The following is a 57,671-nucleotide window of genomic DNA, read 5'->3' as shown; positions in this document are numbered from 1 at the left end:
GATGTCGCCGAAGCGGCCGGGGTATCCTCCATCACCGCATCCCGGGCATTGAACACGCCCGAACGGGTCAACGAGGAGACACGCAAGCGGGTCCTCCAGGCGGTCGACCGGGTGGGCTATGTGCCCAACCTCATCGCAGGCAGCCTGGCCTCGGCCAGCTCGCGCTTCATCGCGGTCATCGTCCCCTCCCTGGCCAATACTGTCTTCATCGAGGTGATCAAAGGCCTTCAGGACACCTTCGAGTCCCGGGGCTACCAGATCCTGCTCGGCAATACCGACTACGATCTGCAGCGTGAACAGCAGCTGGTTCGGACGTTCCTCGGCTGGTCCTGCTCGGCGCTGGTCACCGCCGGGCTGCGCCACAGCGAGGGCTGCCGCACCCTGCTGAGCAACTGGGACAAGCCAATCATGGAAGTGATGGAGCTGGGGAAAGCCCAGGACCTCAATGTTGGACTCGACCATGAGGAGGCCGGTCGCTGCATGGCACGCCATCTGCTGGAGCGGGGCTATCGCTCTATCGTCTACGTGGGTGCTTGCATGGACCGGGACTACCGTGCCGGCATGCGATTCGCGGGGCATTGCCAGGTGCTGGAGGGAGCCGGCCTGGAGGCTCCCCTGATCGAGCTCGACCAGCTGGGCAGCCTGGCGGCGGGGGCGGCCGGGCTCGACCGAGTCCGGGAAGCCTTTCCTAGCGCCCGGGCCATTCATTTCGCCAACGACGATCTGGCGACCGGTGCCCTGCTCCATGCGCAGCGTCTTGGCCTGCGGGTTCCCGTGGATATGGCCATCGCGGGCTTCAACGGCCTGCCGCTCGGCCAGCACGTCACCCCGCGCCTCACCACCATCCAGTCACCCCGCGAGACCATGGGGCGCCTGGCCGCCGAAGAGATACTTCGGCGCCTGGACGGCAAGCGGGTCACCCGCCGCCAGCAGGACGTGGGCTTCCAGCTTCTGGGCGGCCAGAGCACCTGAGGCCCCGGCGCCAGATCCTCATGAGAAATTGGACACCGAGGTCGATGCCGCCTCCGCGCGACCCAGGCGGCAGGCGGCGTACTTGAACTCCGGGATCTTGCCATCAGAGCCAGGGCCGGGCGATCTTCTGGAGGATCCACCCGTCGGGCCGGGCCCACCCATCGCCTCCGGGCGGTGGCCGGGCTCGACCTCGCGGCAGCGAACAGGCATGGTTGTGCCCTAGTATCGGGCGTCTCGCCGCGACGCAGGAGGCCACCTCCCGCGCTGACGAGACCCGAGTGCCGCGATCCCCATGAGCGTTCATGGCCCCCGAGGCCAAGGAGGAAACACCGATGTCGAACCGTCTGACCAGACGCCTGTGCATGACCGCCCTGCTGTCGCTGCTGGCCTTTGTGCCCGCGGCCTTCGCCCAGCAGGCGACGCCGGGCGCCGGCGGGGCCAATGTCCAGACCGAGCAGTTCCGCGACTGGCAGGTGCTCTGCCCGCCCGAGGGGCAGCAGGGTCCCTGCACCATGAGCCAGCTGGTCACCAACCCGAACAGCAACGATCCGCTGATGCGGGTGATCCTGGGCTATCCGCCGGAGCTCGAGGGGCGGCCGGCGATGACCTTCCTGCTGCCGCTGGGCGTGCGCCTCGCCGCGGGCCTGCAGCTGAGCGTGGGCGGCGGCGAGCCGGCCCAGTTCCCCTACCAGGTCTGCCTGCAGCAGGGCTGCCGCGCCGACCTGCCGGTGCCACCGTCGCTGCTCAGCGACCTGCGCGGCGGCAGCAGCGCGACCCTGAGCCTGGTCGGCCCGCGCGGCAACCGCATGAACCTGGATATCTCGCTGATGGGCTTCACCGACGCCAGCGCGCGCATCGAACCCTGAACGCCTGCACGGATGACCACCCCGAGACGAAACGCCCCGGCCAAATGGCCGGGGCGTTTCGTTGGAGCCGCCTCCGGGGAGCGTGGCGAGCCCCGCCTTGCGCCGTCTGGCCAGGCTTACCAGAAGCCTATGTGATCCTGCAGGATGGCGGTGCCGATACCGATCAGCACGATGCCGCCGAGCAGCTCCGCGCGCTTGCCGATCACCCCCCCGAGGCGACGCCCCAGCATCACGCCCAGGGTCGCCATCAGAGTGGTGACCAGGCCGATGGCCAGGGCGATGACCAGGATGTTGGCCTCCATGAAGGCCAGCCCGATCCCCACGGTCAGCGCATCGATGCTGGTGGTGACGGCCGTGGCGACCAGCAGCCAGCCGCCATGACGGCGCGGCGGGTCATCCGCCTGCGCTCCCGGCTCGGCTGAGGAGAGGCCGGCGAGGATCATGCGCCCGCCCAGCAGCAGCAGCAGGGCGAAGACCACCCAGTGATCCCAGGCCTCGATATGGCGGGAGGCCCCGTAGCCCAGCCCCCAGCCGATCAGCGGCGTCACGCCCTCGATTACCCCGAAGATCAGCCCCGTGCGCAGCGCCTCGCGGAAGCGGGGATGATGCAGCACAGCCCCCTTGCCGATGGCGGCGGCGAAGGCATCGGTGGACATGGAGAAGGCCAGCAAGGTAGTGGAAAGCAGCGTCATCCTGAAGCGTATCCGGGCCGGGCGGTCACCACGACGGCACGACGCGCCCGGCCTGGGGCACCGCACCGTCGATGGTCTCGCCAACCTAGAGGTACACCTGCCACGGCATCTGGCCGACTGTGTTGGCAGACATGCTCACGAGGGCCGTGAGCCGGCTACTCCCCAACGAGGGGCATGAAGACCGGCGGGGCGTCCCGCCGTCCTCGATGCGAGAGTATATCAACTCTTGATGTTGCCATGCAGCACGCTGGAGCTGTCGATGACTCGATGTTGCGCATCCTCGGGGCGTCACCCCGCCTTCAGGGCCACCATGCGCAGTCGCAGGGCATTGGCGATCACGCTGACCGAGGAGAGCGACATGGCCGCGGCCGCGATGATCGGCGACAACAGCAGGCCGGTGAAGGGATAGAGGATGCCGGCGGCGATCGGCACCCCCGCGGCGTTATAGACGAAGGCGAAGAAGAGATTCTGGCGGATGTTGCGCATGGTGGCCCGGGAGAGGCGATGCGCTTCGACGATGCCGGTCAGGTCGCCGCGCAGCAGGGTCACGCCGGCACTCTCGATGGCCACGTCGGTGCCGGTGCCCATGGCGATGCCCACGTCGGCGGTCGCCAGGGCGGGCGCGTCGTTGACGCCGTCGCCGGCCATCACCACCACACGCCCCTCATCGCGCAGCCGCTGCACCACTCGCCCCTTGTCCTCGGGCAGCACCTCGGCCTGCACCTCGTCGATGCCCAGGCGACGGGCGACGGCCTCGGCGGAGGTGCGATTGTCACCGGTGAGCATGACGACGCGGAGCCCATCGGCCTGAAGGGCGCGAATGGCCTCGCCGGTGGTCTCCTTGACCGGATCGGCAATCGCCACCAGGCCGGCCAGGCACCCATCCATGGCGGCGAAGATCACGGTAGCGCCATCGCCACGCAGCCGCTCGGCCTCATCCTCCAGTTCGTCCAGGGCCACCGACTCGTGCTCCATCAGCAGGCGATTGCCGAGGGCGAAACGATGATCCTCGACCTGCCCCACCACGCCCTTGCCGTTGGGAGCATCGAACTCCGTGGCCTCGGACAAGGTGAGCCCCTCCTCCTTGGCCCTCTCGACGATCGCCTGCGCCAGGGGATGCTCGCTACCGCGCTCCAGCCCCGCGGCCAGCCGCAGCAGCTCCTGCTCGTCGACGCCTTCTGCTGGGCGCAGCTCGGTCACCCGCGGCCTGCCCTCGGTCAGGGTGCCGGTCTTGTCGACGACCACGGTATCGACTTTCTCCAGACGCTCCAGCGCCTCGGCGTCGCGGATCAGCACGCCGGCCTGGGCCCCACGACCCACGCCCACCATGATCGACATCGGCGTCGCCAGCCCCAGGGCACAGGGGCAGGCGATGATCAGTACGCTGACGGCGGCGATCAGGCCGAAGGCCATGGGCGGTGCCGGCCCCCACAACGACCAGGCGATGAAGGCCACCACCGCGACCAGGATCACCACTGGCACGAAGACGCCGGCCACCTTGTCGGCCAGCCCCTGGATGGGCGCGCGGCTGCGCTGGGCATTGGCCACCATCTGCACGATCTGCGACAGCATGGTGTCGCGGCCCACCTTGTCGGCGCGCATGATGAAGGAGCCCTGGCCGTTGATACTGCCACCGATCACGCCGTCTCCGGCGGCCTTGCGCACCGCCAGCGGCTCGCCGGTGACCATCGACTCGTCGATGTTGGAGCGCCCCTCCAGTACCTCGCCATCCAGCGGTACCTTGTCGCCGGGGCGCACGCGCAGGCGATCCCCCACCTGCACCCGGTCGAGGGAGACCTCCTCCTCCTGGCCGTCATCGTCGAGGCGCCGCGCAGTGGCCGGGGCCAGGTCGAGCAGTGCACGGATCGCTCCGGAGGTCTTCTCCCGGGCGCGCAGTTCCAGGACCTGACCCAGCAGCACCAGCACCACGATGACCGCCGACGCCTCGAAGTAGACGGCCACCGAGCCATCGGCCTGGCGGAAGGTCGCGGGGAAGATGCCCGGCACGATCGTCGCCAGCAGGCTGTAGACCAGCGCCGCCCCGGTGCCGATGGCGATCAGGGTGAACATGTTGAGGCTGCGGCGCACGAGGGAACGCCAGCCGCGCACGAAGAAGGGCCAGCCCGCCCAGGCCACCACCGGCGTGGCCAGCAGCAGCTGGATCCAGTTCGAGACCTGAGGGGCGATCAGGTGATCGAGCCTGAAGAGGTGGCCTCCCATCTCCAGCACCAGCACGGGCAGGGCAAGGGCAAGACCGATCCAGAAGCGCCGCGTCATGTCCTTCAGCTCATCGGAGGGCCCGGTATCGGCGGAGACCGTCTCGGGCTCCAACGCCATGCCGCAGATGGGGCAGTCGCCGGGGCCTTCCTGACGGATCTCGGGATGCATCGGGCAGGTGTAGATCGTGCCGGGCGGCGCCGGCTCGGCCGCTGGCTTGTCGTCCAGGTAAGACGCGGGATCCGCCTCGAACTTCTCCCGGCACCTCGCCGAGCAGAAATACCAGGCCTTCCCCTCATACGAGACTCGGTGTTCGGTCTGGTGAGGACCGACTTTCATACCGCAAACGGGATCCGTCACCTCACCCGCATGTTCCTGAGTCATGCTCCATCCTCCCTGCTACGGCTCCCCTTCGCCTCATGCGAAGGGGCATGGTGGTCGGCGTCTTGCGCGGCACGCCCGGAAAGAAACATGTATTCCGCTACCAGAATCACGACCATGGCACCCGCTGCAACGAGCAGCACCAGGGGATCCGTGATCACCTTCACCCAGATGAAGCCGGTCAGCACGACCAGGTCCAGGACGATGGCTACCAGCAGTATGGCCGGTTTTGCCTCCACCTCTTCACGCAGATGGCGGAACACACCCCAGTGGATAGCGATATCCATGACCAGATAGAAGATGATGCCGAGGGCCGCTATACGACTGAGATCGAAAAATGCCGTCAGGAAAAGACCGAGTACGACCGTGTAGACCAGGGTGTGCTTCTGGATGCTGCCGGGCATGTGAAAATGGCGATGGGGAACCAGCTGCATCTCGGTCAGCATGGCCAACATGCGTGATACCGCAAAGATGCTGGCAATGATGCCCCCGGCAGTGGCCAGCATGGCCAGAACGACGGTAAACCAGACGGCCGCCTCACCGAGTGCGGGTCTGGCGGCGGCCGCCAGGGAGTAATCCTGTGTCTCGATAATCTCCGTCAGCGACAGGTTGGTTGATACGGCAAACCCGACCATGGCGTAGATCACGACGCAGAGGATGATCGACATGACGATCGCTCTCCCGACGTTACGGTGGGGGTCCTGAATTTCGGCGCCGCTGTTGGTGATGGTGGTGAAGCCCTTGAAGGCCAGGATGCCGAGCGCGGTGGCTCCCAGGAATCCAGACAGGGAAGGATCCGGTGCCGCTCCCGTCGTCTCCATGCCGAGGGAATCCGCCACCAGAACCCCCACCACGCCGAACAGGATAATGCCGCTTATCTTGATGATGCCGAGGACTGACGCTACCCCCTGGATAAGCTTGTTCGCCGAGAGGTTGATCAAGAATGCCGACAGCAAGAGCCCGACACCCAGCAGAGGCACCAGCAACGCCCTATCTTCTACGTCAACCAGCTCCAGCGTGTAGGAGCCGAAGGTCCTCGCCAGGAAGCTCTGGGCGATCACCATGGAAAAATACATCAGCAGCGCATGAAAGGCGGTCGGCAGGCTGGTCCCGTACGCCTTGTGGAGGTACATGCCGATGCCACCGGCTGACGGATAGGCATTGGACAACTTGACATAGGAGTAGGCGCTGAAGGCGACGACGAGCGCCGCCGACAAGAAGGCCAGGGGGAACAGTTTCCCCGTCATCTCCGCCATCTGGCCCGTCAGGGCGAAGATGCCGGCACCGATCATCACCCCCGTCCCCAGCGCGATGGCCCCGATGAGCGAGAGGCTGTTCTCCTGATACTCGGGCGATCTATCCATTCACACCTCATCTCGTCACAGGATAATGGAGCCGCACACTCCCCTCAGGACATGGTCGTACAGGACCGCGGCAGTACCGCTACAGGAGCTCCCGGGACAGGTTCGGCCGAAGGGACAGCAGCGGTAACGCCGCATAGAGGTCCAATCGAGAGCCGGTCGCCCGTGACTGCGGTCATCTCTGCCTGCTTCTCGTCACAGGACGAGCGCTTTCAAGGGCATCCACAGCCCCATGAAGATCATGACCAGGTTCTCGGTCAGGGAGACGAAGCCCAGGGGGACATTGCTGTTGCCGCCGACGCAGGCGCACTTCAGCTCGCGCTTGTCGATATAGACGGCCTTGAAGACCGAGACGGCGCCCACCGTGCCGATGAACAGCGCCAGGGGGGCGGCCAGCCAGATCCAGGCGCCGGCCAGCATCAGGACACCGGCCAGGGTCTCGGCGAAGGGGTAGACGTAGCCGTAGCGGACATGGCGCTGGGCGAGCAGATCGTAGTTGAGGAACATGGTGCTGAAGTTTTCGATGTCCTGCAGCTTCTGGAGCCCCAGCAGGGTCATGGCGGCGGCGATCGCATACTCCAGCATGCGCCCGGAGACGAGGGTGTCGCTGGCCGTCCAGCTCACCGCCAGGCCAATCAGCAGGGAGGTCGCGAAGATAGCGATCACCGGCTGATAGCTGATCTCCTTCTCGCCGGGCACGCTCATGCCGAGATACTCGCGCACCTCCTCGTAGCCCCCCACACGCCGTTCGCCGATATAGACCTGGGGCGTGGTGTCGACGCCGGCCTCTTCCTTGAACGCCTCGATCGCCTCGCGCGAATCGAGGGTGTGGTCGTCCACCCGGTAGCCCTTGCGCTCGAGCAGTTCCAGGGTCTTCAGGCCGAACGGGCACAGATGCTCGTCCGTCTTCATGCGGTAGAGGCGAGCGGTATCGTGCGGCGCAGACGCTGCCGAGGTAGCGCTGCTCATGATCATCGACCTCCTTGCGGTAGCGGGAGCGGATCGGGGCGCCCGGCGCCCTGAGCCATGGCTCGCGGCCATGTGCCGACACCATCCTCTTGCCGATGGCTGCGGTGGCACCCCACACGTTGCCTTCAGCCTAGAACCCTTGTGTTACCCAAGGGTCAAGGCGACGCTCGCCGAGGCCGGTCACAGCATCAGCCGGACCCCGGCCACGACGCCGCTGTCCTCGGTGGCGTCGCCGTCGACCCGGGACAGATCGGCGGTCTCCCCGACCTGCGTCTCCCAATAGGCCCCGACATAGGGGGAGAAGCGCCGCGTCACCGCGTAGCCTAGACGCATGCCGACCCGCACGGCATTGAGCCCCTCGCCCACACCGAAGGCCTCGGCCTCGCTGGCGGCCAGGGCGATCTCGGTGCGCGGCTGCAGGCTGAGGCGCTGGGTCAGGCGCAGGTCGTACTCGCCCTCGATACTCGCCGAGAGATCGCCCGCGTCGCTGAGGCGCAGCGCCACGTCGGTCTCGATGCCGTAGGGCATCACTCCCTGCAGGCCGACCACGCCATAGCCGCGCTCGGCGTGGTCGTCCGAGAACACCCCGCCCTGATAGCCGACGCCGCCCTGCAGCTCCCAGAAGTCGGCAATCAGCCGGCTGTAGCGCAGCTCCAGCGATTCGAATTCGGCATCCTCGCCGTCGCCCTGGACGTTCTCGCCCTCCGACTCGAGGTAGACCCGGTTGACGTCGCCGCCATACCAGGCCTGGAGATCCCACACCAGCGCCGCCTGCCCCTCGTCGGGCAGGGCATACTCGAGCCGGTCGATCAGCGCCATGCCCAGATGATGCTTGACCATGGGGGACGGCCAGTCGACGGTGGCCGCATAGCCATCCTCGGCCTGGGCCGTGGGGAGCGCCAGCAGGGCCACGGCGCTGCCGATCCCGATCACTATGTTCCTGGTATTCATGCGTTCTCCTTGCAGAACCTGATTGACGAGAGCGGGCTCACGAGACCTGGACGACCCGAAACATGCCGGCCTTCATGTGGTAGAGCAGGTGGCAGTGAAAGGCCCAGCTGCCCTCGGCATCGGCGGTGATCAGCGCCGAGGTGCGCTCGCCGGGCTTGACGTTCAGGGTGTGCTTGCGGGGGATGAGCGCGCCGTGGCCGTTCTCGAGTTCCATCCACATGCCGTGGAGATGGATCGGGTGCTCCATCATGGTGTCGTTGATCAGGATCAGGCGCAGGCGCTCGCCGTGATGGAAGTGAAGGGGGCCCGTCATCTCGCTGAACGTCTTGCCGTCGAAGGACCAGATATAGCGCTCCATGTTGCCGGTGAGGTGCAGCTCAAGCTCACGCTCCGGCTCACGGCGATCCGGCCAGGGGGTGAACGCCTTGAGATCGCCATAGACCAGCGTGCGACGCTCCCCCGGCGTGATGCCGATGCCCGCCTGGCCGAAGCGCGAGCCCGGCTGCGCCATGCCGGCCGCCAGCATGCCGTTGGCACTCATTCGGCGGCGCTCACCCGCCACGCCCTGCATGTCGGCATGGTCCATGCCTGGCATGCCCTGAGAGCCGGCTGCGTCCATGCCCGCCATGCCGTGGGCGCCCATGGCCTCCATGCCACGATCGGCGATGGTGCGCCGCTCGGGGAGTGCCGCGGTCATGCCCTCGCGGGGCGCCAGGGTGGCGCGGGCGTAGCCGCTGCGATCCATGGTCTCGGCGAAGATCGTGTAGGCCGTGTCGTCCTCGGGGGCGACCAGCACGTCATAGGTCTCGGCCACGGCGATACGAAACTCGTCGACGGGAACCGGCTGCACGGGCTGGCCGTCGGCCGCCACCACGGTCATCTTGAGCCCCGGGATGCGCACGTCGAAGTAGGACATCGCCGAGCCGTTGATCACCCGCAGGCGGACTCGCTCGCCGCGCTTGAACAGCGCCGTCCAATTCTCCTCGGGGGCTTGGCCGTTGAGCAGGTAGGTATAGGTGCTGCCGGTGACGTCGGCGATGTCGCGGGAGCTCATGCGCATCTTCGCCCACATGCTGCGCATCTCGGCGGTGGCGGCGAAGCCCTTCTCGCGCACGTCGGCGAAGAAGTCGGCAACGGTGCGCTCCTGAGCGTTGTAGTAGCCCTCGGCGGTCTTGAGGTTGCGAAAGACCGACATCGGATCCTCGAAGGTCCAGTCGGTGAGCAGCAGCACGTGCTCGCGGTCATAGCGGAACGGCTCGCGCTCGGCCGCGTCGATGATCAGCGGGCCGGCGTGGCCCAGCTGCTCCTGCAGGCCGGAATGGCTGTGATACCAGTAGGTGCCGTTCTGGCGCACCGGGAAACGGTAGGTGAAGGTCTCGCCGGGCGCGATGCCGGCGAAGCTCACCCCCGGCACGCCGTCCATTCCGGGCGGCAGGATCAGGCCGTGCCAGTGGATGGACGTGGGCTCATCGAGCAGGTTGGTGACCTTGAGCACCGCCTCCTGGCCCTCCTGGAGACGAATCAGCGGCCCGGGACTGGTGCCGTTGATCGTCATCGGCCGAGCCGACTGGCCGTCGATCGGCAGGGCTTCCCGGCGGATGGCCAGCGCCACCTCGGGCCCCTCCTCGGCACCCTGGGCATAGACGCTGGTCCGCCCCCAGGGATCGGCCCAGCCGGGGCGCACGCCCAGGGCAGCGGCCGAGCCTAAACCCAGCGCCGCGCCGCCCTTGAGGATCTGCCGACGCGTCAGCGGGTGGTGGATGACTCCGGAACCGGACATGGGTGACTCCCGTCGATGACTGATCGCGCCATCCTGACGGCCCAAGCTGAATCACCGCTGAATCCTGCCGCTCACACCTGGCTCGCGCCGACCGGCACCGTGATCGCCACGCGCAGTCCACCCAGGGGGCTCGCCGCGAAGTCGACCCGCCCCGCATAGCGGGCCAGCAGCTGGTGCAGGATCGCCAGCCCCAGCCCGTAGCCGGGGTAGCGCTCGTCCAGGCGGGTGCCGCGTTGTTGGCCCAGGCGCGGCAGGTCCGCCTCGGCCACCCCCGGCCCATCATCCTCGACGAGGATGGTGAGGCCCTCCTCCAGACGAAGCCGGCAGTGGATCTCGCGGGTGGCCCACTTGCCGGCGTTGTCCAGCACGATGCCGAGCATCTCGGAGAGATCCTGGGAATCGATCACGACCCACAGGTCGCGCTGCGCGGGCAGGCTCAGCGTGAAGCGCTTGTCGGGGTAGAGGGAACGGAACATCTCGATCAGCCGCGCGCTGTCGCGGCCGAGCTCGGTCATGCGCCCGGCATGGGGGCCGGCGATCCGCGAGCGACGCAGCTCGGCATCCAGCTGGGCATGCACCGCGTCGAGCCGCTCCAGCAGCCGCCGACGCCGCTTACCGTCGATGGGGCGCGTACCGCGCAGCACCTGCGTGACCGCCGCCAGCGGCGTCTTGAGCGCGTGGGAAAGATTGGCCACCGAGTCACGGGAGCGCTGCAGCCGGGCGTCGATCTCGTCCATGAAGCGGTTGAGCTGGAGGACCAGACCATCCAGTTCGGAGGGCACGTCCGGGGAGAGCCGCTCACGCTCGCCACGGCGCAGCTCCCCCAGCTGGTCACGCAGCCGGGAGAGGGGAATCAACCCCCGGTTGACCGCCAGCAGGTTCAGTGCCACCAGCATCACCAGCACCGCGGCGGCGATGCCGCCGACCCACCCGTGCAGCCGGTGGAGTCCCGCCTCGACCTGCGAGTAGTCCTCACCGATCAGCAGCACGCCGCGCTCGCCGTTGAGGACGAACGCCTGCCGGTAGACCAAAAGGTGCTGCCCCTCTTCCCGCACCTCCGTCAGGGCCCCTCTGGATGCCTCGAGCAACGGTTGCAGTGCCACCCGCCAGCGCGGGTCGGAGGCCGAGAGGTCGTCACCGAGGCGCAGCACATAGAGATGATGGAAGACCTGGAAGCCGCGACTGGCCGACTCCAGCACGCCGGCGGAGGCACGGTCATCGCGGCGCAGCTGCTCGATGGCATAGGCGGCCTCGCGCTCCAGGCGCGCGCCGAGGAAATCACGGGCCAGATCGTTCAGCAGGATGCCGTGCAGCAGCCAGGTCATCCCGGTGACCACCAGGGCGATGCCCGACAGCCAGGCCAGCAGCCTGACACGCAGGCTGCGCCGATCAACGCGCAACGAAGACATAACCCTGGCCGCGCCGGGTCTGGATGATCGCCTTGCCCAGGTAGCGCCGCAGCCGCGCGATGTAGACCTCGATGAGGTTGGGCGCCGCAGCGTCCTGCTCCAGGGCATAGAGCTGATGAAGCAGCTGATCCTTGGAGAGCACGCGCCCGGGGTGATGCATGAAGTAGCGCAGCAGCAGGAACTCGGTGCCGGTGAGCAAGTGCCAGGGGCCCCCGTCGAGGCGCACGCAGCGGTTCGCCTCGTCCAGCGAGACGCCACTCTGCGTCAGCTGCTGGGAGAGGCGCCCGGACTTGCGGCGCAAGAGCGCCATGATCCGAGCGATGAGCTCGGCGTCGTGGAAGGGCTTGGTCAGGTAATCGTCGGCGCCGCCCTCGAGGCCGACCACCTTGTCTTCCCAGGTGTCACGCGCGGTGAGAATCAGCACCGGCAGGTCATGGCCGGCCTGGCGCCACTGTTTCAGAAGCGCCAGTCCCGAGCCGTCCGGCAGGCCGAGATCGAGGATCGCCAGCTCATAGTGCTCGGTGGCCATGAGCGACCTGGCCATGTGCAACGACGTGGCCAGGTCCGTGCGATAACCGTTGTCCTTGAGGCAATCGACCAGGCTCTCGGCCAGCAGATCGTCATCTTCGAGCAGCAACAGTTTCATTGACGGCGCATCACTCCTGAAGATCGATGTTGCCCGACATGCCCGATTCGCAATGCCCGGGAATATTGCAGGCGTATGCGAGGCTATCCACATGCCTCGGAGCGGTCCAGACGAGCGTGGCGCGCGCTCCCGGATCCAGGGTCACGGCCGGCATCCGGCCGCCGTGCTGCCCCTCGGCCATGTCCTGGCCGCCATACCCGCCGTCGCCGTGTCCTCCACTGCCATGGCCCTCGCCGCCATGACCACCGCTCATCTGCTGCATCATGTCCCGGTGAGCCTCCTGGGCCTCGGCGTCGCCGATCACGAATTCGTGAGCTAGATCACCGGTGTTGGTGATCTCGAAGCGGATCGTGTCGCCAGGCGCAGGTTCAGCGATTCGGCATCGAACCACATGTCGCCCGCCTCGAGGCGGATGGTACGGTCGATATCAGCGTCGCCGGCCGGCGCATGGGAACCAGCGTGCTCGCCGGCGGCGAAGGTGGTGCTGGTGACGAGCCCCAGGGTCAGGGCCAGTAACGCCTTGCGCATCGCGGATACCTCTCGCATCGTATCGGGGAATGCCCTTTGTACCCTAGCAACCTGAAACGAGACTGAAACCGGGCGTCGGCATCAGGAACCCCGCGGGGCGCTTGACCTCTGGGCTACCCAAGGGTTGTAAGCTCATAACGACAGTTGCTAGCGTCTTCCCATCGGGGAAGACCACGTTCCTACCCTACGCACGACGAGGAGAACGATCATGGTCAAATACCCGCGGGTCATCGCCATCGCCCTGGCTGCCGGCCTCGGCATTGCCGCCAGCGGCGCCGCTTCCGCTCACGGTACGAATCAGGGTCACCAGGGCGCTGGCGGCATGATGGGCTACGGACATCAGGGCGGCAAGGATTCCGGCATGATGGGCCATGGCCAGGGCGGCATGGGCCCCGGCATGATGGGCTACGGACACCAGGGTGGCATGGGCCCCGGCATGATGGGCTACGGCCAGGGTGGCATGGGCCCCGGCATGATGGGCTACGGCCAGGGTGGCATGGGGCCCGGCATGATGGGCTACGGCCTGATGCAGGGGCTCGAGCCAGAGCAGCGTCGCGAGATGCGTGAGCTGATGCAGCAACACCGTCCCGCCCAGTTCGAACGCATGGGGCAGATGATGGACCTGCGCATGGCGCTGATGGAGGAGATGCATGCCGAAGCGCCCGACCCCGACGAGGTGAAGGCCCTGCATGACCAGATGGCCGAACTCCAGGGCGCGATGATGGCGGACCGGGTGCGCCTGCACAATCAGCTGCAGGATCTGCTGACCGACGAGCAGCGCGAACGGCTTCAGCAGGGCGCCTCAGGCCAGCCACGTCAGCCATGACACCGGCGCTCGACGGGCATCGCGGGACGATGCGGCCATCCCTTGCGCTGAATCAAGGTAGCGGATCGCCCATTGGGCCCACAATGAGGCTGCCACGACGAGGGTATCCCCACCCATGACCGCATCGGCTCGACAACCGCATCACTCCCGACAAGGCCAACGCCTGCTGGCGCTGCTGCTCGCGGTGCTGCTGTCGGTGGCGAGCCTGTCGGGCCATGCGGCGATGGACGCCTGCGCCAGCGACTGTTCGGCGCCCCCGGCCGAGATGCTGGCGGGGGCTGACCTGGACTGCAGTACCTGCGCGGTCGTGGCCGCGGCGCCCGTCATGGCTTCCCTGCCGGCCGCCACGCCGATCGACGCCGCCGGCCCGGCGCTGGTCGATCACGCCCCCCTGCCGGCCCGGCCCCCTCCCAGACCCTGAGGCGACGTCTGTCTTTCGCGGTGCGCCGGCCTCCCGCCTGCCGCCGGATCATTCCGCACTCTCGTCAGGAGTCACCTCATGATGACCACCGACTGCTTCGCCCTGATGGGCGCCATGGGCTGGATGGGCTGGCTGATGCCACTCGCCGCCCTGCTGCTGCTGGGCCTCGGCATCGCGGCCCTCGCCAAGTACCTGTTCACGTCACACCGTTCCCGGGAGGATCGCTCATGAACCGCTTCGCCCCGCCGCTGCTGCTGTCCACCGCCCTGTTGCTGGGCGCCGGGACCGCCCAGGCCGCCCTGCCCACCGAGGCCACCCTGTACAAAAACCCGCAGTGCGGCTGCTGCGACGGCTATGCCCGGCACCTCGAGGCGCTGGGCGTCGAAGTCACCGTCATCGACGACCGGCCGCTCGGCGAGGTCAAGGCCGACTCCGGCGTCCCCTACGGGCTCGGCTCCTGCCACACCATCACCATGGGCGACTACGTGATCGAGGGCCACGTGCCGATGGCGGCCGTGGAGCGGCTGTTCGAGGAGCGACCGGCGATCGACGGCATCGGCCTGGCGGGCATGCCCATCGGCACCCCCGGCATGCCCGGTCCCCAGCGCTCGCCCTACGAGGTCTACCGGTTCACCGACCGGCAGGACGCCCCCTTCATGACGCTCTGACGCGGCCCTTGAGGCGACCCAACGAGATCGCCCCGGCACATGCCGGGGCGATCTCGTTGGCGTCTCCGAACGCTACCAGGCGGCCTCAGGCCTCGGCCGTGACCCATCGACGGCGCCGGGCGCGCTGGATCATGCGATAGCGCGAGCGGATCTCGTCGCGCTCCATGTAGCAGCCCTGCAGCCAGCGGTGGCCGGTGCTGCCCTCGAAGGCGTCCCGAGCGTGCAGCAGGCGGCGGTTGTCGAAGATCACCAGGTCCCCGGGCCGATAAGTGAAGCGGATCGCGAAGACCGGATCGCGCAGCAGGCGCTGCAGGGTCATCAGCGCCTCATAGGCCGGCTCGACGTCCTCGAAGGTGGTCTGCAGGGGGCCGCGCAGGAAGTCGGCGATGCGCACCTCGAGCAGCTCGCCCCGGGCGTCCAGGCGGATCATCGGCTCGAACCAGACGTAGTCGGTGGTCTTGGCGGTGTTGGCGTAGCACCAGCGCACCCGGGTCAGGGTCGCCCAGGCCTCGGGATGGCGCTCGCGCAGCGCCTCGGCCACGGCGAAGCCGTCGAGCATCACCGCCTGGCCGCCTTCCACGCCGTTCTCCAGGCAGTGCAGCATCTGCAGGCCGGGGTGGTACTCGCGGGTCGGCAGATCGGTATGGGGCGGCAGGGCGATGGAGGTGTAGGCGTTGGAGTCGGGGTCCGGCTTGGCCTGAACGTCGAACAGCTGGCCGAAGTTGGTCGGGCGCACCGGCCCGATACGCCGAGCGATGGACTCCAGCGAGCCCGGCTCGGTGGGCAGGTCGCGCAGGCGCACCAGCCCCTTGGCGAGCACGCTCGCAAGCGCCGGGGCGAGGATCGCCTCCTCGGCCTCGCTGTTCGGGGAGGTGTCGAGCAGCCCGGCGGCGGAGAGGGTGTCCGGGCCGGCCTCGGGGCCGCCTTGCCAGGTGGTCACCGGCACCAGCGGCGCATCGGCGTCGTGGAGATTATCGTAGTCGTGGGCGCGCAGCCAGCCGGGATGGAAGCGCAGGCGGCGGTCCTCCATGGCGAAGTCCACGCAGAGCGCGCCGGCGGCGTCGATCTCGGCGCCCTCGACCTCCGGCCAGGCGGGCAGCATGGAGAGATCCAGGATGCGTTCCCGGGTCGCCGGATTGACGGTGGTGTCGTCGGCGGCGTTCTCGCGCAGCCAGATACTGTGGTAGCGGCTGACCCGGCCGTCGCTCCACTGCACGGTCACCAGGCGAGGCGTGACGGAGACACTCTCGAGGTCGGCCTCGATGGGCCAGGCGTCGTAGTCGGGGGTAAGCGGTAGCGTGGTCATGGAGTGACTCCCGTTGGCGTTGAGCATGCCCACAGGATGACAGCCGTGGCGGGGCGCGACGCGACCCGATCCGACACCCACTGTGCACGATCCGACAATCAGCTCGACTCGAGGCCGCGGCGCAGCTGGCTCGGCGTCACGCCGTGGTGGCGGCGGAAGGCGCGGGTGAAGCTCGAGGCGGAGGCGAAGCCGCTGGCCAGGGCGATCTGGGTGATCGGGTGGCGCGTCTCGCGCAGCAGCCGGTGGGCATGGGCCAGGCGGCGCTCCACGTAGAAGCGCTGGGGCGAGCAGGCGAGGTCCCGCTCGAAGAGGCGCTCCAGGCGGCGCCAGCCGAGCCCCAGCTCGTCGGCCAGCGCGCGGATACTCAGCGGCGCCTCCAGGTGATCCTCCATCAGCACGATGGCGCGATGGATCAGCGGGTCGAGGCCCTGGCCCGGCAGGCCGCGCTGGCGACTCGCCGGCTGGCGCCGCTGGTGGTGGACGAGCTGCTCACGGACCCGGTCGGCCAGGTCGTCGCCGTGACGTCGGCGAATCAGATCCAGGCTCATGTCGATGGCCGCGCTGCCGCCGGCGCAGGAGAAGCCGCTCGGCGTGACCTCGAAGACGGATTCCACCGCCTCGATCTCGGGGAAGCGCTCGCGGAACTCCGGCAGGCTCTCCCAGTGCAGGGTCACCGTCTGGTCGGCGAGCAGGCCGGCGGCGGCCAGCACGAAGCAGCCGGTATCCATGCCGCCCAGGGTGACGCCCTGCGCGGCTCGCTCACGCAGCCAGTCGAGCAGCGTCTCGTCGACGGCGGCTTCCGGGGCGAAGCTCGCGCAGACCGCCAGGCTCGGCGCCATCGGCACGTTCGCCAGGCTCACGTCGGCCGCCAGGGTCATGCCGTTGGAGGCCTCCACCGGCCCACCGTCGCGGCTGATCACGTCCCACTGGAAGAGCGTCTGCCCGCTGATGCGGTTGGCGATGCGCAGTGGCTCGATGGCCGAGAAGAAGGCCACCATGGCGAAGCGCGGCAGCAGCAGGAAACCGAGGCGCTCCGGGGAGGACGCGGGGAGCTTCAGTCGCATGGAGCACCTGGCAAGAGGGAATCGGGATCGAGCGCCGATTGTAGGCGGCCGGGACGGCACAACGGAAGCGGCCGAGATCCCCCGGGATTTCGGCCGCCTTCATCGGCCCGCGCGAGAGCGCGGCGTCAGGTCACTGGCGCTGGGTCGCCCCGATGCGGCGTCGCGACTCGCGGAACAACGAGACCAGCACGCCGGCGGTCATCACCAGGATCACCACGCTGAGCGGCAGGGCCGCGGCGATCAGCGCCGTCTGCAGCGCCTTGAGGCCGCCGGCCATCAGCAGCGTCGCGGCCACCAGGCCGATCACCACGCCCCAGAACACGCGGAAGCGCTGCGGCGGCTCCTCGTTGCCCAGCGACAGGATGGTGGTCAGCACCAGGGTGCCGGAGTCCGAGGAGGTGACGAACCAGCTCATCAGCAGGAACACCATCAACGCCGAGAGCACCCAGCCGAAGGTGCCGGTGCCGGCGATGCCGTCGGCGCTTTCGAACAGCGCGGCCGGCAGGTTCCAGGCGTTGACCAGCTCGATGATGCCGCCGCTGCCCGGGCCACCGGCGGCGGTGAGCTCCTGGTGCAGGGCGTTGCCGCCGAAGATGATCAGCCAGACGAAGATGATCATCGTCGGCACCAGCAGCACGCCGAGCACGAATTCACGCAGGGTGCGGCCCCGGGAGATGCGCGCGATGAAGATGCCGACGAACGGCGCCCAGGCCAGCCACCAGCCCCAGTAGAAGATGGTCCAGCCCTGCTGCCACTCGGTGGTGCCGGGATCGTCGGCGAACCACAGTCCCATGGGGATGAAGTTGATGGCGTAGTCGAGCACGGTATCGCCGAAGGCGCCGATCAGCCACAGGGTCGGGCCACCGATCAGGAAGGTCGCGACCACGGCCACCGAGACCCAGATGTTCATCTCCGAGATGATCTTGATGCCGCGCTGGACCCCGGAGACCGCCGAGATGACCGACACCGCCGAGATCACGGCGATCAGCACCAGCTGGGAATTGAGCCCCGGGTCGGTGCCGACCAGGCGCTCCAGGCCCACCGCCATCTGGCTGACGCCGAGCCCCAGCGAGGTGGCGACGCCGAACACGCAGCCGAGCACGCCGAGGATATCCACGGCATGGCCGATGGGGCCGAAGATGCGCTCGCCGATGAACGGATAGAGCGCCGAGCGCAGCGCCAGGGGCAGGCCCTTGCGGTAGGCGAAGTAGGCCAACGACATGCCGACGATCACGTAGATCGCCCAGCCGTGCAGCCCCCAGTGGAAGACCGAGACGCGCAGCGCATCGATGGCCCGCTCATAGTTCATGGCGGCCGCGCCGGCCATGTCGGCATGGGGGTTGTTGGGGTAGCCGAAGGCGCCGGTGTTGTCGAAGTAGAAGATCGGTTCGGCGACGCCGAAGAACAGGATGCCGATGCCGATGCCGGCGGAGAACAGCATCGAGAACCAGGCGAAGTTGCTGAAGTCGGGCCGGCTGTCATCGGGTCCCAGGCGCACACTGCCATGGCGGCTGAGCACGATGTAGGCGCAGACCACCAGCAGCAGCATCACGGTGATCAGGTAGTAGCCGCTGAAGGTGGTCTCGATCCAGGCGCGGGTGGTGCCGAACAGCCCGCTGGCCAGGTCCGGCATCACGCCGGTGAAGAGCACGAACCCCAGCACCAGTAGCGCGGCGGTGATGGTCATGCCCTTGTGCATGCCGCTGAAGAAGCCCTCCTGGGAGAGCTCGGTGACCATATAGTCGGTGGAGGTCTCGACCTCATGGCTGGCACGGCGTGTCGGCGGGGTGGGGGGAGTTGAAGTAGCGATAACGTCGTCCTCATTGAGCCGGGCCTCGGGCCGGCGATCCCGTTAGCCGCCCGGCATCGGCCGGGCGGTACCTCGTTGTTCTTCTTGGCGTCGGTGCCGAAGACGCTCAGCGCCTGGCGGGCAGCCCGATGCGACGCCCGGCGAGTTCCGGCCAGTCGCCCTCGGCGGCGGCGGGCAGCGTCTCGATGACGCCGGCCACGGCCTCCGGGAACGGCGCCGGGCGGCCGGCATCGCTGTCGATGCCCATCAGCATCTGCTCGCTGGTGGCCAGTAGCATGCCCTCGCGGTCGTGCATCGTGAAGAAGACGTGCAGGCGCTTGGCGTCACGCGCCAGCACCGTCTCCTCGACCGACAGCGGCTGGCCCTCGTGGGCCTCGCGGCGGTAGCAGAGGTGCGTCTCCAGGGTGTAGAGGGTGTAGCCATAGCGCGCGCGGCCGGCCTCGTCGAGGCCGATGGCATCCATCAGCGCCTCCACGCCCAGGGAGAACACCCGCGCGTACTCGGCATCGTTCATGTGGCCGTTGTAGTCGACCCACTCTGGGGCGACACGGATCTCCATCAGTGCCATCAGATGCGCCCCTCCAGGCCCTCGGCCTCGGGCCAGTACTTCTGCACCAGGTCGAGCAGCTCGACCAGGAAGTCGTCGCGGCGGCGATCGAGCTCGGCGACCGGACGATCGGCGGCCTGGTACTCGCAGCCCTCGACCACCTTGTCGATCAGCTCATCGGTGAGCTCCGGGGCCTCGAGCTTGGTCCAGGGCAGCTTCAGCGCCGGGCCGAACTGCTCGAGCATGTGGCGCATGCCCTGCTCGCCGCCGGCCAGATGGAAGGTCAGGAAGGTGCCCATCAGCGACCAGCGCAGGCCGCAGCCGTAGACCACCGCGGCATCGATCTCCTCGGTGGTGGCGACGCCGTCGTTGACCAGGTGCAGCGCCTCGCGCCACAGCGCCTCCATCAGGCGATCGGCGATATGGCCCTCGATCTCACGACGCACCACCAGCGGCCGCATCGCCAGGTCCTGGTAGAGCGCCTGGGCCTGCTCGATCTGGCGGGGCTCGGTGGCCTCGCCGCCGACCAGCTCGACCAGTGGCAGCAGATAGACCGGATTGAAGGGGTGAGCGACGATCACCCGTCCCGGGACCCAGGTACAGTCGCGCTGCAGGTCGCTGGGCTTGAAGCCCGAGGTGGAGGAGCCAACGATCGTGCCGGGGGCCGCTGCGGCATCGATGGCGGCGAGGATCTCGCGCTTGAGCTCGAGGCGCTCGGGCACGTTCTCCTGGACCAGGTCGGCGCCGGCCACGGCCTCCTCGAGGCGATCGACGAAGGTCAGCCGCGACGGGTCGGCTCCCTCGGCGAGGCCCAGCTTCTCGAGCGAGCCCCAGGCGTTGTCGACGAAGGCGCGAGTGCGCGCGGAGGCCCCGGGGGCCGGGTCGAAGGCGACCACGTCCCAGCCGCGGGCCAGGGCCCGGGCGACCCAGCCGTTACCGATGACGCCGGTGCCGATGACGGTCAGCTGCTGGCTCATGCTTCACCTCCCACGGCTGTCTCGACGGTCAGGCCAGTGTTCGGGTCGCGCAGCTTGAGGTGCGCGCGGGTCTCGGCCGGGGTCATGATGCGACCGCCGAGGTTCTCGATGAGGGTGCCGGCCTTCTCGACCAGGCCGCCGTTGGTGGCCATCACGCCCTTCTTCAGGTAGAGGTTGTCCTCCAGACCGACCCGGGCGTGGCCGCCGAGCAGCATCGCCTGAGCGACCATCGGCATCTGGTGGCGGCCGATGCCGAAGGCGGCCCAGTTGGCGTTCTCCGGCAGCTTGTTGCGCATCGCCAGCATGGTCTCGGGGTCGGCCTCGGCGCCCCAAGGGATGCCCAGGCAGAGCTGGAACAGCGGATCGCCGTCGAGCAGGCCTTCCTGTTGCAGCTGGCGGGCGAACCAGACGTGGCCGAGGTCGAAGCACTCGAGCTCCGGTTTGACGCCGGCGGCCTGCACCAGGCGGGCATGCTCGCGCAGCCAGTCGGCGGTGTTGACGTAGACCATGTCGCCGAAGTTGAGGCTGCCGCAATCCAGGGTGCAGAGCTCGGGCAGCAGCTCGCCCACCGGGGCATGGCGCTCGGCCGGGGTCTGGATGTCGGTGCCCGGGCCGCCGCGGGTCGGATCCTCGACGTCCGGCACCCAGTCGCCGCCACCGCCGGCGGTGATGTTCATGACGATGTCGACGTCGGCCTCGCGGACGCGCTCCATCACCTCGCGGAAGTGCTCGGTGGAGTGGCTGATGCCGCCGGTCTCGGGGTCGCGCACGTGGATGTGGGCGACGCTGGCGCCGGCGCGGGCGGCCTCGATGCAGTTGTCGGCGATCTGCGGCGGCGTGACCGGGACATGGGGGTTCTTGCCGGCGGTATCGCCGGCACCGGTGACGGCGCAGGTCAGGATGACGTTGCGGTTCATGGTCGACCTCCTGGGGTTCTAGGATGGGAATGGCGACAGTGTGGGGGTATCCTGCCCGCTTGATTCGACGTAAAGCGACCTTAAATACACACAAAGCGACATTTCTCCCCAAATCTTTTCCTTCCGCCGCGGAACGGCGGCAGCGAATTCGGCAGCTCGCGCGCCCCTCCCGTAGAATTGGCACCGTCGCGACGGCGCGCCTCGCCGCATGCCGCTCGTCGACGCCGAGCGAGTGCGAACGACGGTCCGCGAGGATCGCGTGCGGCCAGACTCAGCCATCACCGACACCGAGCCACCTCACCACGGAGCGCCGCATGGCAGCACGGAAAGGCCCCAAGTCCTACGTCGTCTGGGTCGGGCGACAGACCGGTATCTTCAGCACCTGGGACGAGTGCAGTCGCCAGGTGAAGGGCTATCCCAAGGCCCTCTACAAGTCATTCCCCTCCCGCGAGGAGGCCGAGGCCGCCTTCGCCAAGGGGCCGGGGGGCGCCGCGCCGGCGCGCAAGACCAGGACGGCGAGCGCCTCCGCCACGAAGGCCACCGGCGGTGCCGCACGGCGCCCCAAAACGGCGCCTGCCCGCGACGAGCCGGCGCAGCGCTTCGATACCGAGATCTACTGCGACGGCGCCTGCGAGCCCAACCCCGGCGATGCCGGCTCGGGCATGGTGGTCTATCGCGAGGGGGTCCTCGCCGAGCTCTGGTACGGGCTGCACAACCCTCAGGGCACCAACAACACCGCCGAGCTGAACGCCTTCCACCAGGCGCTGCGGGTGGCTGAGCAGGAGATCGCCCGGGGCGCCTCGGTGCGCATCCACTGCGACTCCACCTACACCATCAACGCCATCACCAAGTGGGCCGGTGGCTGGAAGAAGCGCGGCTGGAAGAAGGCCGACGGCCAGGCGATCAAGAACCCGGAGATCATCCAGCCGACCCACGCCCTCTACGAGCGCCTCAAGGCGAAGGTTGCCATCGCCCACGTCAAGGGGCACGCCGGGGTGGAGGGCAACGAACTGGCCGACCGGATGGCGATGTACGGCGCCGACCAGCGGGAATCCGCGTTCACACGCTACCAGGGCAGCCACGCCGTGGCCGAGGTGCTCAAGCTCAAGCGCGGCTGAAGGGCGCCCGCGGCACACCACGTACCGCCGCTATGCGGCGGATCGCGATGCCGAGCATCGATTCCACGAACCCCGCTGGCGTCACGCGGGTCTGCGAAGCCCCCGAAAGAAGGGCCTGCGACTTCGTCGCAGGCCCTTTTGCTTCCTCACCTTTTTTACCCGTCCTTATCGGTCGAGCGGCGCGCCTACTCGGCCGTGGCCAGCAGGCTGGCGTTGCCGCCGGCGGCAGTGGTGTCGATGCACAGATGGCGCTCCACCACGTAGCGCTCCGGCGCGATGACCTGGGTCTCCAGCGGCACGATGGGCCCGTCGCGCTCGGCGAGCGCCAGGCGCAGCTCGCGGGTCCAGTCGCTGGTGCCGGCGGCGGCCACCGCCACGATGCCCTCGACCGCGGTCAGCGTGTCGACCGAGACGCGGCCGTCGAGCCCGGCGACCGGCGCCCCGGCCCGCTCGAGCGGCTGCACGGCCTCGGCCGCCCCCGGTGCGACGATCAGCACCGGACAGCCGGCGCCGAGCGCCTGCACCGCCTGGGCGACGGCGATCTCCAGCGTCGGACCGAGACACAGCACCGGCCCCTTGGGATACATCGCCAGCCGGTTGCTCTCCCCGGTCGGTCCGGGCAGCGTCTGCGGCGTCATGTCCAGGGACGCGGCCTCGGCCAGTGCCTTGCGGATCACGCCGCGCTGGCCGGAAAGCGCCCGGCGCAGCACCTCGACCCGATCGGGCCGCGCCGCCCAGTTACGCGGATCGAGCCCGTCGAGGGCCGACTGGAGTTCGCCGAGCGCCACGGCATCGCCGCTGGGCGCCTCAAAGCGCTCGGCCTCGGCGGTGCGGCGAAAGCGGGTGACGTAGAGCGGCCCGCCGGCCTTGGGACCGGTGCCCGAGAGCCCCTCGCCCCCGAAGGGCTGGGAGCCGACGATGGCGCCGATCTGGTTGCGGTTCACATAGACGTTGCCGACGTGGATCCGCTCGACGATCTGCTGCACGCGATCGTCGATGCGGGTATGCAGGCCGAAGGTCAGGCCGTAGCCCCTGGCGTTGATCGCATCGACCACCTCGTCGATCTCGCGGGCCTTGAAGGTGGCCACGTGCAACACCGGCCCGAAGATCTCGCGTTCGAGATCCTCGATGCCGCCGACCTCGACTATCGCCGGGGTGACGAAGGTACCCTCCTTCGGCGCGGGCAGCATCTTGAGCAGCTTGCCGGCCTTGCGGGCCGCCGCCACATAGGCGGTGATATCGGCCTGGGCCTCGGCGTCGATCACCGGCGAGACGTCGGTATCGGTGTTCCAGGGATCGCCGATCACCAGCGCGTCCATGGCGCCGTCGAGCATGGTCAAGAGCCGCTCGCGCGCCTCCTCCTGGACGTAGAGCATCCGCAGCGCCGAACAGCGCTGACCGGCCGACTGGAAGGACGAGATCAAGATGTCGCGCACCGCCTGCTCGGTCAGCGCACTGGAGTCCACGATCATGGCGTTGAGCCCGCCGGTCTCGGCGATCAGCACCGCATCCGGCCCGGCATTCTGCGCCAGGGCCTGGTGGATGATCTGCGCCACCTCGATCGAGCCGGTGAAGCAGACGCCGGCGATGCGCGGATCGTGGGTCAGCGGCCCGCCCACCGTCGGCCCGTCGCCGGGCAGCAGCTGCAGCGCCGCCTCGGGCAGGCCGGCCTCGCGCATCAGCTCGACGGCCCGGGCGGCGATCAGCGGGGTCTGCTCGGCGGGCTTGGCGAGCACCGCGTTGCCGGCCGCCAGGGCGGCGGCGATCTGGCCAGTGAAGATCGCCAGCGGGAAGTTCCACGGGCTGATGCAGACGAAGAGGCCGCGGGCGCTGCCGGGCTCCTCGGCCTCGAGTCGTTCGCTCTCGTTGGCGTAGTAGCGCAGGAAGTCCACCGCCTCGCGGACCTCGGCGATGCCATCGAACATCATCTTGCCGGCCTCGCGGGTGGCGATCACGGTCAGCTCGGCGATGTGTTCCTCGTAGAGATCCGCGGTGCGGCGCAGCACCTCGGCGCGCTCGGCGACCGGGCGCGCCGACCAGTCGCGGTAGCCTGCCTCGGCGGCGTCCAGCGCGGCCGCCACCTCCTCCTTGGTCGCCTCATGCACCTGGCCAACCACGCGCGAGCCGTCGGCGGGAGAGCGCGCATCGCGCGCCGTTCCCTGTGGTGCGGGGTTCCCGGCGAGCATCGGCGCGGCCGTCCAGGTCGTGTCGGCGAAGCCCTCGCGGGCCGAGATCAGCGGCAGGATCGAGGCGGGTTCATTGATCCGGTAGCCGCGGGAGTTCTTGCGCTCGGGGGCGAAGAGCTCGCCGGGCTGGCGGATCAACGGGCTGGCGATGGCGTCGCCCAGGCGCTGCACTCCGGCCACGGGGTCCTTCGAGACCTCGCTCGGGGGGATGGTGTCGTCCACCACCTGGTTGACGAATGAGGAATTCGCTCCGTTCTCCAGCAGGCGCCGTACCAGGTAGGCCAGCAGGTCACGGTGCGCGCCGACCGGGGCGTAGATACGGCAGTGGGTCCCCTCCGACTCCTTCACGATGTGGTGCAGCGACTCGCCCATGCCGTGCAGGCGCTGGAACTCGTAGCTGTCCTTGTCATCGCCGGCCATGGCGACGATGGCGGCGCAGGTATGGGCGTTGTGGGTCGCGAACTGGGGATAGATGCGGTCGCGCCGCTCGAGCAGCATCTTGGCGCAGGCCATGTAGCTGACATCGGTGTTGACCTTGCGGGTAAAGACCGGGAAGGTGTCGACGCCCATTTCCTGCGCCAACTTGATCTCGGTGTCCCAGTAGGCGCCCTTCACCAGCCGCACCATGATCTTACGGTTGTAGCGCTCGGCCATCTCGTGGAGGGCCTCGATCATCGGCGCGGCGCGACGCCCGTAGGCCTGCACCACCACCCCGAAGCCATCCCAGCCGTCGAGGCCCGGATCGGAGAGCAACGCCTCGATCACGTCGAGCGACAGATCCAGCCGATCCTGCTCCTCGGCATCGATATTGAAGCCGATGTTGGCCTTGGCGGCCTGCTTCACCAGCTCCCGCGCACGGGGCACGAGGTCGCTCATCACGGTGTCACGGTGGGTGTACTCGTAGCGCGGATGCAGCGCCGAGAGCTTCACCGAGATGCCGGGACTGCCGCGCACGTCGCCCTTGGCCTGCTTGGCGATGGCGGCGATCGCCGTGGCGTAGGCCTCGTGATAGCGCAGCGCATCGTCGTCGGTGCGCGCCGCCTCGCCCAGCATGTCGTAGGAGTAGGTGTAGCCCTGCTTCTCGAGCTCGCGGGCGTTCTTCATCCCCTCGTCGATGGTCTGGCCGAGCACGAACTGGCGGCCGAGGATCTTCATCGACTGGCCCACCGCGGTGCGCACCACCGGCTCGCCCATGCGGCGCACCAGGCCGCGCAGCGCGCGCACCGGTCCCTTGGGGTCCTCTTCCAGCACCTTGCCGGTGAGCATCAGCGCCCAGGTCGAGGCGTTGACCATCGACGAGGAGGACTTGCCGAGGTGCGCGCCCCAGTCGGAGGGCTCGATCTTGTCGTGGATCAGATCGTCGATGGTCTCGGCATCGGGCACCCGCAGCAGCGCCTCGGCCAGGCACATCAGGCCGACCCCCTCGGCGGTGGAGAGCCCATACTCGGCCAGGAAGGACTCCATCATGCTCGGCGAAGTCTCCTTGCGCACCCGCGCCACGTAGTTGGCCCCGGCCTCGGCCACCCGTCGGCGCGCCTCGTCCGACAGCTCGATACGCTCGACGAGCCCCTTGAGCACCTCGGCCTCGTCGGCCGCATAGTGGGCGCGAATCCGCTCGCGCAGCTCGCTCACGTTGCCTTGCGGCTGAAGGTTGGATTCGTTCATGCAGCATCCCCCTAGCGACGCGCATCGCATCGTTGAAGTGTGATCTCGGATGCCGTCGTCGTTGTCGAAAGTCATTCATCTAGCGTAGGCGCCCCGGCCAGGGTTGCACCCACCACTTCGCTCACGCGATAAACGCCGGCCACCGGGACCTGGCGGCAACGGCGCTAGGTCGGGCAGCGGCCGGCCTCCTTAGGCCTTCCCCAACGCCGCAAAAAGCGGGTCACGCGGTAGGGGCGAGGTCCAGAGCCGGGGCTTCCCCGGCCATTCGCGCATGGGCCGGGCCGGCAGCGCCCTAAGCACCATCGATCGAGAGCGGACGGTGCTCGGCGAGAAACTCGATGAGCGACTCGAGCGGCATGGGACGCGCGAAGAGGAAGCCCTGGAAGAGATCGCAACCATGGGCCGTCAGCAGGTGGTGCTGCTGCTCCTGCTCGATGCCCTCGGCGACCACCTTGAGCCCAAGATGATGGGCCATGGAGATGATGCCCTGGATGATCGCCGCATCCTCCGCGCTATTGGCGACCCCGCTGACGAAGCTTCGATCGATCTTGACCCGGTCGATGGGCAGGTGCTTGAGGTAGCTGAGGCTGGAGAAGCCGGTGCCGAAGTCGTCGATGGCGACCCCCACGCCCATCGTCCTGAGGGCGTGCAGGGTCTCGATGGCGCCTTCGGTATCGTTCATCAGCACGCCCTCGGTCAGCTCCAGCGACAGCTGGGGAGCCGGCAGCCCGGTCACTGCCAGGGTCTCGCGCAGCTTGCCGAGAAAGCTCGCGCGGTGAAACTGCAGCGGCGAGAGGTTGACCGCGACGTTGAGTCTGCCCAGTCCCACCCGGTCGAGCTGGTGCAGATCCCGGCAGGCCCTGGCCAGCACCCACTCGCTGATCGGAATGATCTGTCCGGTCTCCTCGGCCAGGGGAATGAACTGGGCGGGCGAGATGTAACCGCGCAGGGGGTGGGGCCAGCGCAGCAGCGCCTCCACGCCCGCCACTTTCCCCTCGCGATCGATCAGCGGCTGATAGTGGAGTTCGAAGGCCTGCGCCTCGATCGCCTCCTGGAGCTCATTGCGCAGCGTCACACGATCGCCCATCCGGTGGATGATCTCGGGGGTGAACCACTGACAGGCGTTGCGTCCCTGCTGCTTGGCCCGGTACATGGCCATGTCGGCCTGCTGGATGAGCTCGAGGGGCTGCTCAATGTCGGCACCGCTGACCGCAATGCCGATGCTGCACGACAGCGAGAGCTCGTGCGCGCCGACCCGATAGGGCCGGCTCACGATCGACAGTAGGCGCTCGGCCACCTCCATCGCCTGGCCGGCGTCGTGCAGGTCCGGCAACAGCACCACGAACTCGTCGCCGCCCAGGCGCGCCAGGGTATCGCCCGGCCGCATCGCCGCCGACAGCCGCTGCGCGACCCCGCGCAGCAGCTCGTCGCCAACGGCGTGGCCGAGGCTGTCGTTGATCGGCTTGAACTCGTCGAGGTCGAGGAAGAGCACCGCCAGCCGCTTGCCCTGGCGCCTGACCAGCTCGACGTCGTGGACCAGCCGGTCCTCGAGTAGCGAACGGTTGGCCAGCCCCGTCAGGGCATCGTGGCCGGCGTGATAGGCCAGATGCGCCTCGTAGGTCTTCTGTTCGGAGATGTCGTGCTGGATACCCACGTAGTGGGTGACCGCCCCCTGTTCGTCGCGCACCGGGGAAATATAGAGATCGTTCCAGAACGGCGTACCGTCCTTGCGATAGTTGCACAGGGTGACGTGCACCTCGCGATGTTGCGCCAGCTCGTGGCGAAGCTTCTGCACGGCCGCCGGGTCGGTCTCGCTGCCCTGCAGGAAGTGCGCGTTGCGCCCGATGACCTCCGCCCGAGCATAACCCGTGATGCGCTGGAAGGCGTCGTTGGCGTAGATGATCGGCAGGCCGGGTACGCCCGCATCGGCGATCAGCACGCCGTTGACGCTGGCCTCCACGCCGCGCTCCAGGATCCTCAGTCGGGTCTCGTGCTCCCGCCGCCGAGTCACGTCCTTGGCGATGCCGTAGACCCCGATGATACGCTCATCGACCACCACCGGCAGCGTGGTGAGATCCAGTCGATGCAGGGTGCCGTCGCGATGGGGCACCTGCAGTTCGTAGCGGCAGGGCTCGCCGGCCCCCGTGAGCTCGAAGGTCTGCTGCACCGCCGCCAGATCGTCCGGCTGCAAGAATTCGGAAAAGTGTGTGCCCCGTAGCGCCTCGACGGAGTAGCCGGTCAGTGCGGCGCAGTGATCGTTGGCGGTGACGAAGTGGCCCTGCAGGTCCATGGAGAACACCGCATCCGGGTTGTAGGTGAACAGCGACCGATAGCGCTGCTCGCTCTCCCACAGCGCGCGGCGATCCTGGGCACGCTCCATGGCCAGGGCCACCAGGTCCACGGCCTGGACGATGCGCTCGAGCTCGTGGCTGCCCGGTGTCGCCGGGCGTCGGTAGTAGGTGGCGAAGGTGCCCAGCAGCCGGCCGTCCCGGGCGATCACCGGGTAGGACCAGCAGGCCCTGAGCCCCTCGCTGGCGGCCAGGTCGGCAATGCGCTCCCAGCGGGGGTCCAGGGCGAGGTCCTCGCAGACCACCAGCTCGCGGCGATGGGCAGAGCTGCCGCAGGCCCCGACATCCGGGCCGATGGCCACCGAGACGATCGCCTGCCGATAGGCGGTCGAGAGGCGCTCGCCGGCGATGAGGTGCAGCCTGCGCTCGTCGACGTCGGCCTGCATGATCGAGCAGATCCCACCCTGCAGCTGAGCCTCCAGCATCCGGCAGATGGCCTCGAGCGTCTGGTCGAGAGGCGCCTCTTCGACGATCATCGCCTGGATGGTCTGCTGCTGCTCGAGCTGCTCCCGCGCCGCCATCAGGTCCCGGGAGTGCCCCACCACCAGGCGCACCATGCCCAGGCTGAAGACCAGCAGGTAACTCAGCGTCAGCCCGCCCATGGCCACGGCCGAGGGCACCACGCCGGCCTGCAGCGCGCTCATCCCGGCACCGGCCTGCACGGAGGGACTGAGCATGGTCCCACCGGGCAGGCCGATGTGGCGGGCTGCCAGGGTAGGCGCGCCTGCCACATCGCCCGCGACTCGGCCAGGGCCGGCCAGGGCAGTGAGCAGCTCGCCGTCGCGGGCGAGGCTCAGCTGGAAGTCGCCCAGCTGGACGCGTAGCTCCCGACCCAGGAGGGTCGCCATGTCGAGCACGGCCACCAGCTGCTGGTCGCGGCGCGGCAGGGCGATCGCCAGGATCGCCAACCGCGGCACCGCCTCATCGGGCACCATCATGCGGGGGGCGGGAAAGGAGAGACTCAGCCAGTCGTCGACTCGCTTGGTTCGCATCCAGCGCGTCAGCCGGCGCCGCGCCTCGTCGCTGCGCGCCTGCTGCCAGCGCCAACCGTGGCGCTTCTCCAGCAGGCCGATGACCTCGAGGCTGGGGATATCACGCAGGTAGTGGGCCGCATCGCGGATTGCGCCGGCGGTCTCCCACCCCTCGGCAGACGCGTCCAGCCGCTCGGCCATGCGCTGCATCTGCTGCAGGTAGGAGTGCATCAGCTGATCGGCATTGAGGCGGACGTTGTCGAGCAGATACTCCGCCTGCTGGTGCGTGCGCTGCTGCTGCTGGCCGCTGAGCAGGTACCAGGCCAGGCTGCTGACCAGGACCCCGGCCAGGCCCGCCATGATCGCCGTGCGGCCCAGCTCGAGGGGCAACGCGCTTCCCCTGGCGCTGACCGCCAGCATGGCCACACCGTATAGCAGCGCGAATGGCGCCACCAGCCAGGGCGAGGCGGTCAGCTCCTGCAGGCCCCAGCCACCGGCGGGCGCGAGAAGTCTCACGCCGAGCACCAAGAGTCCATAGCCGAGCAGCAGCACCCCCACCAGCCGCCAGAGCCACCGCAGCCCGGGCCATCCGAGCCCTCCCGCGAGGCAGAGGGCCGTCATCGCCATCATCGCGGCCGACCAGGAGGAGAGGCGTGCACTGCCCGACAGCCAGGAGGCCCCCTCCTGATTACCGCCGAGCAGGACGTTGTGCGAGAGGGTGTAGAGCACCAGGGCCAACAGCGCGATGCTGGCCGCCAGGCGCACTCGCCGCCACTGCTGCACCGCGGCCAGCAGGCCGCCGCCGCCGAGCAGGATGGCCAGGGCGGCATCCGGCGTCAGCAGGGTGGGCGCGGGGGCATGCCACCCCTGCACTAACCCGACGAGGCCCATCAGCACGAAGGCCGCCGAGACCATCAGCAGCCAGCTGTCCAGGGCGATATCGCGGGTCTTGAAGGGCATGGCGGTGTGCTCCCTGCACGTGGGCGACGGCTGACCCGATGTGGCGTCCTCCATCGTCATCCTGTACCGATGACTCAGAGGATGAGGGGATTCGCGCTGGGGCACCAGCCTCCGGCCTTATTCATTGGGTGTAGGCGTGGCACTCCGAGCCGCCGAATGGCACAGAAGCGCCCGGCCTCGGTGAAGGTCAGCCGCAAGTGGCCTTGCACGCCGTCGTGGGTCACCAAGCGCCGCAGCGTCTCGGCGGGTTGATGGACGCGGTGGGCTCGTTCCGCCTGGGCGCCCCCTCGGCGGGAGATCAGCGGCAGAAGGGCCAGATCTCGAGCAGGCCGTCGCAACGGAACTCCGCCTCGCAGGCGGCCAGCTGACTGCGATAGCCGGCGGCGGTGCGCGCGACTTGGCTGGCTGCGCGCTGAACGGCGGGCTTGCGGCGCCAGGAGCCGCGTCGATAGCCACCCTGCCCCTCATGGTAGGCCAGGTAGAGATGGCGGGGATTGTGCAGGGAGACGCCCGTCATGCGCCGGGTGCGGGCGTTGTACCAGCCGATGAAGTCGGTGGCGTGCTTCATGTGGGTGCGCCGCGCGAACAGCCGTCCGGCGTCCGCCTCGTACTCGCCCCACACCGGATCCTGAGCCTGGGCATAGCCGTAGGCCGACGACGGCCGGGTCCAGGGGATGAAGCCGAGCAGCTTGCGGCGCGGCGGCTTCACGTGGCTGCGAAAGCTGGACTCCCGCTGGATGAAGGCCATCTGGGTGGCGATGGGCGTGCCCCACTTCTCCTCGGAGGCCCGGGCGTAGTCGTACCAGTCGGGCTGCTCGCGAAAGATCTCGCAGACGTTCGACTGACGCTCCGGCGGCGCCGGCGCCAGCATGGCGCAGCCGGTGAGCGCCAACAGCAGCATGGCCGCTGTGGATAAGCGCAGCGTGAGACGGCGCTCAAGGGCTTGGGGGATAGAATCGAGAAAACGACGATGGGCCATGATGTCCGCTATGCCTTTTGGGAAACAGCCCGATGATAACAGCGCAGCGGAGGCATCTTCCCGTTGCGCGATGATCCAAGCGAGATCAAGAAACTCGACGCCGCCGCGCAAAACAAAAGATAAGCCTAATAAAACGTGACACCGGGGATTGGAGCCCGCGCCTCGGGCTGGCAACATTCGTCTCTATATGCCGGAACGATATACCGGAGCGACGTCGTCTCGATCGTGAAGACGACAACAACCTGAGTGGTAGCCAACCTGAACTTCCTCGAATCCCTGACCACCGCCCTGCGGCGACACCTGCTTTCCCTGCGCGGACGCCTGCTGCTGGGCGTCGCGGTGGTGTGGGCCCTGCTGTGCGTGATACTGCTGGCCTTCGGCTGGCAGTCCGGCACCCTGCTGGTCGAGGAGTCCAACCGCGTGCACCTGCGCTACGAGGCGGAGCTGGTGCGCAATGCCATCACGCAGAAGATCGAGCAGCGCCTGGAGGCGCTGGAGCGCTTGGCCAAGCAGTTTCCGCGCGCCACCGCCGGCACCCTGGCCGAGGGCGGCCACGACGAGTTGCTGACCCTCTTCGAAGGGCTGGTGCTGGTCGATGCCCAGAACACCGTCGTCGATAACTGGCCGGGACTGGCGGGGCGCAACGGCCTCGATATCAGCCATCGGGCCTACGCCCGCTTCATGCGCCACGTGCAGCGGCCCCACGTCAGCGACCCCTTCATCGGCATCGTCTCCGGCAAGCCGATGGTGATGATGCTGGTCCCCCGCCGTGACGCCCAGGGCCGCTACGCCGGTTTCCTCGGGGGGCTGGTGGAGATCGAGCGCAGCGAGCTGTTCGAGGACTTCAAGCGCCTGCGGCTCGGCGATGCCGGCCACGTGGTGGTGGCCACGGCCTCAGGCCGGCTGCTCTATCATCCCGAGCAGCGCGATGACCGACCGGGCTCCGTTGCCGCGCTGAACGACCCCGGGCTCGACCTCGCCCTGCTGGGCTGGGAGGGCGAGACCCTCGAGGAGACCGGCCAGGACGGCGAGACTCTCAAGGCCTATCGTCAGATCTGGCCCGCCGACTGGGTGGTGGGTATCTATCTGCCCATGGAGCAGGCCTATGCGCCCCTGGCCAGCGTGATGAAGCGCATCACGCAGCGGGCCTGGTGGGCTCTTGGCCTGCTGCTGCCGCTGATGGGCGCGCTGATCTGGCTGACCCTGCGACCGCTGACGCGCCTGGCGCAGCAGATCAAGGAGCTGAGCCTCGGTCGCCGGCGCGAGCTGGTGATTCCCACTCGGATGACGGAGCTGCGCCGCGTCGTCGATATCTTCAACGAGCTGGAACAGCAGCGGCTGCAGAGCCTCGGTGACCTTCAGCAGCGCGAGGCCTTCCTGAGGGGCATCCTCGACGCCTCCCCCCAAGGCATGTTCGTGACCGACACTCGCGGCCGGCTGACCTTCGTCAACGAGACGCTCAAGGAGCTGCTTAACATCACCCCGCCGATCCGCCTCACGGCCTGGGCGCAGCGCATCCATGAAGCGGATCGCACGCCGATGGTCGAGGCCTGGCGAGCCAGCCTGCTCGAGCATCAGGACGTCGTGCGCCAGTTCCGCTACATCGACGAGCACGGCGAGACGCTGTGGCTCGACGTGCATACCAATGCGATCCACGTGGAGGGCGAATTCATCGGCCTGGTGGGCGCCGTGCGCGACATCACCCAGCGCCAGCATGAGGACGCGCTGCGCCGCTGGGAGGCGGAGCACGACCCGCTGACCGGCCTGCTCAACCGCCGCGGCTTCGAGCGCCGCCTGGAGGAGGCCTTCGCCGCCTGGGAGAAGGCCGACACCCCCTCGGCGCTGCTGCTGTTCGATCTGGATCACTTCAAGCCCATCAACGACGAGGGCGGCCATGCCCTGGGCGACAGCATGCTGCGTCAGGTGGCCGACGCGATGGGGGCCGTGACGCGCAGCAGCGACCACGCCGCCCGCCAGGGCGGCGACGAGTTCGCCATGCTGCTGCCGGGCTGCGAGTGGCCCCGGGCCATGCGCATCGCCGAGGCGCTGCGGGCCCGGATCGAGGCCAACGGCCTCGAGCAGCACGGCAGGACCTGGCGGGTCACCGTCAGCATCGGCGTGAGCACCTTCCAGCGCGGCGACCAGGCCGTGGAGGATGCGCTGCGACGCGCCGATGCCGCGAGCTATCGCGCCAAGTCGCAGGGACGCAACGCCGTGATCAGCGCATGATCCCGTCCCCGCGCCGATCGACAAACAGGCTATTGCCGGCCTGACGCTTGGCCTGCCCCTTGAGCTCGGCGAGGACGTTGGCGATTTCCATCGCGGTCAGTCCCGAGCCGCTCGCCACCGGGTAGGCGGCCATCGAGAGCGTCATCAGCGGCACCCTCGCTTCGCAGTGGTCACGATCGCGCCCGGAGAGTCCACCGGCCCGGCGATGCGCCTGGTCATAGAAGGTCGGGATGAAGCGCGCGAAGCGCGCAAGGATCGCCTCGCAGCTCGCCCGGGCGCCCTCGGGGTCGAGCACCAGCATGAAGTCGTCGCCGCCCACGTGGCCGACGAAGCCCGCCTCGCCGACCGCCTCCTGCAACAGGCGCCCCACCGCCAGGATCACCTGATCCCCCTGGGCATAGCCGTAGCTGTCGTTATAGGCCTTGAAGCGATCCAGGTCGGCATAGACCGCGACAAAGGGCGCATCGTCGGCCAGCCGCGCCGCCAGGGTGTCGTTGATCGCCTCGTTGCCGGGCAGCCCGGTGAGCGGGTTAGCCTGGCGGGCGCTGCGTACCTGCAGGGCGGTAATCTCGCGCAGCAGGTCGATGACCAGGCCCAGTCCACGATAGCGCCCGTCGGCATCGACGATGACGAAGTCGTCCTGGCCCCCCTGGGTCGAACCGGTAATGTGGCGGCTGAGCGCCTCCAGCGGCATCGACTCCTCGGCGAGGCGCATGCGCCGATCCATCACCGCATCGATGGGGCGCCGGGCGTGCAGGGAGTGGCTGAAGGGGTTGGTGAACAGCGACAGGAAGGCGTGCTGGCGCACCATGCCCACTGGGCGCTGCTCGGCATCCAGCACCGCCAGGCAGCGCAGGCCGGGATCGTCGCGAAAGCGCGCCACCACCTCGGGCACCGGCGTGCCCTGGGCCACCGGCGCCAGGTGGCGGCAGAGCATCGCGGCGCTGGCGCCGAAGGAGCCCGACACCGCCGCGGGCGTCGGCGCGGGCTGCTCGAGCCGGCGCGGCGGCTGGCGAGCGGGTCGCGCGAAGTGGTAGCCCTGCATCAGCACGCAGTTCATGCCCCACAGGCAGCGCTGCTCGCCGGCGGTCTCGATGCCCTCGGCGATGACGCGGCAGCCCAGGCTGCGCGACACCTCGAGCAGCGAATGCAGGAACTGTCCCTTGCCGGGGTCGCGGTCGACCTCCTGGACGAAGTGGCGATCGACCTTGACGAAGTCGGGGCGCAGCTCGGCCCAGTGGCGCAGGCTGGAGTAGCCGGCCCCCAGGTCGTCGAGGGCCACCTGGAAGCCCATACGCCGATAGTGATCCACGGCCTGGCGCATCAGCGCGTAGTCGTGGATCGGCAGGTGCTCGGTGAGCTCGATCACCACCCGCTCCGGCGACAGCCCGACGCCGGCGAGGAAGGCGCGGGTGAGCCCCTCGCGGAAGTCCTCCTCGAGCAGCGAGGTCGGCATGACGTTGAGGAAGAGCCGCCCCGACAGGTCCAGGGCGGCGAAGGCCTCGATGGCCAGGCGTCGGCACAGCAGGTCGAGCTCGACCAGGCGGCCGGTCAGCCGCGCCGTATCGAACAGCGTCACCGGCGAGTGCAGCGGCGAGCCCGACGGCCCACGCGACAGCGCCTCGTAGCCGAAGATTCCCTGACAGCCGGCATCGACGATCGGCTGGAAGAGCGGCGTGATGGCCTCCTCGCGCAGGATGCGGTCGAGCTCCCGGGCCTCGCGATCGAGCATCGCATCGGCGGCACTGCCCGGGGCGGCGGCGGTCTCGTGCATCGCGCCCTCTCTCATCAGTCGGACTGCGCCATTGGGGCCTGGACGGCACGCGGCTCACGCGCGCTAGAGGCGATCCGCACCAGGCTCCAGCTAAGCCGAATGGTCAGTCGATCGAGCAGTCGCATCGGAAGTCCTGTCGCTGTGGGTCGGGCGGCCGTCAGGCGACCTGACCCTCTTTATATCAACGATTTATGACATCCCGATGGCGACGGCGTGGGCACTCAGCCCGGTGCGCCGTCGCGAACCAGATAGCGCGCGGCGAAGGTGGCGGCCTCGAGCGGGCGGCCGGTGAGAAACCCCTGGATCAGGTTGACGTGGTAGCGGGAGAGCGCCTGCAGCTGAGCCTCGGTCTCCACGCCCTCGGCCACCACGCGCAGGCCGAGCTCCTTGGCCAGGCCCGTCACCGCGGCCACGATGGCCGAGCTGCCGCGGCTCTCGCCGAGCTTCTGGATGAAGCTGCGGTCGATCTTGAGGGTGGTCACCGGCAGCTCCTGCAGATAGCTCAGCGACGAGTAGCCGGTGCCGAAGTCGTCGATGGCGACGCGACAGCCCAGGTCGCACAGCGCCTGCAGGGTATGGATCGCCTCCTGCTGCTTGTCGAGCAGGATGCTCTCGGTGAGCTCGAAGCCGATCTGGCCCGGCGGCAGGTCATAGGCGGCGTGGAGCTCACGCACCTGGGTCACCAGGTCGCTCTGCCAGAACTGGCGCGCCGAGAGGTTGACGGCGACCCGCGGCGGCGCGAGGCCGGCGGACAGCCAGTCGCGCAGCTGGGCGGCCACCAGGTGCATCAGCCGCTCGCCCAGCGGCAGGATCAGCCCCGAGCGCTCGGCGAGGGGGATGAAGTCGCCGGGGGAGACATGACCCAGCGTCGGATGATGCCAGCGCAGCAGGGCCTCGGCGCCATGCACCTCGCCGCTGTCGCGGTCGAAGAGCGGCTGGTAGTGCACCCCGAGCCCCTCACCGGTCTCGGCGGTGTTGCGCAGCGCCGTTTCCAGCTCGAGGCGGCCGCGATCCTGGCGATGCATCTCGGCGCGGAACAGCCGGTAGGTGTTGCGACCCTCCTGCTTGGCGCGGTACATGGCGGCATCGGCCTGGCGCACCAGGGTCTCGACCTGGGTGCCGTCGTCCGGGTAGAGGCTGATCCCCAGGCTGCAGCCGACGCGAAAGACCTGCCCGCCGATCTCGAAGGGGGAGCTCACCGACTCGACGAGCCGGCGCGCTACCCGGGTGACCTCCTCGACCTCCTCGATCTCCTCGATCTCGTTGAGCAGCACGATGAACTCGTCGCCGCCCTGGCGGGCCAGGGTGTCGTCCTCGCGCAGCTGGGCGCGCAGCCGCTGAGAGACCTTGAGCAGCAGCTCGTCGCCCACGGCGTGGCCGAGGGCGTCGTTGACCTGCTTGAAGTGATCGAGATCGAGGAAGATCACCGCCAGGCGCTGCTGCTGGCGGCGGGCATGGCGGACCGCCAGCGCCAGGCGGTCCTCCAGCAGGCGTCGGTTGGGCAGCCGGGTCAGGGGATCGTAGTAGGCCAAGCGGCGCACCTGCTCCTCGTTCTCGCGGACATGGGTGATGTCGCTGAACAGCGCCGCGTAGTTGCTGACCTCGCCCTGGTCGTTCTGGATGGCGGTGATGGTCAGCAGCTCCAGATAGAGCTGGCCGCTCTTGCGCCGGTTCCATATCTCGCCGCGCCAGTAGCCGTGCTCCTGCAGGGTCTGCCACATCTGGCGGTAGAAGTCGGCATCGTGACGCCCCGAGGAGAGCAGCGCCGGCGTGCGCCCCGCCGCCTCCTCCAGGCTGTAGCCGGTCAGGTGCGTGAAGGCCGGATTGACGAACTCGATGCGGGTCTGGGCATCGGTGATGATGATGCCCTCCAGGGAGGAGTCGATCACCCGCTCCGCCAGCTGCAGGTTGCGTCGCGACTGGGACAGGGCCTGGTCGCGCTGCTCCAGGGCCTCGCGCAGGTCCTCCAGGTAGAGGTGGTCGGCGCCGGCCAGCAGGTCCTGGAACCCCAACAGGCCGACGACTTCATCCTCGCCGTCGAGCACGCCCAGGTGGCGCACACGCCGGTCGATCAAGAGATCCCGGGCGTGGATCAGCGCCTCCTCGACACCGATCGTCAGCAGCGGCCGGCTGGCGAGCTCCCCCACGGCGGTGGCGCCCGGATGGTGGGCGACGAAGCGCACCAGGTCGCGCTCGGTGAGGATGCCGAGCTCGCCGTCATCGCATTTCACCACGGCGGCGTCGCAGCCGTTGCGGCCCATGCGCTGCGCGGCCTCGTTCAGCGACAGCTTGCCCGCCAGCAGCAGGGGACGCTGTCGCATCGCACTGCCCACCTCGCGCAGGCGCAGGTAGGGCTCTAGGCCCTGGTTGAGGGCCATATCGGTCTGGGAGAGGATGCCCTTCGGGCGGCCGGCATCGTCCACCACCAGCAGGTGGCGCCGCCGCTCGGCGCTGAAGCGCAGGGCGGCCTCGCCGACTGGGGTGGTCAGATGGATCGTGGCCACCGGCCGACTCATCACCCGCTCGATGGGCAGCCTGACGGCCTCGGGCTCGGTGAAGTCGACGAACAGGCTATCGTGCTCGGTCCAGATGCCGACCGCCAGTTCGCCACGCACCACCAGCATCGCGCTAATACGCCGTTCGGCCATGCGGGCCGCGGCCTCGCACAGTGGCGTCTCCGGCGCGCAGGTCAGAAGGCCGGTGTTCATGATGCGCTCGACGAGGAGCTCTTGCGTCATGGGATTTCGCTTTCGCTCCTGGGGACAACGTGCCGGGAGAACGCCCGGCAAGCATCAAGAAGAAGTGACGTAATTTAATCGCCTTGGTCACCATGCAAAAGCGCAAGCTGCGCCCGTGTCTTGAGGCAGATCAATGCATCGACGGTACCGGCGCCCGGCCAACCATGGCAACGGGTGCCCGGACGGTCATTTCGTCTCGAGCGACGAAGGCGGGCCCGACGGCCCGGTCAGGTGCATGGCCAGGGCCGACCATTCGTGACGGCCCGGCCACTCCTGCAGCCAGCCGGGGAAGCGCTCGGCCGGCATCGGCCGAGCGATGCCGTAGCCCTGCACGCGAGTACAGCCCAATGCCAGCAGGGCCCGGGCGTGCTCCAGGGTCTCGACGCCTTCGGCGAGCATCGGCCGCCGGAAGCGATTGGCCATGAAGATGACGCTTTCGACGATGGCCATGTCGTCGGGATCGGTGAGCATGCCGCGCACGAAGCTCTGATCGATCTTGATCAGATCCACCGGTAGCTGACGCAGATGCGTCAGGGAAGAGTAGCCGGTGCCGAAGTCGTCGATGGCGAAGTCGATGCCCAGCGCCTGGCACTGGCGCATGACCGACAGGGCCGCCTGCATGTCATGCATGGCGGCGCTCTCCAGCACCTCCAGCTTGAGCAGCCGCGAGGGCACCTCGGGGAAGCGGTTCAACAGCCACTCCAGCCGCTCGGCGAATCGGCCGCTGAGCAGATGCGCGGGACTGATGTTGACGTGCACCGCCAGCTCGAGGCCCGCCGCTCGCCACGTCCGCAACTGCCCCAGCGTGGCCTCGATGACCCACTCCCCGAGCTCGATCTCGAGCGCCGTGCCCTCGATGACCGGCAGGAAGCAGCCGGGCGCGAGCGTACCCCGTTCCGGATGCTGCCAGCGCACCAGGGCCTCCGCGCCGATGACGTCACCGCCGAACATGTCCACCTGAGGCTGGTAGTGCAGCGTCAGCTCGCCCTGCGCCAGGGCGACGGCGAAGCGCTGACGATAGGCCTCCCGCGCCTGGATCTGGCGGTCGAGGCCGGTATCGAAGACATGATAGGTGTCGCGGCCCTGCTGCTTGGCGCGATGCATCGCCTGGGTGGCGTGGCGCAGCAGCACGTCGCCGTCCTCGTCGTCCTGGGGATAGAAGGTCACGCCCAGGCTGGCCGTGACCTGCACGCAACGCCCCTTGAGGAAGAGCGGGCGGCGGATGGCCGCCAGCAGCTGGTCCAGGGTGTCGTCGTCGGCGCCCTGATGCAGCAGCAGCACGAACTCGTCGCCGCCGACCCGGGCCAGGATATCGTCGCCGTGCAGCAGGTAGCTGATGCGTTGCGCGAAGGCGGCGATCAGCAGGTCGCCGCTCTCCTGGCCCTGGCGGTCGTTGATCCGCTTGAAGTGATCGATGTCGAGGGAGCACACCGCCAGGTGGCTGCCGTGGCGAGCGGCATGCTGCAGGGACTCCTGGATCAGCTGCGTCAGCAGCTGAAGGTTCGGCAGGCCCGTCAAGGCATCGAAGTAGACCTGACGGCCGGCCCGCCGGCCGGAGGAGGCCAGGGCGGCCAGGTCGGAGAGCACCATGACGTGATGGGAGACGCCCCCATGCGCATCGCGCACGCGACTGATGGAGAGAACCGCCGGGCAGGCGTGCCCGTCACGATGGCGATAGGAGATCTCGGCCTTGCCGTGGCCGTTGAGGTCCACCTCCCGCCACAGCCCATCGATCCCGGCCGAGGGCGCTCCGGGGAGGAGAAGCCCTCGCGGTGATTGATCGAGTACCGCCTCGCGGGTCAGGCCGGTCAGCGCGGTGAAGGCCGGATTCACCTCGAGGATGGCATGCTCGGCATCGGTGATGAGGATCGCCTCGGCGACCTGATCGAAGACGCCGGCGGCGAGTGCGCCGGGGGGCGTGGCCAGACGGTGCTGCCCGCAGGTGCGCGGAATCTCTTGGTGGTCTGCACGCCGTGGGCGTGACTGACGCTCCCTGCTCATGCTGTCACCCGCCTCCCTGCTCCGCCCCTAAGATGCCGTCTCGCCCCTCCGCCGGGGCCGTTAGTGTCGCGCCGTCTCATCGGTCATCACACCCTCATCGGCCACTGCACACTCATCGGCCACCACACAGTTGCGGCCCGCCGACTTGGCCCGGTAGAGCGCCTCATCGGCTCGCGCCAGCATGCTGTCCATATCATCGCCCAGCCGATACTCGGTGATGCCCATGCTGAGGGTGATGCGCAGGCCATGCAGGCGCGACTCGGCAATCTGGCCGCGCAGCCGCTCGGCGAAGGTGCGGGTTCCCCGCAACCGGGTATCGGGCAACAGGATGGTGAACTCCTCGCCTCCCCATCGCGAGAGAATATCGGTGCTCCTGAGATTGCCGGCCACGCGATCGGCCAGCTGCTTGAGGATGGCATCGCCCGTATCATGGCCGTGGCGGTCGTTGACCTGCTTGAAGTGATCGATGTCGAAGATCAGCAGTGAGAAGGTCTCATCGCTGAGCTCGGCGCGGAGCACGGCCTCTCGAAGGGCGTCGTCGAAGGCACGTCGATTATAGGCCCCGGTGAGATGATCGAGGGTCGCCTGCCGCTCCAGCTCGCTTTCCATGCGCTTGCGCTCGGCAATGTTGTGGAACACGGACACGAAGTTGCGGACCCGGCCGGCGTCGTCGCATACCGCCGTAATGGATTGCCAGAGCGGGTAGATGTCCCCGTACTTGTTGCGGTTCCAGATCTCGCCCTGCCAGTGACCGGTACTGAGCAGGTCCTCCCAGAGTTCGGCATAGAAATCGGCGGAGTGTCGCCCGGACTTGAAGATGCGCGGCGTCTTGCCGAGCACCTCGTGCTCGCGATAGCCGGTGATGTCGGTGAACGCTTGGTTGGCGCGCTCGATGCGCATCTCGGCATCGGTGATCAACGTCGCCTGGCCGGTCTCGAAGGCGGTCGCCATCAGTTTCAGTTCGTTCTCCTGGCGCTTGCGTTCGGTGATGTCCTCCTTGACCGCCACGAAGTTGACGACGTCGCCCTCGTCGTTGCGCACCGGCGTGATCACCTCCGCTTCCCAGTAGAGCTCCCCGCTCTTGCGCCGATTGAGCAGCTCCCCCTGCCACACGCGACCGGCCCGCAGCGTCTGCCAGAGATCACGATAGACCTCGCTGGGCGTCTCACCGGACTGGATCATCGCCGGCGTCTGGCCGATCAGCTCCTCTCGCGAATATCCGGTCACGTCCAGGAAACGCTGGTTGACGAACTCGATGCGCCCTTTCAGATCGGTGATCGCCGTGGCCACCGGGCTCTGCTCAACGGCAATATAGAGCTGGCTGAACCGCTTTCGCAGCGAGGTGATGTCATCCCAGGCATGCCCCAGGATGCTTTCCACCTCCGCCATGGTGCCGACCCGAGCTTCGGTCATTGAACGACTTCCTTTCCCCTATGGACACGCCCTGCCATGTCATCCCGACCGCTTGCTCGCCTGTGGCCATGGGGTATGACGGATGCCCGGCTCGAGACGCCGGATGTGGCGTGGGCCACGTCGATGCCCTAACGATGTCCGATTCTCGATGCGCTCGCGCGGGCAGCCCGTTGTTATGGATGCAAACGAGGGTAGTGCAAGCCGTTGGGCCCGGTGTGACCGAAAGCCTCAGATTGAGCTTTCATTGATGTATATCAAATTATGCTGAACAAAGCGATCCACTTTGGGGATCGACCTTGCCCGCCCAGCGAGGGAAGCCAAGCAGGGGCCATCATGCGCCATCCCGACACGGACTGCGAGAGAACGGCATCCATGAAAGCCGCCACACGTCATGGCCGATAGTAAGGTCGAAGCGTCATGAAATGCCATCGCGCCATGATGTCGGCGTTACCTATCGATCGAACACCACCGTGCGGCCGGCATGCAGGAAGACGCGGCGCTCGACGTGCAGGGCCACGGCCCGGGAAAGCGTCAGGCACTCGACGTCGCGCCCCTTGGTGACCAGGTCTTCCGGGTAGTCGGTGTGGCTCACCGGCTCCACGCCCTGAGTGATGATCGGTCCCTCGTCCAGGTCGTCGTTGATGTAGTGGGCCGTGGCGCCGACCAGCTTGACCCCCTTCTCGTAGGCCTGGTGGTAGGGACGTGCGCCCTTGAAGCCCGGCAGCAGGGAGTGGTGGATATTGATCGCGCGGCCGCTCAGCCTCTCGCACATGTCGCTCGAGAGCACCTGCATGTAGCGCGCCAGGATCACCAGCTCGGCGCCGGTCTGCTCGACCACCGCCCAGACCTGCGCCTCCTGTTCCGCCTTGGTCTCGGCCGTGATGGGAAAGTGGTGGTAGGGAATGCCGTGCCATTCCGCCAGGGTCGCCAGGTCCGGGTGGTTGGAGACGATGGCGCGGATATCGATGGGCAGCTGGCCGATGCGGAAGCGGTAGAGCAGGTCATTGAGGCAGTGATCGGCCTTGGAGACCATGATCACCACCGGCAAGCGGCGTCCCGGTGGGGTCAGCTCGAAGGCCATCTCGAACTCGGCGGCGCGCGCGGCGAACTCGGCCTCGAAGGCCTCGGCATCGAAGCCCTCCGCCTCGGGCCGGAACTCCGTGCGGATGAAGAAGCCCCCGCTCTGCCGATCGTCGAAGGTGTGCTGCTCGGTGATATAGCAGCGACACTCCTTGAGGAAGCGGGTGACCACATCCACGGTGCCCAGCCGGCTGGGGCACTGGGCCGCCAGGATCCAGCGATGGTTGTTGTCGTGCATGATCTCTCTCCTGAGCGGGGCCGGCCGATGGCCGGCCCCGTCGTGGTCAGCCCTCGACGCCGATGGTGTACTCCGCGCCGGCATCCAGGATCCAGCGATAGAGGTAGTCGGCGAAGCTGCGCCGGATGACCAGCTCCCAGCGCTCCTCGCTGGGGCGGCGCAGGACGACGGTCGACTTGGCAAATACCGTGGTCACGCCCTTGCCGACCGGAAAGTGACTCGGATGGACGTCATAGCTCACCGACTTCATCAGCACCTCACGGGCCGCCTCGCCGGAAAGCTCCAGTACGGTCTGCCCACCGCCGACGTTGCTGATGCTGAAGTGCGCATCACCCAGCGCCTCGCGCAGACGACGCTCGATGTCGAACTCCTCGCCACCGGGCACGATCAGCAGCCACTCGTCCGGCGATATCCACTGGATCGAGCGTTTGCCACCCTCGTCCTGGACCAGGCCCAGCGGCTCGCCCGGAAGCCCCAGGCCGACCACCTCACGCAGGGCCTCATCGAGCACAATGGCACCGCCACGCAGCACCAGATGACCGAGGAAGGCACGCTCGCGCACGGTCACTCTGGTGTCGGCCTTGGCCTTCGGCGCCCCCGAGCGGTGCCTGCTGAAGGCCAGCGGCGACTCGACGGCGATCTCACTTTCATTGTCAACGACGGGGCGAGTATCGAACTGTTGTGCGTTAGACATTCTGACGCTCTCCCTTGGGATCGAGGAAGATGGGGCTGACGATTTCGGCCTCATGGACCTGGCCGTCGACCATGGGCAGATAGACGGTGTCGCCCATCTTCTGGTGGCCGCCCTTGACCACGGCCAGGGCGAAGCCTGACTCCAGGGTCGGGCTGTAGTAGCTGGAGGTCACGTGACCGACCATCGGCATCGGGATCGCATGGCTCGGATCGAGCACGATCTGTGCGCCTTCCTCCAGGACCACCTTGGGATCCTTGGGCTTGAGGCCCACCATCTGCTTGCGGTCGCTGCGCTTGGTGTCGGAACGCGTCAGCGCCCGCTTGCCGATCCAGGAGTTCGGCTTGTCGTAGCCGATCGCCCAGTGCATGCCCAGATCCTCCGGGGTCACCGAGCCATCGGTGTCCTGACCGGCGATGATGAAGCCCTTCTCGGCCCGCAGCACGTGCATGGTCTCGGTGCCGTAGGGCGTCAGGTCGTACTTCTCGCCATGGGCGAACAGCGTCTTCCAGACGTGCATGGCATAGTTGGCCTGGACGTTGATCTCGTAGGCCAGCTCACCGGTGAAGGAGATACGGAAGACCCGCGCCGGCACGCCGGCCACCTGACCCTCACGCCAATCCATGAACTTGAAGGACTCACGGTCGAGATCGATGTCGGTGATCTCGGCGAGCAGCTTGCGCGCTTCCGGGCCGGTGACGGTCATGGTCGCCCAGTGATCGGTCACCGAGGTGAAGTACACATCAAGCTCAGGCCACTCGGTCTGGTGCCAGATTTCCAGCCACTCGAGAACCGCCGCCGCCCCACCGGTGCTGGTGGTCATCAGGAAGTGGTTCTCGGCCAGGCAGCTGGTGGTGCCGTCGTCCATCACCATGCCGTCGTCCTTGCACATCAGGCCATAGCGGACGCGACCGGGAGCCAGCTTGGCCCACTTGTTGGTGTAGACGCGACCCAGGAACTCCCGGGCATCCGGGCCCTGGATATCGATCTTGCCCAGGGTCGAGGCATCGAGGATACCGACCGCCTCGCGGACGGCCAGGCACTCACGGGCGACCGCCTCGTCCATGGTCTCCATACGCTGCTCGCCGTTCTCTGCGCGGCGTTTTTGTGGAAAATACCAGGGACGCTTCCACTGGCCGACTTCCTCGAACTCGGCGCCGTGCTCCACGTGCCACTGGTGCATGGCGGTGTAGCGCTCGGGCTCGAACAGCTCGCGGCAGTGGCGCCCGGCAATGGCGCCGAAGGTCACCGGCGTGTAGTTCGGCCGGAACACCGTGGTGCCCACCTCGGGAATCGACTTCCCGAGGCAGCGCGCGGCGATGGCCATGCCGTTGATGTTGCCGAGCTTGCCCTGATCGGTGCCGAAGCCCATGGCGGTATAGCGCTTGACGTGCTCGATGGACTCGAAGCCTTCACGGGTGGCCAGCTCAATGCCCGCCGCGGTGACATCGTTCTGCAGGTCGACGAATTGCTTCGGCGCGCGCAGAGTCGGCTTCTCGTGGGGCACCTGGTAGAGCGCGCTGGCCGCGCCTTCCCGGCGGGCCGCGACCTGAGGCAGTTCGATGGCCCCGGCAGAGCGGCCCAGCGCCGCCAGCGCCCGGGCGGCCGCGGCACTGCCATCGGCCAGTCCCTCGGCCAGGTCGTGGATACCGCGGGCGCTGCCGGCGGCGTACACCCCCGCCACCAGGCTCGGCACGAAGCCAAGGATCTCGTCATCCCAGGCGGGACGGGCACCGGTGTGAGACGCCAGGTGGATCACCGGGCTGTAACCGCCGGAGCTGGCGATGGTGTCGCACGCCAGGATCTCGGCCTGGCCGGTGACCTTGAACGCCTTGGCGTCGATGGTGGCGACCCGGGCGCCGCTGACGCGGCTGCTGCCCTGGGCCTCGAGCACGGCGCTGCCGGTGATAACGCGAATGCCGCGGGCACGGGCCTGCTCCACCAACTCACCGTCCGGGTTGCGGCGTGCATCGACGATGGCCACTACCTCGCGGCCGGCATCGATCCAGTCCAAAGCGGCGCGATAGGCATGATCGTTGCTGGTAGAGAGCACCAGTTGGTTGCCCGGCACCACGCCATAGCGGCGGATGTAGGTGGAGACGGCGCCGGCGACCAGATTGCCCGGCACGTCGTTGCCCGCGTAGACCAGCGGCCGCTCGAGGGCGCCGGTGGTCAGCAGCACCTGACCGGCGCGCACGCGATGCATCCGCGAGCGAGCGGGGCGATAACCATCGACCCTCGGCGCGGTCTCGCCGAGATGCTCGGTGCGCCGCTCATGCAGGGTCACGAAGTGATGATCGTGATAGCCGTTGGCGGTGGTGCGCGGCAGCAGGGTGACGTTGTCGAGCCCGGCGAGCTCCTCCACCACACGCCCTGCCCACTGGGAGGCAGGCTGATGATCGAGCAGCTCGCGGCTATCCAGCAACGAGCCGCCCATCTCCTCCTGCTCGTCACACAGGATCACCCGGGCCCCGCCGTGGGCCGCGGTCAGCGCTGCGGCGAGACCCGCCGGGCCGGCGCCGATCACCAGCAGGTCGCAGTGCTGGTGGAGGTGATCATAGCTGTCGGGGTCGCGCTCCATGGGGCTGCGGCCCAGGCCGGCGCCCTTGCGGATATACTTCTCGTAGGTCATCCACAGGGAGGCCGGGGCCATGAAGGTCTTGTAGTAGAAGCCCGGCGGCATGAAGCGCCCGCCCAGCTTGCCGACGAGGCTCATGACATCGCGCTGGACGTTCGGCCAGCCGTTGGTGCTCTGTGCCGTGAGCCCGTCGAACAGCGCCTGCTGGGTGGCACGCACGTTGGGCACCTGGGCGGCCTCGGTGCTGCCCAGCTGGACCAGCGCATTGGGCTCCTCGGCGCCGGCGGCGACGATGCCGCGCGGCCGCGAGTACTTGAAGCTGCGGTTGACGATGTCCACCCCGTTGGCGAGCAGCGCTGAGGCGAGGGTATCGCCGGCATGGCCCTGGTAGCGCTTGCCGTTGAAGGTGAAGTTCAGCGTGCGGGAGCGATCGACGCGTCCGCCCCGTGCCAGACGGTTGGGCTGCTGTGTATGGCGTGTCATACCTTGGCCTCCTTGGAGGTGTTCACCGCGCTATCGCTTTCACCCTCGGTCTGCAGGCCACCATCGGCAACTGTCACGCCATCCGCCGTCATCTTCTTGTCCTGCGACAAGCTCTCGGCGGTGATCGTCGGCTGCTCGCCCACCTTGTAGGTCTCGAGGATCTCGTAGCTCACCGTGTTACGCGTGATGTTGAAGAACTTGCGGCAGCCCACGGCATGCACCCACAGCTCGTGATGGATACCGCGCGGGTTGTCGCGGAAGAACAGGTAGTCGCCCCACTCTTCATCCGAGCAGGCTTCGGGATCCATAGGCCGCGCGATATGCGCCTGGCCCTTGGGGTGGAACTCTTCTTCCTCACGGTGCTCAGCGCAGTGGGGGCAGTAAATATGAAACATGGGGTTGCCTCCTTAGTGGGCCACGCCAGCTGCACCGTGCTCATCGACCAAGGCGCCGGTGTGAAAGCGATCGATGGAGAACGGAGCGGCAATGGGATGCATCTCGCCCTTGGCGAGACTGGCGGCAAAGACGTGACCGGAGCCCGGTGTGGCCTTGAACCCCCCGGTGCCCCAGCCGCAGTTGAAGAAGAGCCCCTTGACCGGTGTCTTGGAGAGAATCGGGCAAGCATCCGGGCAGGTATCGACGATGCCGCCCCACTGGCGGTTCATGCGCACCCGCGAGAAGATCGGGAACATCTCGACGATGGCCTGCAGGGTGTGCTCCACGGTGGCGTAACTGCCGCGCTGACCGTAGCCGTTGTAGCCATCGATGCCGGCGCCGATCACCAGGTCGCCCTTGTCGGTCTGGCTGATGTAGCCATGCACGTGGTTGGACATCACCACGGTGTCGAGCACCGGCTTGAGCGGCTCGGAGACCAGCGCCTGCAGCGGATGGGACTCCAGCGGCAGCGTGAAGCCAGCCATCTTCGCCAGTACACTCGAGTTACCGGCGGCCACGCAGCCCACGGTCTTGGCCTCGATGTCGCCGCGGTTGGTGTGCACCCCGAAGACTTGACCGTCGCGGATCTTGAAGCCGGTGACCTCGGTCTGCTGCAGGATGTCGACGCCGAGTGCATCAGCGGCACGGGCGAAGCCCCAGGCCACGGCATCGTGGCGCGCCACACCGGCGCGGGGCTGCCAGGAGGCACCCAGCACGGGATAACGAGCGTTCTTCGAGCAGTCCATGATCGGCACGATGTCCTGCACGCCCTGGGCATCCAGCACCTCGCCGTCGATGCCATTGAGGCGGTTGGCGTTGACCCGGCGCTGGATGTCGCGCATGTCCTGCAGCGTGTGGCCGAGGTTGAGCACGCCGCGCTGGGAGAACATCACGTTGTAGTTGAGGTCCTGGGAGAGCCCCTCCCACAGCTTCATGGCGTGTTCGTAGAGCGCGGCGGACTCGTCCCACAGGTAGTTGGAACGCACGATGGTGGTGTTACGGGCGGTATTACCGCCCCCCAGCCAGCCCTTCTCCACCACCGCCACGTTGGTGATGCCATGGTTCTTGGCCAGGTAGTAGGCAGTGGCCAGGCCATGGCCGCCACCGCCGACGATGATGACGTCGTACTGCTTCTTGGGCACGGGATTGCGCCACTGGCGCTCCCAGTTCTCATGATGGCTCAGCGCGTGCTTGGCCAGCCCGAATCCTGAATAGCGTTGCATAGGGTCTTCTCCTCGAAGGGCCCCGCCGAGGCGCCGGCGGGGAACGGGCTCACGCGATGGAGGTCTCGGCCGCCTCGATGGAACCCTGGGCATAGACCGGGTGGCGTTCGCACAGCTCGGCGACTTTCTCGCGCACCTCGGCCTCGACGGCATCGGTATTGCCACCTTCGGCCAGCACATCGAGGATGTCACAGATCCAGCCGGCCAGATCGCTGCACTCTGCCTCATCGAAGCCGCGAGTGGTCACGGCCGGGGTGCCGATGCGCAGGCCCGAGGTGACGAAGGGGCTCTGGGGGTCGTTGGGCACGGCGTTCTTGTTGACGGTAATGTGCGAGCGACCCAGCGCGGCATCGGCATCCTTGCCGGTCACGCCCTGCTTGATCAGCGAGACCAGGAACAGGTGGTCGTCGGTGCCGCCGGAGACCACATCGAAGCCGCGTTCCATGAACACCCCGGCCATGGCCTGGGCGTTGTTGATCACCCGCTGCTGATAGGCCACGAATTCCTGACTCATGGCCTCCTTGAAGGCCACTGCCTTGGCGGCGATCACATGCATCAGCGGGCCGCCCTGCTGGCCCGGGAAGACCGCACCATTGAGCTTCTTGTACAGAGCGGCATCGCCATGCGCAGAGAGGATCAGGCCGCCACGCGGGCCGCGCAGGGTCTTGTGGGTGGTGGTGGTCACCACGTGGGCGTGGGGAATCGGGCTCGGATAGTGGCCCGCGGCGACCAGGCCGGCAACATGGGCCATGTCGACCAACAGCCAGGCACCCACCTCGTCGGCGATCGTGCGGAAACGCCGCCAATCCACGACTCGCGAATAGGCCGAGAAGCCGGCGATGATCAGCTTGGGCTTGTGGCTGCGCGCCAGACGCGCGACCTCTTCGTAGTCGATCTCGCCGGTCTCCGGATTGAGGCCATACTGCACGGCGTGGTAGTGCTTGCCGGAGAAGTTGGGCGCTGCGCCATGGGTCAGGTGGCCGCCATGGGCCAGGCTCATGCCCAGCACGGTATCGCCCGGCTGGATCAGCGCCATGAAGGCCGCGGCATTGGCCTGGGCCCCGGAATGCGGCTGGACGTTGGCATAGTCGGCGCCGAACAGGTCGCAGGCGCGATCGATGGCCAACTGCTCGACCACGTCGACGTGCTCGCAGCCGCCGTAGTAGCGCTTGCCCGGGTAGCCCTCAGCGTACTTGTTGGTCAGCTGGGTGCCCTGGGCCTCCATTACCGCGCGGCTGGCATAGTTCTCGGAGGCGATCAGCTCGACATGAGCCTCCTGGCGCACTACCTCGTCGGCAATGGCGGCGGCGATCTGGGAATCGAAAGTGGCGAGACCTACCTGATTCATGACTGACTCCTTCTTGTTATCGGTGGCGGGCAGGGAGTTGGTGGAAGCCATCGGCAACCTGCCAGCGGGAAAATGGCCATCCTTATGCGCAGATCACCTCTGCGCCGCTTGTCCGGCTTACGTTCCGATTAAAGGCGATGGAGGAGTTCAAAGATTGAATAAATGCGACAGGATTCCTGAACACCGGAGCATTCGGAAGACGTATGCCAGCCGGGCGCACCAGGCTGGCGGTAAGCGTGAGGGCCCACGTTCATTAGGGATGGCCGAAGAATCAGAGCGTCGGTCGGCCGTCGATATGCAGGAAGAAGGGATCGACTCGGTCACTGCCGGGTTCGCTGGCGCGCTTGCGCATTTCCGACGGCGTCGCGCCAAAGGCGCTGCGGAAGTGGCGGGAGAAGTGAGCCGTATCGGCGAAACCACAGCGCTCGCCGATCTCGGTGATGCTCTTGCCGGTATAGTGCAACAGCCATAGCCCGTAGCGCAGGCGCAGGTCACGGGCGAACTTCTGGGGACCGACACCCAGGATCTCGCGAAAGCGCCGCTCCAGGTTGCGGCGGGAGGTTCCCACCCGTTCCGATAGCGCGTCCATCGCGATCGCCTCGCCCAGGTGCTGCTCGAGCACGGCGATGGCGCGGCGCACCACACGATCCTCGATCTTGCCGAAGACCACCGGCTGCGGCTGGGGGTGGGTGCCGGCGCGGGCCTCATCGAGGAGCATGATATTCAGGCTCTTCATCGCCCAGGCCTTGCCCAGATGGCGCTCGATCAGGTAGGCGGCCAGATCTGCCGCCGCCGCTCCGCCGGCACAGGTGAGTCGATTCCCGTCATCGATGAACAGGCGATCAGCCACCGGCTGGATGGTGGGAAAACGCTGGATCATGTCGCGATGGTGGTACCAGCTGACGCAGCACCGCCGCTCCTTCATCAGGCCTGCCTGAATCAGGGCGAACACCCCAGTACACAGTCCCACCAGCGGCACACCGGCCTCCTCGGCCTGGCGAAGGTAGGCATGGGCGCGGGTATCCATGCGGTCATGATCATCCTGTACCCCCCCCACGACCACGATGTAATCGAACGCACCGGGATCCTGAAACGGCAGGCAGGGTGAGATGGCGGCGCCACAACTGGACAGCACCTCATGCCCGGCACTGGCCATGAAGGTCCAGTGGCAACGCACCTGCCGCGAACGATCCCCCTCGTCCGCCGCCAGACGCAGGCAGTCGAGGAAGGCGGCGAAGGGCAGCAGCGTGAAGCGGTGGAGCAGAACAAAGCCCACCGCCAGAGGCTCACGCTTGTGAAGCGGACTGACCGTAGTAGTTGCTGACATCATGGCGGACATTCTTGCATGTCTCTGTACCCCTCAAGGACCCTTACACTATCCCCTCACCCGCTTCAGCACCACTACCGCTGATCCCGTCATTCCATGCACATCGACCCGAAGTGTTCCTGAAGCCGACATTGATCACGCCCGCAGTGTCGCGGGCGTAGAAAGAGAGCTCTTCGGATGGTTGCCTCGCGAGGGCCCTGTGTTCGCATCAACAACGCCCCCGCGAAACACCCCGAAGACATGGCAAGCCGGTGGAGGCCTCCTGGGGGTAGTCCATGAAAATGCATCGCCAGGGCACCAAGGGTGCAGTTCACACCGATCGCTTCACGCGGGCCGGTGAGCGCAAGCCCAGCGGTCGGCATCCGTTCGACCAGGAGTGCCAGGCCCACGGCATCGAGCATCGCTTGATCAAGCCAGAGCGGCCTCGGACCAACGGCATGGTGGCACGCTTCAACGGCCGTATCAGCGACGTACTGGCGACTCGGCGCTATATCAGGAAGGAACATGGAACAGACGCTGAAGCGCTACAGTTGGCTGTACAATCATCCCGCAGAAGGCGCTGCACCATCAATCGCCAATTGCCGCGTGAAAGACTGGCAGGCAAAGCGGCCAGAGTTATTCACCAAGCGGGTAGTCCATCATCCGGGACCAAACAATTACACAATAACTCCGAGTAGATTGAAAGAACGTTGTCACACGGAGATACGTCATGTCCAAGCCACTATCGTCACACCTCGGCCCCGCCACTCTGGCCATTCATAGCCAGCAACAGAAAGATCTCTTCGGCAGCCCCCACATGCCGATCTACGACACCACCACCTTCACCTTCGCGGATACCGCCTCCCTGCTGGAAGTGACCGAGGGCCGCCGACAGGGGCCGCTCTACTCGCGCTACGGACAGAACCCAACGCTCTACGCCCTGGAGGAGACACTGGCCGCGCTGGAGAATACCGAGGAGGCCTGGGCCTTCTCGTCCGGCATGGCCGCCATCAGCACCCTGTTCCTGAGTCATGGTCGGCGCGGCATCACCGACAGCATGCTGCGTCTCTCGGTCGGCCTGGAGGACGTCGAGGACCTGCTGGATGACCTTCACCAGGCCCTGGCTCCCCTGATAACAGGCCGATATTGAGCCGTCTCATGCACAGGGCCGGCTTTATCGATCGCCCCGCAGCCAACCGCTTCCCAGGCTACTTTGCAGTGATCATGGCCACCAGTGCCACCTCCATTGCCAGCCACCTGCTGGGAATGACGTTCGTATCCTGGCACTGCTGGGTCCAACCTGCTGGCCAGTATCGCGCTGTGGCTGCTGCCCCTGATCCGTCTGGTACGCTATCCCGAACACCTGGCCGGCGACATGGTGGACCATGCCCGTGGGCCGGGCTTCTTTCACCATCGTGGCGGGGACCGCATCCTTAACACCCAGTCTCATATCGTGGCCGAGAACGACGGACGACGCGCACCGAAAAGCCCAATCTGGCCTCAGGTACCAACGGCGCCTGGCTGCAGGCGGCGGTAAGCACCCACTCGGTATCGAGTCTCACCGCGCTCCAGGGGCGGCACGAAGGCAGGCACGCTGAACAGCGCCCCGCCGCCGCTGTAGAACTTCAAGGTGCTGCTGCCAACGATGACGACCTGATGGTCCAGGGCCTTGGAGTCCTGCGCCATAAATCCTCCTAATCATGAGGCAATATGGCCAAGCGTTGGCCTTGCCTCGGCTCAGTGAAAAAAATATAGAAATAACAAAGATTGTTTTAAAATTGCATTGGAATAAACAATACTATCAATAGCATATATGGCATATGGCTGAGATTAACAAACCACAACCTTCCCCCAACAATCTATTAATAACCTTGAATATTCTTGACCAACCGTGGTTATCGGATACTTTGAGTAGAGGCGTACATATTCTGAAACGATAACGATGCATCACAACATGATATCAATAATAACGCATAAGCCCTTCCTGCTGGTGATACGTTAGGCAGGAAAATCCTTCACTCAGCTTGCCCCTATGACGATTGACCCCAACAACTCGCCTCTGACGACCGAGCAGGCGGACACGCTGAACCGCCTGCTCGAGACGCTGGAGCCTCGGCAGTTCGATTGGCTGGCAGGCTTCATCGCCGGCTGGCAGGCTTCGCTGCACGGCGGCCTGGCCACCGAACCCGAGAGCACCAGCACCACTCGGCTCCCCTCGCTGACCGTGCTCTATGGCTCTCAGACTGGCAATGCCGAGGCCCTCGCCGAGTCGCTTGGCCACAGAGCCAGTGCCCGTGGCATCACGGCCAAGGTCGTCGATATGGCCGATTACAAGCCACGCCAGCTCAAGAACGAAGCGTACGTGGCGCTGCTCACCTCGACCCACGGCGAGGGCGAGCCGCCGGACAACGCCCTGGACCTCCACGAGTTCCTGCACGGCCGCAAGGCGCCTTCGCTGGCGCATCTCAAGTACGCCGTGCTGGGCCTCGGCGACACCAGCTATGAGCACTTCAGCCAGACCGGCAAGGAGTTCGACGCCGTCCTGGCCAAGCTGGGAGGCTCCCGGCTGGTGGAGCGCGTCGACTGTGACGTCGACTATGACGATGCCGCCGAGGCCTGGTTTGGCTCCCTACTCGAGACCCTGCAGAGCGAGGCGGGGGCCGCGGGGCTCCCCACCTCCTCGGGCAACCCCGCCTATGGCGCGCTCGCCTCGGGGGGCCACGACCGGCGCCATCCTTTCCCTGCCCCGGTGCTGGACAACCTGGTACTCAACGGCCGCGGCTCCGGCAAGGAGACCCGGCATATCGAGATCTCCCTGGAGGGCTCGGGGCTGAGCTACCAGCCCGGCGATGCCCTGGGCGTCTACCCTCAGAACGACCCGCGACTGGTGGCGGCCATCATCGAGCGTCTGGGGCAGGATTCGGATGCGGCGGTCAAGGCCGGCGACATCGACACCACCCTGGCCGGCGCGTTGCAGCATCATCGTGAGATCACGTTGCTGACCCGGCCGGTGGTGGAGCGCTGGGCCGAACTCAGCGGCAGCGACACGCTGCAGGCGCTGGTTGAGGACCACGCCAAGCTCAGCGCCTGGATGGAGAGCCGCGACCTGTTCGACCTCATCGAGGAGGCGCCGGTCACCGAGCTCGATGCCGATACCCTGGTGAAGACGCTACGCAAACTGCCCGCGCGGCTCTATTCGATTGCCTCCAGCCAGGCCGCCGTGGACGAGGAGGTTCACCTGACCGTGGCCGCGGTACGCTATGAGGCCCACGGCCGCCGACGCGAGGGGGTAGCCTCCACCTGGCTGGCCGACCGGCTCGCGGAGGACGACAGCGTGCCGGTCTACATCGAGCACAACAAACACTTCCGGCTGCCCGAGGACGACGAGACAGCGCTGATCATGATCGGCCCGGGCACCGGCATCGCCCCCTTCCGCGCCTTCATGCAGGAACGCGAGGAACGCGAAGCCGACGGCGCCAACTGGCTGTTCTTCGGTGAGCAGCACTTTCACACCGACTTCCTCTACCAGAGCGAATGGCTGGCCTGGCGCCGCCAGGGTCTCATCGACCGCATCGATGTGGCCTTCTCACGTGACCAGGAAGAGAAGATCTACGTGCAGCAGCGCCTACGCGAGAACGCCGCCGAACTATGGCATTGGCTGGAGAAGGGCGCACACATCTACGTATGCGGCGACGCCGAGCGCATGGCCCCGGACGTGCACGAGGCACTGCTCGACATCATCGTCGAGGCCGGCGGCAAGCGCCGCGAAGACGCCACCGAATACCTGCGGGAATTGGCCCGCCAGAAACGCTATCAGCGGGATATCTACTGATGACCGACAAGCTCCCCGACGCCGAGATCATCAAGCGCGAGAGCGACTACCTGCGTGGCACTATCGCCGAGGGCCTGGACGACCCGGCCACCGGCGCCATCTCGGAAACCGATACCAAGCTGACCAAATTCCACGGCACCTACCTGCAGGACGACCGGGACCTGCGCGACGAACGGCGTCGCCAGAAGCTGGAACCGCTCTACATGTTCATGGTGCGCCTGCGCTTGCCGGGTGGCGTGCTGAGTCCAGCGCAATGGCTGGGGCTCGATGCCATCGCCGACGAGTGCGCTAACCACTCACTGCGCCTCACCACGCGCCAGACCTTCCAGTTCCACGGGGTGTTCAAGCATCACATGCGCACCTTGATGCGGCGTCTCCACGCCCTGGGACTCGACACCAAGGGCGCCTGCGGCGACGACAACCGCAACGTCATCGCCAACGTCAATCCACATCTCTCGACACTGCAAGAGCGCATCTACCGGCTCTCCACCGAGATCAGCGAACGGCTGATGTGGCGCTCCGGCGCCTATGCCGAGATCTGGCTGGGCGAGAAGCGCGTGCAGAGCCTGGGTGGTGACGAGGAGGAAGAGCCTTTCTACCGCCACTATTATCTGCCACGGAAGTTCAAGATCGCCCTGGCGATTCCGCCTGAGAACGATTGCGACGTGCTGGCCAACGACATCGGCCTGATCGCCATCGTCGAAGATGGTGAACTCGCCGGCTTCAACGTGGCGGTGGGCGGCGGTATGGGCATGACCTACGGCAACGAAGCCACCTACCCGCGGCTGGCTGAAGTAGTCGGTTTCGTGCCCGCCGAGCGCAGCGTCGACGCCTGCGAGGCCATCGCCGCCATCCAGCGCGACCACGGTTGCCGCACCGATCGCGCCCATGCGCGCTTCAAGTACACCCTCGACGACCACGGCCTCGAGTGGTTTCTGGAGCGCTTCGCCGACTACCACGGCACGTCCATGGAGGCGGCCCGCGAGTACCGTTTCACCCACAACGGCGATCGCTTCGGCTGGGTAGAGGGCGAGAACGGCAACCGCCACCTCACGCTGATGATCCAGAGCGGGCGCATCGCCGACTTCGACGACTATCCGCTGCGTACGGCGCTGCGCGAGATCGCCAAGGTGCATGGCGGCGAGTTTCGGGTGACCTGCAACCAGAACCTGATGATCGCCAACGTCACCCCCGAGCAGCAGGAGAGCATCCAGGCACTGGTCCGCGAGTACGGTCTCGACGACGGCAGCCGCAGCACACCGCTTGGCCGCAACGCCATGTCATGCGTGGCCTTCCCCACTTGCGGCTTGGCCATGGCGGAATCCGAGCGTTACCTGCCCAGCCTGCTCGACGAGCTCGATGCCCTGATGAACAAGCACGGCCTCACTGACACGCCGGTCAACGTACGGGTCACGGGCTGCCCCAACGGCTGCGCGCGGCCCTTCCTGGCCGAGATCGGCCTCACCGGCAAGGCGATAGGCAAGTACAACCTCTACGTGGGCGGCGACGAGCGCGGCCAGCGCCTGAACCGCCTCTACCGAGAGAACATCGACACTGCCACCATTCTTGAGACCCTAGACCCGATGCTCGAGCGCTACGCAAGTGAGCGCCAGGCGGATGAAGGCTTCGGCGACTTCCTGGTACGCGCCGGCATCGTCGACACCGAGCGCACGCCGGAGGTCTTCCATAAGTCCTACTCAGCCTAATCCCACCCAGGGGCCGGCCACACGGGCACTGCCCGCTCACCGCGTCGGCACGATTTCCCATCTGCCGGGGAGCACAAGCGCATCCCGGCACAGCAACAGCACCAACCGACCGAAGTTGGCCAGCGATTGACGAAGCCAGTCACATCAGCTTATCCACTTGCCGGTGCAGGAGCTGGATCGCCTCATTGAGACCTGCCGGCCAAGCGAATGCATCGGTGCCCGCCCCGTCTGTTCAGCACCCCAGCCACGTGATCGTCCCATGCAACACTTCCAATCTCGAGATGTTGCGACGACCGATTGAACCCACCCAATACTGGTCGCATGAGTACCGCGATGACTGTCAAGCTTGTTGGAACCTGGAATTAGGCGGCTTCTAATCGCTGATCGCGTTGAACCAGCGGGTCTTCCTGGTCCGGGTTCAGCCAGACCGTCCGGCTCGGTGACCAGTTGCGGGTGGCACCGCTCCACCGACCGGGATGTTGCCGTTTCGCCTCGGCATAGATGGCGTCTCGCCTTGCCAGCACCTCGTGATCCTGGCCGGCATGTCGTTCACCCGGGGTGACGAACCGTATCGCGCTGTGGCGGTGATCGTGGTTGTACCAGTGCACGAATCGCGTCACCCACTGCTGAGCCGCTGACAGGCTCTCGTAGCCGTCCATCGGGTAGTCGGGCCGGTACTTGCAGGTTCTGAACAGCGACTCCGAGAAGGCGTTGTCATTGGAGACCCGGGGGCGGCTGTACGACGGGGTGATGTTCAGCCGCTGCAGTGTCGCCTGGAGCGTCGAGCCTTTCATGGCGGAGCCATTATCAGCATGCAATACCAACGGTTTGTTGATGCAACCTTCGCGCAGCACGGCACGCTGGATGACCTCGCTGCTGTTGGCCATGGACTCCTGGTCGAAGACCTCGGCATCGATGATCTTGCGGCTGTAGATATCGACGATCATGTACAGGTAGTAGAACTGCCCACGCACCTGGGTCGGCAGTGGAGTAAGAAGCAGGGCGTAGTCGAGCTATTTCCCTACTTCTCCTCCCCGAACCGTACGTGCACCTCTCAGCGC

Annotated in this window: 44 protein-coding genes and 1 pseudogene (1 of these 45 running past the window's edge); 12 read left to right on the top strand and 33 right to left on the bottom strand. The window is 67.3% G+C overall.

Annotation, left to right across the window (positions count from 1 at the left end):
* Together FEI13_RS05200 and FEI13_RS05195 are read left to right on the top strand one after the other, a co-directional pair.
* Nucleotides 1-972, top strand: partial view of a LacI family DNA-binding transcriptional regulator gene (locus FEI13_RS05200; RefSeq protein ID WP_138180058.1) — the 3' portion only. 63 nt of this gene lie to the left of the window's left edge; only the last 972 of its 1,035 coding nucleotides appear in the window; its start codon lies beyond the left edge, outside the window; the stop codon is at nucleotides 970-972.
* 332 nt (nucleotides 973-1,304) lie between these two features.
* Complete coding sequence (locus tag FEI13_RS05195) at nucleotides 1,305-1,838, top strand: invasion associated locus B family protein (protein WP_138180056.1); 534 nt, start codon at nucleotides 1,305-1,307, stop codon at nucleotides 1,836-1,838.
* Nucleotides 1,839-1,954: 116 nt separating this feature from the next.
* Here FEI13_RS05195 and mntP read toward each other — a convergent pair whose 3' ends face one another.
* The 10 genes from mntP to FEI13_RS19400 form a co-directional block, all read right to left on the bottom strand.
* Entirely contained in the window at nucleotides 1,955-2,530 is a 576-nt protein-coding gene (gene mntP / locus FEI13_RS05190; RefSeq protein WP_138180054.1) for a manganese efflux pump MntP, read from the bottom strand.
* Nucleotides 2,531-2,818: 288 nt separating this feature from the next.
* Nucleotides 2,819-5,131: a heavy metal translocating P-type ATPase gene (locus FEI13_RS05185; RefSeq protein WP_138180052.1), complete on the bottom strand. Its 2,313-nt coding sequence runs from the start codon at nucleotides 5,129-5,131 to the stop codon at nucleotides 2,819-2,821.
* Nucleotides 5,128-6,492, bottom strand: a complete 1,365-nt coding sequence (locus FEI13_RS05180) for an APC family permease (protein ID WP_138180050.1) — start codon at nucleotides 6,490-6,492, stop codon at nucleotides 5,128-5,130. Before FEI13_RS05180 ends, FEI13_RS05185 begins: the two co-directional genes overlap by 4 nt.
* A gap of 192 nt (nucleotides 6,493-6,684) precedes the next feature.
* Entirely contained in the window at nucleotides 6,685-7,458 is a 774-nt protein-coding gene (locus FEI13_RS05175; RefSeq protein ID WP_204758356.1) for a glutaredoxin family protein, read from the bottom strand.
* 180 nt (nucleotides 7,459-7,638) lie between these two features.
* Nucleotides 7,639-8,409, bottom strand: coding sequence for a copper resistance protein B (locus FEI13_RS05170; RefSeq protein WP_138180048.1), 771 nt, complete (start codon nucleotides 8,407-8,409; stop codon nucleotides 7,639-7,641).
* 37 nt (nucleotides 8,410-8,446) lie between these two features.
* Nucleotides 8,447-10,189, bottom strand: a complete 1,743-nt coding sequence (locus FEI13_RS05165) for a copper resistance system multicopper oxidase (RefSeq protein WP_138180046.1) — start codon at nucleotides 10,187-10,189, stop codon at nucleotides 8,447-8,449.
* Nucleotides 10,190-10,260: 71 nt separating this feature from the next.
* Nucleotides 10,261-11,598, bottom strand: a complete 1,338-nt coding sequence (locus FEI13_RS05160) for an ATP-binding protein (protein WP_138180044.1) — start codon at nucleotides 11,596-11,598, stop codon at nucleotides 10,261-10,263.
* Entirely contained in the window at nucleotides 11,579-12,244 is a 666-nt protein-coding gene (locus FEI13_RS05155) for a response regulator transcription factor (protein ID WP_138180042.1), read from the bottom strand. Before FEI13_RS05155 ends, FEI13_RS05160 begins: the two co-directional genes overlap by 20 nt.
* A 10-nt stretch (nucleotides 12,245-12,254) precedes the next feature.
* A complete protein-coding gene (locus FEI13_RS19405; RefSeq protein ID WP_240036435.1) occupies nucleotides 12,255-12,509 on the bottom strand; it encodes a cupredoxin domain-containing protein in 255 nt (84 codons plus the stop codon).
* Between the two features lie 50 nt (nucleotides 12,510-12,559).
* Nucleotides 12,560-12,772: a hypothetical protein gene (locus FEI13_RS19400; RefSeq protein WP_240036434.1), complete on the bottom strand. Its 213-nt coding sequence runs from the start codon at nucleotides 12,770-12,772 to the stop codon at nucleotides 12,560-12,562.
* 208 nt (nucleotides 12,773-12,980) lie between these two features.
* Between FEI13_RS19400 and FEI13_RS05145 the strand changes: the two genes are divergently transcribed.
* The 4 genes from FEI13_RS05145 to FEI13_RS05135 all read left to right on the top strand — a co-directional run bounded on the left by FEI13_RS05145 (nucleotide 12,981) and on the right by FEI13_RS05135 (nucleotide 14,687).
* The gene (locus FEI13_RS05145; RefSeq protein ID WP_240036433.1) at nucleotides 12,981-13,598 is read left to right on the top strand and encodes a Spy/CpxP family protein refolding chaperone; all 618 of its coding nucleotides are present in this window, start codon (nucleotides 12,981-12,983) and stop codon (nucleotides 13,596-13,598) included.
* Nucleotides 13,599-13,713: 115 nt separating this feature from the next.
* Nucleotides 13,714-14,019, top strand: coding sequence for a hypothetical protein (locus FEI13_RS05140; protein ID WP_138180040.1), 306 nt, complete (start codon nucleotides 13,714-13,716; stop codon nucleotides 14,017-14,019).
* Nucleotides 14,020-14,097: 78 nt separating this feature from the next.
* Nucleotides 14,098-14,250, top strand: a complete 153-nt coding sequence (locus FEI13_RS19160) for a hypothetical protein (protein ID WP_166462121.1) — start codon at nucleotides 14,098-14,100, stop codon at nucleotides 14,248-14,250.
* On the top strand, nucleotides 14,247-14,687 hold the full coding sequence (locus tag FEI13_RS05135) for a DUF411 domain-containing protein (RefSeq protein WP_138180038.1): 441 nt from the start codon (nucleotides 14,247-14,249) through the stop codon (nucleotides 14,685-14,687). Before FEI13_RS19160 ends, FEI13_RS05135 begins: the two co-directional genes overlap by 4 nt.
* 85 nt (nucleotides 14,688-14,772) lie before the next feature.
* Here FEI13_RS05135 and FEI13_RS05130 read toward each other — a convergent pair whose 3' ends face one another.
* From FEI13_RS05130 to FEI13_RS05105, 6 genes are all read right to left on the bottom strand, one after another.
* Entirely contained in the window at nucleotides 14,773-15,993 is a 1,221-nt protein-coding gene (locus FEI13_RS05130; RefSeq protein ID WP_138180036.1) for a TauD/TfdA family dioxygenase, read from the bottom strand.
* A gap of 98 nt (nucleotides 15,994-16,091) precedes the next feature.
* Complete coding sequence (locus FEI13_RS05125) at nucleotides 16,092-17,057, bottom strand: GlxA family transcriptional regulator (RefSeq protein WP_204758355.1); 966 nt, start codon at nucleotides 17,055-17,057, stop codon at nucleotides 16,092-16,094.
* A 130-nt stretch (nucleotides 17,058-17,187) separates the two neighbouring features.
* Complete coding sequence (locus FEI13_RS05120; protein ID WP_138180034.1) at nucleotides 17,188-18,795, bottom strand: BCCT family transporter; 1,608 nt, start codon at nucleotides 18,793-18,795, stop codon at nucleotides 17,188-17,190.
* Nucleotides 18,796-18,973: 178 nt separating this feature from the next.
* Complete coding sequence (locus tag FEI13_RS05115) at nucleotides 18,974-19,435, bottom strand: thioesterase family protein (protein ID WP_138180032.1); 462 nt, start codon at nucleotides 19,433-19,435, stop codon at nucleotides 18,974-18,976.
* Nucleotides 19,435-20,391, bottom strand: a complete 957-nt coding sequence (locus tag FEI13_RS05110) for an L-carnitine dehydrogenase (RefSeq protein ID WP_138180030.1) — start codon at nucleotides 20,389-20,391, stop codon at nucleotides 19,435-19,437. Before FEI13_RS05110 ends, FEI13_RS05115 begins: the two co-directional genes overlap by 1 nt.
* Entirely contained in the window at nucleotides 20,388-21,308 is a 921-nt protein-coding gene (locus FEI13_RS05105; protein WP_138180028.1) for a beta-keto acid cleavage family enzyme, read from the bottom strand. Before FEI13_RS05105 ends, FEI13_RS05110 begins: the two co-directional genes overlap by 4 nt.
* 314 nt (nucleotides 21,309-21,622) lie before the next feature.
* Here FEI13_RS05105 and FEI13_RS05100 point away from each other — a divergent pair, with 314 nt between their 5' ends.
* The gene (locus FEI13_RS05100; protein ID WP_138180027.1) at nucleotides 21,623-22,426 is read left to right on the top strand and encodes a ribonuclease H family protein; all 804 of its coding nucleotides are present in this window, start codon (nucleotides 21,623-21,625) and stop codon (nucleotides 22,424-22,426) included.
* A 185-nt stretch (nucleotides 22,427-22,611) separates the two neighbouring features.
* Here the strand turns inward: FEI13_RS05100 and putA are convergent, their stop codons facing one another.
* The 4 genes from putA to FEI13_RS05080 all read right to left on the bottom strand — a co-directional run bounded on the left by putA (nucleotide 22,612) and on the right by FEI13_RS05080 (nucleotide 31,457).
* A complete protein-coding gene (putA, locus tag FEI13_RS05095) occupies nucleotides 22,612-26,277 on the bottom strand; it encodes a bifunctional proline dehydrogenase/L-glutamate gamma-semialdehyde dehydrogenase PutA (RefSeq protein ID WP_138180025.1) in 3,666 nt (1,221 codons plus the stop codon).
* Nucleotides 26,278-26,569: 292 nt separating this feature from the next.
* Nucleotides 26,570-30,556: a sensor domain-containing phosphodiesterase gene (locus FEI13_RS19395; protein ID WP_240036432.1), complete on the bottom strand. Its 3,987-nt coding sequence runs from the start codon at nucleotides 30,554-30,556 to the stop codon at nucleotides 26,570-26,572.
* 74 nt (nucleotides 30,557-30,630) lie between these two features.
* Entirely contained in the window at nucleotides 30,631-30,894 is a 264-nt protein-coding gene (locus FEI13_RS19630) for a DUF2835 family protein (protein ID WP_275668712.1), read from the bottom strand.
* Nucleotides 30,855-31,457, bottom strand: coding sequence for a transglycosylase SLT domain-containing protein (locus tag FEI13_RS05080; RefSeq protein ID WP_138180023.1), 603 nt, complete (start codon nucleotides 31,455-31,457; stop codon nucleotides 30,855-30,857). Before FEI13_RS05080 ends, FEI13_RS19630 begins: the two co-directional genes overlap by 40 nt.
* A 324-nt stretch (nucleotides 31,458-31,781) precedes the next feature.
* On the opposite strand from FEI13_RS05080, the gene FEI13_RS05075 reads away from it, so the two are divergent.
* Entirely contained in the window at nucleotides 31,782-33,764 is a 1,983-nt protein-coding gene (locus FEI13_RS05075) for a sensor domain-containing diguanylate cyclase (protein ID WP_138180021.1), read from the top strand.
* Here FEI13_RS05075 and FEI13_RS05070 read toward each other — a convergent pair.
* The 11 genes from FEI13_RS05070 to FEI13_RS05020 form a co-directional block, all read right to left on the bottom strand.
* Nucleotides 33,754-35,538, bottom strand: a complete 1,785-nt coding sequence (locus tag FEI13_RS05070; protein WP_338035074.1) for an EAL domain-containing protein — start codon at nucleotides 35,536-35,538, stop codon at nucleotides 33,754-33,756. The two genes, FEI13_RS05075 and FEI13_RS05070, sit on opposite strands and share 11 nt — an antisense overlap.
* Before the next feature lie 221 nt (nucleotides 35,539-35,759).
* Entirely contained in the window at nucleotides 35,760-38,276 is a 2,517-nt protein-coding gene (locus FEI13_RS05065; protein WP_138180019.1) for an EAL domain-containing protein, read from the bottom strand.
* 186 nt (nucleotides 38,277-38,462) lie between these two features.
* On the bottom strand, nucleotides 38,463-40,277 hold the full coding sequence (locus FEI13_RS05060) for a putative bifunctional diguanylate cyclase/phosphodiesterase (RefSeq protein ID WP_138180017.1): 1,815 nt from the start codon (nucleotides 40,275-40,277) through the stop codon (nucleotides 38,463-38,465).
* 60 nt (nucleotides 40,278-40,337) lie between these two features.
* The gene (locus FEI13_RS05055; RefSeq protein WP_240036431.1) at nucleotides 40,338-41,690 is read right to left on the bottom strand and encodes a sensor domain-containing diguanylate cyclase; all 1,353 of its coding nucleotides are present in this window, start codon (nucleotides 41,688-41,690) and stop codon (nucleotides 40,338-40,340) included.
* Between the two features lie 451 nt (nucleotides 41,691-42,141).
* Nucleotides 42,142-43,008, bottom strand: coding sequence for a formyltetrahydrofolate deformylase (purU, locus tag FEI13_RS05050; protein ID WP_138180015.1), 867 nt, complete (start codon nucleotides 43,006-43,008; stop codon nucleotides 42,142-42,144).
* A 46-nt stretch (nucleotides 43,009-43,054) separates the two neighbouring features.
* Nucleotides 43,055-43,702, bottom strand: a complete 648-nt coding sequence (locus FEI13_RS05045; protein WP_138180013.1) for a sarcosine oxidase subunit gamma — start codon at nucleotides 43,700-43,702, stop codon at nucleotides 43,055-43,057.
* On the bottom strand, nucleotides 43,695-46,760 hold the full coding sequence (locus FEI13_RS05040) for a sarcosine oxidase subunit alpha family protein (protein WP_138180010.1): 3,066 nt from the start codon (nucleotides 46,758-46,760) through the stop codon (nucleotides 43,695-43,697). Before FEI13_RS05040 ends, FEI13_RS05045 begins: the two co-directional genes overlap by 8 nt.
* Nucleotides 46,757-47,155 (bottom strand): sarcosine oxidase subunit delta, encoded by a 399-nt coding sequence (locus tag FEI13_RS05035; RefSeq protein WP_138180008.1) that lies wholly within the window; start codon nucleotides 47,153-47,155, stop codon nucleotides 46,757-46,759. The genes FEI13_RS05040 and FEI13_RS05035 overlap by 4 nt, the downstream gene beginning before the upstream one ends.
* Nucleotides 47,156-47,167: 12 nt before the next feature.
* Nucleotides 47,168-48,418 carry a sarcosine oxidase subunit beta family protein gene (locus tag FEI13_RS05030; protein WP_138180005.1) on the bottom strand — a complete coding sequence of 417 codons (1,251 nt, stop codon included), beginning with the start codon at nucleotides 48,416-48,418 and terminating at the stop codon, nucleotides 47,168-47,170.
* Nucleotides 48,419-48,467: 49 nt separating this feature from the next.
* Entirely contained in the window at nucleotides 48,468-49,766 is a 1,299-nt protein-coding gene (gene glyA, locus FEI13_RS05025) for a serine hydroxymethyltransferase (protein ID WP_138180003.1), read from the bottom strand.
* 271 nt (nucleotides 49,767-50,037) lie between these two features.
* The gene (locus tag FEI13_RS05020) at nucleotides 50,038-51,096 is read right to left on the bottom strand and encodes a GlxA family transcriptional regulator (RefSeq protein ID WP_240036430.1); all 1,059 of its coding nucleotides are present in this window, start codon (nucleotides 51,094-51,096) and stop codon (nucleotides 50,038-50,040) included.
* Between the two features lie 299 nt (nucleotides 51,097-51,395).
* On the opposite strand from FEI13_RS05020, the pseudogene FEI13_RS05015 reads away from it, so the two are divergent.
* A pseudogene (locus tag FEI13_RS05015) lies at nucleotides 51,396-51,747 on the top strand (integrase core domain-containing protein); the annotation flags it as partial.
* Nucleotides 51,748-51,802: 55 nt separating this feature from the next.
* Nucleotides 51,803-52,222, top strand: a complete 420-nt coding sequence (locus tag FEI13_RS05010) for a PLP-dependent transferase (protein ID WP_138180001.1) — start codon at nucleotides 51,803-51,805, stop codon at nucleotides 52,220-52,222.
* Between the two features lie 350 nt (nucleotides 52,223-52,572).
* Here the strand turns inward: FEI13_RS05010 and FEI13_RS05005 are convergent, their stop codons facing one another.
* On the bottom strand, nucleotides 52,573-52,758 hold the full coding sequence (locus FEI13_RS05005) for a hypothetical protein (RefSeq protein WP_138180000.1): 186 nt from the start codon (nucleotides 52,756-52,758) through the stop codon (nucleotides 52,573-52,575).
* Nucleotides 52,759-53,104: 346 nt separating this feature from the next.
* Between FEI13_RS05005 and FEI13_RS05000 the strand changes: the two genes are divergently transcribed.
* Together FEI13_RS05000 and cysI are read left to right on the top strand one after the other, a co-directional pair.
* On the top strand, nucleotides 53,105-54,904 hold the full coding sequence (locus FEI13_RS05000; protein WP_138179998.1) for an assimilatory sulfite reductase (NADPH) flavoprotein subunit: 1,800 nt from the start codon (nucleotides 53,105-53,107) through the stop codon (nucleotides 54,902-54,904).
* Nucleotides 54,904-56,610, top strand: coding sequence for an assimilatory sulfite reductase (NADPH) hemoprotein subunit (gene cysI, locus FEI13_RS04995; RefSeq protein ID WP_138179996.1), 1,707 nt, complete (start codon nucleotides 54,904-54,906; stop codon nucleotides 56,608-56,610). The genes FEI13_RS05000 and cysI overlap by 1 nt, the downstream gene beginning before the upstream one ends.
* A gap of 362 nt (nucleotides 56,611-56,972) precedes the next feature.
* On the opposite strand, the gene FEI13_RS04990 is transcribed toward cysI, so the two are convergent.
* The gene (locus tag FEI13_RS04990) at nucleotides 56,973-57,584 is read right to left on the bottom strand and encodes an integrase core domain-containing protein (protein ID WP_158294513.1); all 612 of its coding nucleotides are present in this window, start codon (nucleotides 57,582-57,584) and stop codon (nucleotides 56,973-56,975) included.
* Nucleotides 57,585-57,671: the final 87 nt, after the last annotated feature.

It is taken from the genome of Halomonas urmiana, assembly GCF_005780185.1.
Lineage (GTDB): Bacteria > Pseudomonadota > Gammaproteobacteria > Pseudomonadales > Halomonadaceae > Halomonas > Halomonas urmiana.
The sequence above is the reverse complement of the archived record's forward strand: the minus strand, read 5'-3'. Positions and strand labels throughout refer to the sequence as shown.

Excerpts from the sequence above, each read along its gene's own strand:
- FEI13_RS05195 (WP_138180056.1), top strand. The coding sequence starts at position 1,305 with ATGTCGAACCGTCTGACCAGACGCCTGTGCATGACCGCCCTGCTGTCG.
- mntP (WP_138180054.1), bottom strand. The coding sequence starts at position 2,530 with ATGACGCTGCTTTCCACTACCTTGCTGGCCTTCTCCATGTCCACCGAT.
- FEI13_RS05185 (WP_138180052.1), bottom strand. The coding sequence starts at position 5,131 with ATGACTCAGGAACATGCGGGTGAGGTGACGGATCCCGTTTGCGGTATG.
- FEI13_RS05180 (WP_138180050.1), bottom strand. The coding sequence starts at position 6,492 with ATGGATAGATCGCCCGAGTATCAGGAGAACAGCCTCTCGCTCATCGGG.
- FEI13_RS05175 (WP_204758356.1), bottom strand. The coding sequence starts at position 7,458 with ATGAGCAGCGCTACCTCGGCAGCGTCTGCGCCGCACGATACCGCTCGC.
- FEI13_RS05170 (WP_138180048.1), bottom strand. The coding sequence starts at position 8,409 with ATGAATACCAGGAACATAGTGATCGGGATCGGCAGCGCCGTGGCCCTG.
- FEI13_RS05165 (WP_138180046.1), bottom strand. The coding sequence starts at position 10,189 with ATGTCCGGTTCCGGAGTCATCCACCACCCGCTGACGCGTCGGCAGATC.
- FEI13_RS05160 (WP_138180044.1), bottom strand. The coding sequence starts at position 11,598 with ATGTCTTCGTTGCGCGTTGATCGGCGCAGCCTGCGTGTCAGGCTGCTG.
- FEI13_RS05155 (WP_138180042.1), bottom strand. The coding sequence starts at position 12,244 with ATGAAACTGTTGCTGCTCGAAGATGACGATCTGCTGGCCGAGAGCCTG.
- FEI13_RS19405 (WP_240036435.1), bottom strand. The coding sequence starts at position 12,509 with ATGATGCAGCAGATGAGCGGTGGTCATGGCGGCGAGGGCCATGGCAGT.
- FEI13_RS19400 (WP_240036434.1), bottom strand. The coding sequence starts at position 12,772 with ATGCGCAAGGCGTTACTGGCCCTGACCCTGGGGCTCGTCACCAGCACC.
- FEI13_RS05145 (WP_240036433.1), top strand. The coding sequence starts at position 12,981 with ATGGTCAAATACCCGCGGGTCATCGCCATCGCCCTGGCTGCCGGCCTC.
- FEI13_RS05140 (WP_138180040.1), top strand. The coding sequence starts at position 13,714 with ATGACCGCATCGGCTCGACAACCGCATCACTCCCGACAAGGCCAACGC.
- FEI13_RS19160 (WP_166462121.1), top strand. The coding sequence starts at position 14,098 with ATGATGACCACCGACTGCTTCGCCCTGATGGGCGCCATGGGCTGGATG.
- FEI13_RS05135 (WP_138180038.1), top strand. The coding sequence starts at position 14,247 with ATGAACCGCTTCGCCCCGCCGCTGCTGCTGTCCACCGCCCTGTTGCTG.
- FEI13_RS05130 (WP_138180036.1), bottom strand. The coding sequence starts at position 15,993 with ATGACCACGCTACCGCTTACCCCCGACTACGACGCCTGGCCCATCGAG.
- FEI13_RS05125 (WP_204758355.1), bottom strand. The coding sequence starts at position 17,057 with ATGCGACTGAAGCTCCCCGCGTCCTCCCCGGAGCGCCTCGGTTTCCTG.
- FEI13_RS05120 (WP_138180034.1), bottom strand. The coding sequence starts at position 18,795 with ATGGTCACCGAGCTCTCCCAGGAGGGCTTCTTCAGCGGCATGCACAAG.
- FEI13_RS05115 (WP_138180032.1), bottom strand. The coding sequence starts at position 19,435 with ATGGCACTGATGGAGATCCGTGTCGCCCCAGAGTGGGTCGACTACAAC.
- FEI13_RS05110 (WP_138180030.1), bottom strand. The coding sequence starts at position 20,391 with ATGAGCCAGCAGCTGACCGTCATCGGCACCGGCGTCATCGGTAACGGC.
- FEI13_RS05105 (WP_138180028.1), bottom strand. The coding sequence starts at position 21,308 with ATGAACCGCAACGTCATCCTGACCTGCGCCGTCACCGGTGCCGGCGAT.
- FEI13_RS05100 (WP_138180027.1), top strand. The coding sequence starts at position 21,623 with ATGGCAGCACGGAAAGGCCCCAAGTCCTACGTCGTCTGGGTCGGGCGA.
- putA (WP_138180025.1), bottom strand. The coding sequence starts at position 26,277 with ATGAACGAATCCAACCTTCAGCCGCAAGGCAACGTGAGCGAGCTGCGC.
- FEI13_RS19395 (WP_240036432.1), bottom strand. The coding sequence starts at position 30,556 with ATGCCCTTCAAGACCCGCGATATCGCCCTGGACAGCTGGCTGCTGATG.
- FEI13_RS05080 (WP_138180023.1), bottom strand. The coding sequence starts at position 31,457 with ATGCTGCTGTTGGCGCTCACCGGCTGCGCCATGCTGGCGCCGGCGCCG.
- FEI13_RS05070 (WP_338035074.1), bottom strand. The coding sequence starts at position 35,538 with ATGCACGAGACCGCCGCCGCCCCGGGCAGTGCCGCCGATGCGATGCTC.
- FEI13_RS05065 (WP_138180019.1), bottom strand. The coding sequence starts at position 38,276 with ATGACGCAAGAGCTCCTCGTCGAGCGCATCATGAACACCGGCCTTCTG.
- FEI13_RS05060 (WP_138180017.1), bottom strand. The coding sequence starts at position 40,277 with ATGAGCAGGGAGCGTCAGTCACGCCCACGGCGTGCAGACCACCAAGAG.
- FEI13_RS05055 (WP_240036431.1), bottom strand. The coding sequence starts at position 41,690 with ATGACCGAAGCTCGGGTCGGCACCATGGCGGAGGTGGAAAGCATCCTG.
- purU (WP_138180015.1), bottom strand. The coding sequence starts at position 43,008 with ATGCACGACAACAACCATCGCTGGATCCTGGCGGCCCAGTGCCCCAGC.
- FEI13_RS05045 (WP_138180013.1), bottom strand. The coding sequence starts at position 43,702 with ATGTCTAACGCACAACAGTTCGATACTCGCCCCGTCGTTGACAATGAA.
- FEI13_RS05040 (WP_138180010.1), bottom strand. The coding sequence starts at position 46,760 with ATGACACGCCATACACAGCAGCCCAACCGTCTGGCACGGGGCGGACGC.
- FEI13_RS05035 (WP_138180008.1), bottom strand. The coding sequence starts at position 47,155 with ATGTTTCATATTTACTGCCCCCACTGCGCTGAGCACCGTGAGGAAGAA.
- FEI13_RS05030 (WP_138180005.1), bottom strand. The coding sequence starts at position 48,418 with ATGCAACGCTATTCAGGATTCGGGCTGGCCAAGCACGCGCTGAGCCAT.
- glyA (WP_138180003.1), bottom strand. The coding sequence starts at position 49,766 with ATGAATCAGGTAGGTCTCGCCACTTTCGATTCCCAGATCGCCGCCGCC.
- FEI13_RS05020 (WP_240036430.1), bottom strand. The coding sequence starts at position 51,096 with ATGATGTCAGCAACTACTACGGTCAGTCCGCTTCACAAGCGTGAGCCT.
- FEI13_RS05010 (WP_138180001.1), top strand. The coding sequence starts at position 51,803 with ATGTCCAAGCCACTATCGTCACACCTCGGCCCCGCCACTCTGGCCATT.
- FEI13_RS05005 (WP_138180000.1), bottom strand. The coding sequence starts at position 52,758 with ATGGCGCAGGACTCCAAGGCCCTGGACCATCAGGTCGTCATCGTTGGC.
- FEI13_RS05000 (WP_138179998.1), top strand. The coding sequence starts at position 53,105 with ATGACGATTGACCCCAACAACTCGCCTCTGACGACCGAGCAGGCGGAC.
- cysI (WP_138179996.1), top strand. The coding sequence starts at position 54,904 with ATGACCGACAAGCTCCCCGACGCCGAGATCATCAAGCGCGAGAGCGAC.